Below are 57,671 nucleotides of genomic sequence, written 5' to 3'. Positions count from 1 at the left end.
GTTTACCGGCGCGCTCAAGGGCAAACAGGTCGTCGCAACCACCGACGTGGATGCTGCCGATCCAGATCTGCGGCACCGAGGTACGGCCGGCCTTCTGAGCCATTTCAGCACGTACCTGGGGTTTGCCATCGACCTTGATCTCTTCGAAGGCTACACCTTTGTTCTCCAGCAGGTACTTGGCCCGCGAGCAGTAAGGGCAGTAATCGCTGGAATAGACGATGACGTCGCTCATTTCACTTCACCAACGGCAGATTGTCGGCTTTCCAGCTCGATACGCCGCCCGACAGTTTGGCAGCGGTGAAGCCAGCCTTGAGCAATTCGCGAGCAGTGGTGCCGGCGTGCTGGCCCATGGCATCGACTACGATCAGGGTTTTGTTGCTCTTGTGCTTTTCCAACTCGCCGATACGAGCGGCGAACTTGTCTTGTGGAATATTCAGGGCGCCAACGATATGGCCAGCCGCGTAATCCTTGGTCGAACGGATGTCGATAACCAGGCCTTTATCACTGTTGACCAGTGCGGTCAGCTCGCCAGTGCTCAGGCTGCGTCCGCCTTTGCGGGCTTCGTGGATGATCAGCAACACCAGCAGAACGACGAAGATACCGACCAGCAGATAGTGTTTTGTTGCGAATTCAATCAGGTGAGCAACCATCGGAGGGTGTTCCAGGCCATTAAAAATGTTGGCCAGTATACACAGCCCCCAAGGTCGGCCAAAGCCCGCCCGACCGGCTCATCGTCAGTAATTCTCATCTACGCTCTACAGTCCGTCGGCCAACGCCCAGTGGCGAACAAGGTTAATTCGTCATTCATGACCAATTTGCCCTAAAATGCGCATCTTTATCATCTGAACAACCGTGAGTGGGATTGATGACGAGCACGCCAAAACCCTTGGTCCTGATCATCCTGGATGGTTTCGGTCACAGCGAAAGCCCTGACTACAACGCCATCTATTCGGCCAACACGCCAGTCTACGATCGCCTGCGCGCCACCCAGCCGCACGGTTTGATCTCCGGCTCCGGCATGGACGTCGGCTTGCCTGACGGACAGATGGGCAACTCCGAGGTTGGCCACATGAACCTCGGTGCTGGGCGCGTGGTGTATCAGGATTTCACCCGCGTCACCAAGGCCATCAAAGATGGCGAGTTCTTCGAAAATGAAGTGCTCTGTGGCGCGGTCGACAAGGCAGTGGCCAGTGGCAAGGCCGTACACATCCTCGGCCTGTTGTCCGATGGCGGCGTGCACAGTCACCAGGACCATCTGGTCGCCATGGCCGAACTGGCCGCCCAGCGTGGCGCCGAGAAGATCTACCTGCATGCCTTCCTCGACGGCCGCGATACGCCGCCGAAAAGTGCGCAATCGTCCATCGAGCTGCTCGACGCCACCTTTGCCAAACTGGGCAAGGGCCGCATTGCCAGCCTGATCGGCCGTTACTTCGCCATGGACCGCGATAACCGCTGGGACCGCGTGTCGACCGCCTACAACCTGATCATCGACAGCACCGCCGAGTTCAGCGCCGACAGCGCCCAGGCCGGACTGGAAGCGGCCTATGCCCGCGGCGAGAGTGATGAGTTCGTCAAGGCCACGCGCATTGGCGAAGCGGTCAAGGTCGAAGACGGTGATGCGGTGATCTTCATGAACTTCCGCGCCGACCGCGCACGCGAATTGTCGCGAGTGTTCGTCGAAGCCGACTTCAATGAGTTTCCCCGTGCGCGCCTGCCGAAACTGGCCGCGTATATTGGCCTGACCCAGTATTCGGCAAAAATCCCGGCGCCAGCGGCATTTGCCCCGGGCAGCCTGAACAACGTGCTCGGCGAGTACCTGGCGAAAAATGGCAAGACCCAGCTGCGCATCGCTGAGACTGAAAAGTACGCTCACGTCACCTTTTTCTTCTCCGGTGGCCGCGAAGAACCGTTCGAAGGCGAAGAACGCATCCTGATCCCGTCGCCGAAAGTCGCCACCTATGACCTGCAGCCAGAAATGAGCGCACCGCAAGTCACCGACCGTATCGTTGAAGCCATCGAGCAGCAGCGCTACGACGTGATCGTGGTCAACTACGCCAACGGTGACATGGTCGGCCACAGCGGTGTGTTCGCAGCCGCCGTCAAAGCCGTTGAAGCCCTCGACCTGTGCGTCGGGCGCATCGTCGAGGCCTTGGACAAGGTCGGTGGCGAAGCACTGATCACCGCTGACCACGGCAACGTCGAACAGATGGAAGACGAATGCACTGGTCAGGCGCACACCGCGCACACCACTGAGCCGGTGCCTTTCATTTATGTTGGCAAACGCAATGTCCAGGTCCGCGAAGGCGGCGTACTGGCCGACGTGGCGCCGACCATGCTCAAGCTGCTGGGCCTGGAAAAACCTGCCGAAATGACGGGCACATCGATTCTGATAGACGGCTAAAGTTGCTAGCTACAAGCTACAAGCCGCAAGAAAGAGCCCGTTCATCCGCTTTTCTTGCAGCTTGTACCTTGCCGCTTGCAGCTAAAGCCGTTTTTTTTGCCGCCTGCGGCGGGCATACTAGTCCAGTCTCTATCCCTGGTGTCGCCCACTCCATGTTTCGCGCCCTGATTCTCCTCGCCTTGACCTGCCTGCTCAGCCCGGCGTTTGCCGATGAGCGCGCGCAAACCCAACAGCAACTGGACGCTACGCGCCAGGACATTGCCGAGCTGAAAAAAATGCTCGGTAAATTGCAGCAGGAAAAGTCCGGTGTGCAGAAAGACCTGCGCAGCACAGAAACCGACATTGGGAAGCTGGAGAAGCAGGTGGAGGCCCTGCAACAGGAACTAAAAAAGACTGAAGGCGAGCTGGAGCGCCTTGATCACGAGAAAAAAAAACTCCAGAGCGCCCGCGTTGAACAACAACGCCTGATTGCCATCCAGGCCCGCTCGGCCTACCAGAACGGCCGCGAGGAATACCTCAAGCTGCTGCTCAATCAGCAGAATCCGGAAAAGTTCGCCCGTACCCTGACCTATTACGATTACCTGAGCCAGGCACGCCTTACCCAACTGCGCAACTTCAACGAAACCTTGCGCCAGCTGGCCAACGTTGAACAGGACATCAGCCTGCAACAAGCGCAATTGCTGGCTCAGCAAGGCAACCTCGATGCCCAGCGCCAAGAGCTTGAGAAGGTCCGCGCCGAGCGCCAGCAAGTGCTGGCCAAACTGAACAGCGATGTCAAAGCCCGGGACCAGAAGCTGCAGGCCCGCGAGCAAGACCAGGCCGACCTGAGCAAAGTCCTCAAGACCATCGAGGAAACCCTTGCCCGTCAGGCCCGTGAAGCCGAAGCCGCACGACAAAAGGCCCTGCTCGCAGCCCAGGAAGCAGAAAAACAACGCCAACGCGAAGCCCTGGCCGACAAGGGTGATGCGCCAAGCAAGCCGAAAAGCATCCCTGGCCCGTTGGTGTCCAGCAGCGGCGAAACTTTCGGCGGGGCTTTTTCTTCGGCCCGGGGCAAACTTCCATGGCCCGTCAATGGTCGACTACTGGCACGCTTTGGCGAAACCCGCGGTGGTGACTCGCGGGCAAAGTGGGATGGCGTAATGATCAGCGCCTCGCCTGGCAGCCAAGTCCGCGCGGTACATGGCGGTCGGGTAGTGTTTGCCGACTGGTTGCGCGGCGCTGGACTTCTGGTCATTCTCGACCATGGTAATGGTTACCTGAGCTTGTACGGGCATAACCAGAGCCTGCTCAAGAGCGCTGGAGACGTCGTCAAGGCCGGCGAGGCAATATCCACCGTTGGTAACAGTGGCGGCCAGGACAACTCTGGGCTGTACTTCGCCATCCGCCAGCAAGGTCGCCCAAGCGACCCCGCACAATGGTGCCGTGCCCAAGGATAGGTACCACCACCCTTATTTGACGGTATAACGTGATATCGCGTATTGCCGAGGCTCCAGCCGGAGCGCTACCAGGATCAGGAGTTCGTTCGACATGCTGCATACGCCTCGCCTCACCTCGCTGGCCCTGACCATCGCTTTGGTCCTCGGCGCGCCACTGGCCCTTGCGGCCGAGCCTGCCAAGCCCACTGCGGTGCCGGCCACGACGGTATCGGCGGCTTCTGCCAAGGCGCCACTGCCGCTCGAAGAGCTGCGCACCTTCGCCGAGGTCATGGACCGGATCAAGGCAGCTTATGTGGAACCTGTAGACGACAAGACTCTGCTGGAGAATGCAATCAAGGGCATGCTCAGCAACCTCGACCCGCATTCGGCCTACCTGGGCCCGGAAGATTTCCAGGAGCTGCAGGAAAGCACCAGTGGCGAGTTCGGCGGCCTGGGTATCGAAGTTGGTATGGAGGATGGCTTCGTCAAGGTGGTCTCGCCGATCGATGACACCCCGGCCTCACGCGCAGGGATCGAGGCCGGTGACCTGATCGTCAAGATCAACGGCCAGCCGACCCGTGGCCAGACCATGACCGAAGCGGTCGACAAAATGCGCGGCAAGATCGGCGAGAAAATCACCCTGACCCTGGTGCGCGATGGCGGCACACCATTTGACGTGACCCTCGCCCGTGCAGTCATTCAGGTCAAGAGCGTCAAGAGCCAGCTGCTCGAAGACGGCTATGGCTATATCCGCATCACCCAGTTCCAGGTCAAGTCTGGCGAAGAAGTCGGCAAGGCCCTGGCCAAACTGCGCAAGGACAACGGCAAAAAGCTCCGTGGCCTGGTCCTGGACCTGCGCAACAACCCCGGTGGCGTATTGCAGTCGGCGGTCGAAGTAGCTGACCACTTCCTGACCAAAGGCCTGATCGTTTACACCAAGGGTCGCATTGCCAACTCCGAGTTGCGCTTCTCCGCCGACCCAGCCGACGCCAGCGAAGGCGTGCCATTGGTGGTGTTGATCAACGGTGGCAGTGCTTCAGCTTCGGAAATTGTCGCTGGCGCCCTGCAGGACCAGAAGCGCGGCGTACTGATGGGCACCGATAGCTTTGGCAAAGGTTCGGTGCAAACTGTGCTGCCGCTGAACAACGACCGCGCACTGAAGATCACCACCGCGCTGTATTACACCCCCAACGGTCGTTCGATCCAGGCCCAAGGTATCGTGCCGGACATCGAAGTGCGCCCAGCCAAACTGACCGCCGAGACCGACAACGACAACTTCAAGGAAGCCGACCTGCAGGGCCACCTGGGCAATGGCAACGGCGGCGCCGATCGTCCGTCGAGCAGCAGCAAGCGCAAGGAACGTCCGCAGGACAATGACTTCCAGCTCAGCCAGGCGTTGAGCCTGCTCAAGGGCTTGAGCATTACCCATAGCAAGTGAACCTGTACATGCGTTACCTGCTATGTACCCTGCTGTACCTGTTGAGCAGCGCCGTGTTCGCAGCGCCTGCTCAACAGGTCAAGGCTTACATGACCCTGATCATCGACGACCTGGGTCAGAGCAGCGCGCGTGATAGCCGTACCTTGGCCCTGCCCGGCCCGGTAACCATGGCGATCATGCCCGACACCCCACATGCCAGCGAGTTTGCCCGCCAGGCCCATAAGGCCGGCAAGACGGTCATCCTGCACATGCCCATGGATCCGGCCACCGGCCCCTACGCCTGGCACCCCGACACACCGTTGCCGGAACTGGCTCAGCGTCTGGACGCTGCGCTGGCCAAAGTGCCTTACGCTGCCGGCATCAACAATCACATGGGCAGCCGTATGACCTCACAACCTGAGCCCATGGCCTGGCTGATGGCCGAACTGCAACGTCGTCGCCTGTTCTTCGTTGACAGCCGCACCAGCGCCGCCACTGTGGCGGCAGCCAAGGCCCAGGCGCTCGATCTGGCGCATGTCTCGCGGGATGTATTTCTTGATGATGTGCGCACACCCGAAGCGATTGCCCGGCAGTTGCAGCTCGGCATCGAACTGGCACGCAAACAGGGATCGGCGGTACTGATCGGGCACCCCTACCCGCAAACACTTGAGGTACTGGAGCGTGAAATGCCTCGGTTCAAGCGCCAGGGCATCGAGTTGATCAACATTGAGCAAATGATTGCCGAACGCAGCAATCAGGCCATGCCTGCCCATGGCAGACATGGCCGTTACAGCAATCGCTGAGTGTTTCAATCAAAAGGAATGATGCCCTCAACATCCGGCAGGCGCAGTTCACTGCGATAAATCTCCAGAAGGTCTTTGCCGGCGACTGCTGCACGTAGTTGCGCTTCTCGGCCCAACTTGCGCTGCCACCACACCTTCAGATGGCCTTTGCTGAATTGCCCCGCTGGAGTATCGATGCTTGGGTAGTGGAAATGCGCTTCCCACAAAGCATCACCTTTTGCCCGACCATGCTCAGCAAGCCTACGGATCTCATAGACGTCGAGAAAATCGCTGGCAGACAAGGCCTTGCGGCGCACCGTTGGCTCAATAGTAATTCGCCGCTCCTGATGCAGAAAGCGCAGGCTGTTCGCCGTTGGATGCTTGGTGTTCAGGTAGAGACTGGTCAGCATGTCGCGTCGGGCATTACTCAGGCGCCGGATATTGCTATCCAGCTCCTCGCTGAGCTCATCGTCGGGCGAAGATAGCGACAACGACGCCAGGGTCTCGTGCATTTTCTCCGTGTGCCCCTCAATCACCGAAGACAACCCCAGTGGCTGGTCCGGACTGTACTGATGAGCCAGCGTAATAACAGCGTCAACTTCACCGATCAAGGTACGCGCACGGCTTCTGTCAGCAGCGGGATTTTTCGAAGCGACGGGCGGCGCAACCTCCTCGACGGGCGGGGAAACGGCTTCCACCCATTCGTTGCCTTGCTGATGGAATTGCTTCAATACTCTGCCGGTACGGCTCTCACGCTGCTGGACAACCGCAACGCCATCAACCTCAAATTCCTCCGCCAGCACGCTTCGACCGCGCTGTGTCCGTACCAATCGCCGCTTGCCGCCTCTTGCGGCGTACAGGGAAGGTCTGGGCAAGCGTGGCATTTCCAGTTCCTGCTCTCGCACCGCTTGCGACAATTCAGAGACCGCTGCATTTTTCAAACTGCTCAACTCAGCCTTGTATAACTGCAGCTTGTCTGACTTGATGGCTGCGCCACCGAGCGTGTGGAGGTAGTCAACCAGCACTAACGTCTCGTCATACGCTTCGACAATACCGTTGAGCACCTCGATCTGTTCTGCCAGCGCCAGTCCACTACCGGCAAGATCGCCGTGGGCGGTGCCCGCACTGGTCAAGCTCTCACCCGCCAGATAATTGTGATACTGCTCCAGAACGGAAGCATCGACGCTAGCCAGACGATCAAGGCTCAACTCTGCAAGGTCGAGGAGCAAACGCACGTCCAGGTCAACGGCGGTCTCTCGACGCCGCGCAATGATCTCCCCCACCTCCCGGTTCTTATTGGCCTTCGTGCCGGCTTCGTCTTTGAAAACAATTGAGTTGTCTTTGAGCGTGTCTTCCAGCAACACATCGAACGTGCGAGACAGCTCGACAAGGTCGGTTTCCCATCTGACAACCTTCTCCAGCGAGACGAGAAAATGTCTGTATTGCTCAACCTCGGCCTCAGACTCCGGACGGATGGCAACGGCTTCCGCCAGTTTATCCACGCCTTCGTTATTGATGATCGTCGCCAGCTCGTTGTAGAAAACCGAACAGTTATCAATGAGCTCCGCCGTTTTCAGGTCATCCTGCCCAACCTCATTTTCCAACGCCTCAATTTGTGCGTCTTTCGCCGTCAAGAACGTCTTGAGTTTGTTGAATTGCTGAGCGAGCTCGTTATGACGCTGGGCCAGCCCCGCCTCTTGCTCTCGATTTTCTTCAAGTTGCTTACGGTTCGCCTCCTCCTGGATTTGCCGGCGGCTTTTAGGCATCCCTCCACGCAAGCGCAATCCGCCATCGACGCGCCAGCCATCCCACTCGAACGACAACCATGGTCCGGGATGACCTTGACCATCGACCACACGCACACCTTCAGCGGAACGTTGAACCGCATAAGTATCGCCAGCGAGGGCCACGTAATAACGACCCTCCACCAGATAGAGGCCACGAGCAGAGCCTGAGCCCAAAGGTTTGAGACCGTTCAACGGTACAGCGCTACGCATGGCCAGCAACGTTTCACGCTGCACGGGTGCAAGCATGTTTAATCCATTCCCACCACGCCAGGTGAAATCCAGCTGCGTGGCTCTTTGCTCGCTGAGTGCACCAGGCAAGCCTACTTTACCCTGCGTCGGCGTAAGCGCCACAGGGTCATAACCTGGGCCCTGTCGCGTCGGGCCGTCCAGATCAGAAGCTTCTGGCAAGCGCACAAACACCGGCAACTCCCGCCGGGGCAAATGGACATGGAACAGGGCCATGCCTAGATTCAGGATCAAGTCGACAACCGCTAAAGACTTTTCGAAGTGGTTGCCCTGAGTGAGCGCCGAAAAATCGCTTTGTACTCCACGGATGGCCTGCACCAACCATGCCACGGTAGCCACAGGGCCACGCACCAGTAAGGTGGCCACGTCAAACAGCAACCAGGCACCTTCGGTAAGCAGCGCCCAGCGGCTCTCCGTATTGGAAACAGACTGACGGTCAGCCAACTCGACCAACAGATCGCGGTTGGCACTGTACATTTTCGCATCGACGTTCAAGCCCCAGAATTGCAGGGCAAGGCTCGCCGGCTGTACGGCTTCAGGCAACAACGAGGTGTCGATGATCGGGCGCCCCAGGTGCGGCTCGCTAAATCCGCCATAGTCGTAGACGCTTCGCGCATCCGGTGCCACCCAGTCGAGGATACTGTCCTGAAGTGCCCCCGTCTGACGGATCGCGACCATCATCGCCTCAAGGCTGGGAAACTCCATCAACGGTGCCTTCGCGTACAGAGGCCGGTACAACAACACCGTCGTAGGTTGCACGGAAAAAAACACATACATACCGTGCACCAGGTCGGCCTGGCTAGCTGTCGGCTCCCGCTTGAAGGCCAGAGGCATCAAGGTGATTGCTGGCACGTTCCGGTCCACACGACCCGCGCAATAGTCCGCTACACACTGCAGACCGCCCTCGCTTAATGAGCCATCCACTTTAGCCGCGAGCGCGCTGAACAGCAGTGAACTGCGCCATTCCCGGGCAAAACATGAGACCCGCTGTTCACGGCGGGTGGGATCGTCCAGTTTTTGCGCTATATAGTGCGGAGATACATTCCAACTGCTGGGCATCAAGGTCTTGCAGGGGCAGGTTACGCAGTAGCGCTGACTTCAACGTGTGCTGCAGCCAGCGATCACGACTAACGCCTGCGCTCGATTCGCCGTGCCAGTAATCCACCTGAGCTTGCTGAAAATGGTAGGGCAACTCCAGCACCAATTCATTGAAAGCCTCGGTCATCCCTTCAATTGCAATGAACTTATGATCATCGGCGCCTTCGAAGCGGTAGGGTTCTGTGAGGAAGATGCCATGAGTGCCATCATTCACACGCTCAAGATTCAAGGCAGTACCGTCCAAGACCGCCTGCAACACCACCTGCACCAGTGATTGTTGTGTCCCGGTGCTAACAGATTGGGGAGTTAACAGGCGAAGAGGTTCTGCGTCGATCAGCGGCGGCTCGGTGGCGGCGATGATGGGATAGTGGTCGACCACTAACTGCAGGATCTTTCGCGAGGCTATTTGGCGCAGGGTAGGACGGTTGGCGAACTGCAACGCCACCGCTTGCTTGAAATCCGGAGCTGCAAGGCTCGCTGTAGGTCTGCTCATGAGGGTAAGGCTCCTTACTGTCGGTAAGCCCCCACACTGCCCAGCCGTTCATATGCACCGGTGTTACATATTGATAGCGTTTCGCGGCCTGAAATGACAAAGGCCCTGTTCTTGCGAACAGGGCCTTTGTGGTCACAGCGGGAGCAGGTTAGCTATAAACTCGCCCCAGCAGCTGCCGATGGCTCTCGAACTGATCGAGTACATCGCGTGTGATCTGGTCAGGCGTGAAACCCATCAGATCGTATTCCTGGCTGCCGTTGTGCAGGTACACCTCGGCGCGGTAGAAGCGCTGACGCACTTCGCTTTCCCCTTCAACCGGTGCCTCGCTCGGCGCGGCCAGGTATCCGTCCAGACTCACTTCGTAAACGAACGGGTTACCCTCTTCCATCATCACCCGCAGGCCCATGGTCGAACGCGACTGACCGACGCGAGTTTCCACTTCAACGCCAAGGTTCTGCAGCTGCACCGCGGCGTCCTTCAATGCCGGGCTAACCTGCTTGTCCATGAAGCGTTGGACCATTGCCTGGGTTGGTTGCAGGTCGAGCTGGCTCAAACGCTCGCTGAAGCCGCGACGACCACGGGCTGCCAACTCGGCTTGTTCCTGCTCGATCTGGCTGTCCTGCTTCATCGCCTTGTACAGGCCGAACATGAACAGCACCAGCACCACCGAGAACGGCAGGCCGGCCAGTACCACCATGGTCTGCATGGCAGCGAAGTTGCCGGCGAACAGCAGACCGATGGTCACCAGGGTGATCACTACCGACCAGAACACTACCATCCAGTGCGGCGCGTCCTCATCAACCTGGCCGCCCATGCACGACAGGTTGGCCATCATCACCGCGCCAGAGTCCGCCGGGGTGAGGAACAGCACGAAGCCGACGAACACCGCCACACCAATGACAATCTTGGCCGCCGGGAAGAACTCCAGCAGTTGGTAGATCGACATCGACGGCTGCTCAAGCGCGGTCTTGCCCAACTCCACGGCGCCATGGTTCATCACCAGGTCCAGCGCGGTGTTGCCAAAGATCGACAGCCAGGCCAGGGTGAAGCCCAACGGGATCAGCAGGACGCCGGCAACCAGTTCACGCACGGTGCGGCCCTTGGAGATACGGGCGATGAACATGCCGACGAACGGGCCCCAGGAAATCCACCAAGCCCAGTAGAACACGGTCCATAGCCCCAGCCAGCGCTCGGACTTGCCTCCCTCGTCTTCGTAGACGTAGAGATCAAAGGTCTTCAGCACGATGCCGTTGAGGTAGTCGCCGATGTTCTGTACGAAACCGTTGAGCAGGTGCAGGGTGTCACCTGCCAGCAGGACGAAGATAAGCAGGCCACTGAACAGCATGATGTTCAGGTTCGACAGGCGACGGATGCCGTTCTCCACACCGGATACAGCAGCCACAGTGGCCACGGTAGCCATGACCAGGATCACGATCAGCAGGTTGGTCTTGCTGTGGTCCATGCCGAACAGGTATTCCAGGCCCGAGGCCACCTGCATCGAACCGATGCCAAGATTGGTCACCAGCCCCAGCAGCGTCACGAACATGCCGAAGATGTCCACCGCATGACCGGCACCACCCTTGACCCAGCGCTCGCCCATCAGCGGGTACAGCGCCGAGCGCAGTGCCAGCGGCTGGTTGTGACGGTAGGCGAAGTAGCCCACAGCCAGACCCACCAGGGCGTAGATCGCCCAACCGTGCAGGCCCCAGTGCAGGAAGGTCAGCTGCAGGCCCTGGCGCGCAGCCTCGGCGCTGGTTGAGGTGCCTTCTGGCGGGTTGAAGTAGTGATCCAGCGGCTCGGAGGCACCGAAGTACAGCAGCGAGATGCCGATACCCGAAGAGAACAGCATGCCGGCCCAAGCGCCATAGCTGAAGTCGGGTTTGTCGTCCTTGCCGCCAAGCTTGAGCTTGCCGAAGCTGGAGAAGGCCAGAACGATCACGAATACCAGGTAGGCACCGATCACCAGCATGTAATACCAGCCGAAGCTGCGTGTCAGCCAGGTCTGGGCAACGTTGAGCACTTCGCCGGCTTTCTCAGGTACAGCAATAAGCAAGGCAGTCAACACGAGGATCAGCAACGCGGAGGTGATGAACACCACGCTATTGACCCGGACCCTCTCGGTAGGGGTCTTGGTAAGGGAGGCAGAACTCATTGCACGTAGGCTCCGGGCAGTGCGAGAGAAACGAAACGACCTATGTCTGCGCAATTGGTGCAATAGCCCCACTGCGTCAGGTGTTATAAAAGCACCTTGGAAAACCGTGATCCCGAATCGATTGCGTTGAAAAAAAACAGACCGAAAGCCCCAGTCCGAGGCTGCGCCGCGCAGTCAATGACCGTTCGGCAGATCTGTTCAACGCGCCGCTTACACCCGTCAACACCTTGTATTACGGGGGTTCCACGCCTTTTTGGGGTGCCAATTTGGGCCATCGGACGGCAGGAAAATCCTGTCAATGGCACAGATTGTCGCAGAGCTTATTCTTTGTTGATTGAACGTTCAATCAAAACAAAATAGACTGGCCTTCGCCGAGGCAGCCGCTCGTCGACTGCTCGCAGGCCTGAGGAGATTTGCAAAATGCCCAAGGTCGGTATGCAACCCATTCGCCGCCAGCAGTTGATCGAAGCCACATTGCTGGCCATCGACCAGGTCGGCATGGGTGACGCCAGCATTGCGCTGATCGCCCGTTTGGCCGGTGTGTCGAATGGCATCATCAGTCACTACTTTCAGGACAAGAACGGTCTGATCGCAGCGACCATGCAGTACTTGATGAGCGTGCTGAGCGAGAACGTCGTCGCCAATCGGCAGGCGCTCAAGGATCACAGCCCGCGTGCCCACCTGCAGGTGATCATCGAAGGCAACTTCGACGCCAGTCAGGTCAACGGCCCGGCAATGAAAACCTGGTTGGCCTTCTGGGCCTCCAGCATGCACCAGCCGTCTTTGCACAGGTTGCAGCGGATCAACGATCACCGCTTGTATTCCAACCTGTGCTGCCAGTTTCGCCGCGTCCTGCCGTTGCCTGAAGCACGCACTGCGGCCCGTGGACTGGCAGCGTTGATCGACGGTCTGTGGCTGCGCGGAGCGCTGTCCGGAGAGGCCTTCGACACCGACCAGGCGAAACAAATCGCTTACGAATACATGGATCTACAACTGGCGAAGCAGACGAGTCTGGACACACACACCCAGGCCTCTGAACCACTACGCGCCGCAATTGCCAAACAGGCAGGAGCGTCGCTCGGATAGCCAAAAACACAATGCACTTGCGAGGACACTATGGCCCGTTTCGAACTGCAAAAACTCTACATTGATGGTGGTTATGTCGACGCTTCCAGCGACGCTACTTTCGACGCCATCAACCCGGCCAACGGCGAAGTCCTCGCTCAGGTACAACGTGCAACCAAAGAAGACGTCGAGCGCGCAGTCGAAAGCGCCGAGCGCGGCCAGAAAGTCTGGGCGGCGATGACCGCTATGCAGCGTTCGCGCATCCTGCGTCGCGCCGTCGACATCCTGCGCGAGCGCAACGATGAGCTGGCCGCGCTGGAAACCCTGGACACCGGTAAGTCCTACTCCGAAACCCGTTACGTCGACATCGTCACCGGTGCTGACGTACTGGAATACTACGCAGGCCTGGTACCGGCGATCGAAGGCGAGCAGATCCCACTGCGCGACAGCTCGTTCGTCTACACCCGCCGCGAGCCGCTGGGCGTCACCGTTGGTATCGGCGCATGGAACTACCCGATCCAGATCGCCCTGTGGAAATCCGCTCCAGCCCTGGCTGCTGGTAACGCGATGATCTTCAAACCAAGCGAAGTCACCTCGCTGACCACCCTGAAACTGGCCGAGATCTACACCGAAGCTGGCCTGCCAGACGGCGTGTTCAACGTCCTGACCGGCAGCGGCCGCGAAGTTGGCACCTGGCTGACCGAGCACCCACGTATCGAGAAAGTCTCCTTCACCGGCGGCACCGACACCGGTAAGAAAGTCATGGCCAGCGCCTCGAGCTCCTCGCTCAAGGAAGTCACCATGGAATTGGGCGGCAAGTCGCCTTTGATCATCTGCGAAGACGCCGACCTCGATCGCGCCGCCGATATCGCCATGATGGCCAACTTCTACAGCTCGGGTCAGGTCTGCACCAACGGCACTCGCGTATTCATTCCAGTCTCGATGAAGGCCGCTTTCGAAGCCAAGATCGCCGAGCGCGTTGCCCGTATCCGTGTTGGCAACCCTGAAGACGAAAACACCAACTTCGGCCCGCTGGTCAGCTTCGCACACATGGAAAACGTGCTGGGCTACATCGCCAAGGGCAAGGAAGAAGGCGCACGCGTTCTGTGCGGTGGCGAGCGCCTGACCGACGGCGAATTCGCCAAGGGTGCTTTCGTTGCGCCGACCGTATTCACTGACTGCCGCGACGACATGACCATCGTCAAAGAAGAAATCTTCGGCCCAGTGATGAGCATCCTCTCCTACGAGAGCGAAGAAGAAGTCATCCGTCGTGCCAACGACACCGACTTCGGCCTGGCTGCAGGTGTGTGCACCAACGACATCAGCCGCGCCCACCGCATCATTCACCAGCTCGAAGCCGGTATCTGCTGGATCAACGCCTGGGGCGAATCGCCAGCCGAAATGCCGGTTGGCGGTTACAAGCAGTCCGGTGTCGGCCGTGAAAACGGCGTGAGCTCGCTGGCTCAGTACACGCGCATCAAGTCGGTACAGGTCGAGCTGGGCAACTACAACTCGGTGTTCTAAGCACCCCTGTAGCTGCGCCCAGGCCGCAAGGTCCGGGCGCTTCCCGCTTTCCTGCCTACTGCCAAAATGAGGGAACAGAACATGTCCCATGAATTCGATTACATCATCGTTGGTGCCGGCTCGGCCGGTAACACCATCGCCACCCGTCTGACCGAAGACGAAGGCGTTACGGTCCTGCTGCTCGAGGCCGGTGGCCCGGACTACCGCATGGACTTCCGCACCCAGATGCCAGCCGCCCTGGCCTTCCCGCTGCAGGGTCGCCGCTACAACTGGGCCTACGAGACCGATCCAGAGCCACACATGGACGGCCGTCGGATGGAATGCGGTCGCGGCAAGGGGCTGGGTGGCTCGTCGCTGATCAACGGCATGTGCTACATCCGTGGCAACGCCATGGACTTCGACGGCTGGTCAGAGCTGCCAGGCCTCGAAGACTGGGCTTATCTGGACTGCCTGCCGTACTTCCGCAAAGCCGAAACCCGCGATATCGGGCCGAACGACTACCACGGTGGCGAAGGCCCGGTCAGCGTGACTACGCCTAAAGCCGGCAACAACCCACTGTTCCACGCCATGGTCGAAGCCGGTGTGCAAGCCGGTTACCCGCGCACCGAAGACCTCAACGGTTATCAGCAAGAAGGTTTCGGTCCGATGGACCGTACCGTGACGCCTAAAGGCCGTCGTTCCAGCACCGCCCGCGGTTACCTGGACACTGCCAAAAAGCGTTCGACCCTGACCATCGTCACTCACGCCCTGAGCGATCGCGTGCTGTTCGAAGGCAAGCGGGCCGTAGGCGTGACCTACCTGGTCGGCGCCAGCGAAGAGCGCGTAGAAGCCCGTGCACGCAAAGAAGTCATCGTCTGCAGCGGCGCCATTGCTTCGCCGCAATTGCTGCAGCGTTCTGGCGTCGGCCCGGCCGAACTGCTGAAAAACCTCGACATCCCCGTGGTCCACGACTTGCCGGGCGTCGGTGAAAACCTGCAGGACCACCTTGAGCTGTACCTGCAATACGCCTGCACCCAGCCAGTCTCCCTGTATCCATCGCTGCTTTGGTACAACCAACCAGCCATCGGTGCCGAGTGGCTGTTCAACGGTACCGGTATCGGCGCCAGCAACCAGTTCGAGGCCGGTGGTTTCATCCGTACTCGTCCAGAGTTCAAATGGCCAAACATCCAGTACCACTTCCTGCCGGTTGCGATTAACTACAACGGCAGTAATGGCGTTCAGGAACATGGTTTCCAGGCGCACATGGGTTCGATGCGTTCGCCAAGCCGTGGTCGTATTCAGGCCAAGTCCAAAGACCCACGTCAGCACCCAAGCATCCTGTTCAACTACATGGCCACCGAGCAGGACTGGCAGGAATTCCGTGACGGCATTCGCCTGACCCGCGAAATCATGGCCCAGCCGGCACTGGACCCATACCGTGGTCGCGAGATCAGCCCAGGCGCCGACGTGCAAACCGACGAAGAACTCGACACGTTCATTCGTGAACACGCCGAAACTGCATTCCACCCATCCTGCTCGTGCAAGATGGGTACTGACGATATGGCCGTGGTTGATGGCCAAGGTCGTGTGCATGGCATGCAGGGTTTGCGCGTGGTCGATGCTTCGATCATGCCGATCATCATCACCGGCAACCTCAACGCCACCACGATCATGATCGCCGAGAAAATCTCCGACAAGATCCGTGGCCGCCAGCCGCTGCCGCGTAGTACTGCCAAATACTTCGTTGCCAATGACGCGCCCGTCAAAGGCAAGCCAATGCGTGAGATCAAGCAGGCCTAAGGGTCTGCTGCCCCATCGTCGGCAAACCGGCGATGGGGCAACGCGGTTTCAGCTGTTGACCCGCTCCGACTCAAATCGGCAACGGGAAAAACCGCCTCATCAACGAATCATCACGTTCACCGCCAAGCCGCTGCGCCAAGGCATCACGATCAAATGACTCGCCTGTGCGCATATCATGTACAAGCCCACTGTCTGGCGGCCCACTCAGCGCCTTAAGTCGCACCTCCATAAAGCGATAATCCTCTCCTTGCACAGTGCTCACCTGCTCGACCTGAAGGTAGCGCCCCGGCATCATTAGCGATTCCGCCTCATCCGGCCGACTGGAAAACGGCGCCACTGGTGTCACCCGCATCGCGTCCCCCGGCTCCAGCACGTAGACCACCGCACTGTCATCGAACACTTCCCGACCGCTGGCCTGTGCCTGTGGGTTATTGAATACCTCCCAGAGCGCATAAGGGTTATCGGTGAACGAACAGAATTCCGTGCTGACCAACACGTCACCTGCCCCCAACCGCCCCTCGCGAAAGGCCAGGTTGCCAGTACCTCGAATATTCGAAACCGCCCGGTACATCTGCACCTGATTACATACCCCGATTTGCTCCAAGGCTTCGGCCAATCGATGACTGCGCTCAATACAGACCATCAAATCTTCCTCCAACGGCAGACCGCGCCAGAGATTGCTGTACCGTGTCGGCGAGTGACTGTACTCAGCGATGGCTGGAGCCCCGTAGCCAAGCTCATTGCGGTACACCGCCAGAGGCTCGCTGAAGGCGTCGAGGTATTCGCCTGCCGCGCCAATTGCCTGCTCGTCAGCCATGGGCACTGCCGCCAGTAGCGACGCTTGACGGGCAAGCGCACGATCCGAGAAAGCCAATAGATCATCCGCTGCTGGTCGCATGTAATGCGCCCATAGAGGATCGCCCGCAGTAGTTACCTGTGCGGTAATCCGTTGCGGTACACGAGACGGCGCAAACAAGTCGCCTATGCGAATCAACGCAGCATCCAGAAGTATGAACAACATATCCAGTACGACGGCCCACCACGCCACCGCTCGCCAGGCCGACTTGCCATTGATCGCGCGGTCCAGGTGCAACATCAGGGTCGTTACCCCAATGCCGAGCGAGGTCAGCACCAGCGGCCAGCCGGCCGGCGCCATCGGCGCGATGATCAACGCGGACGCCTGCAGGCTGGCCAGCCACTCGGCCTTGCGCAGTTCAGCATTGCTAGTCAGTTGCTCGTGAGCATTGCTAACCAGCTCTTGCATCACCAACTCACGCAAGAACACGAACAAATCACTGGCTATAGCTGTGGTTCCGATGTGAATGCTGTCCCCTTGCGTCATCAGCCCCTTGAAGTATTTTTCCAGCCGGGGCCGCAACGCCTGCGCCGACACATCACTACCGACAAACAGCAACATCAAGCGCTCGCGCCCCTGCACTGTGTCGGCCTGATTACGTAACCACGCGTCAAGCGCGTACTGATCGTCAAACACAAGCAACGAACTGTGCTCATCCGCCAGGTACAAGCAATGCCTACCCGTTACCAGCCTCAGATGGAACAGCGTGCGGGCGACCACACCGCCGATCGTCAAGCGCCCCCAGCCCCCAGCCGTCTCACGCGAGCGCCGCAATGCTTTCAGTGTTAGCGGCAGCTGCACACTGGACAGTGTGGCGCTGAGCAACTTGTCTCGCTCACCCTTATTCAGGGGAGCCGCCGCAGCAGCAGCCAGAAACCGTGCACGTGCCAATACGCAGAAGTCCTCACCGTGTTTGCTACGGAAATCTTCCACCAGACGCGTGTAGCGCCCGGCAAAATCCAGGTGCCAGAACATGTCGAGTACTGCCCGGGGGCTGAGACGAAGTTCGTTGCGTTCGTCATAGAAGGCATGGCTGCCATCCACCCGGTAAAAGCCACCATACTCTGCCAACAGGTCAGCGTTGGCCTGCTGCTCAGGGCTAAAGCGCTGCATCACCAGCTCGGTCAGGCTCAAGGAGCGGCGCGGCGGCCCGCAATGCTGCCAGCCGGTATAGCTCAACGCGCTGTTAACCGCCGACTCGAAGTCGTGCCAATAGACGTTGTCCGGATCTAACCAATAACCCAACTGGCGCCGCAATACATGGCCTGCTGCCTGGCGAGCCAAACCGTGCAAATCCGGGAACTGCCCCAGAAACCGGTAAGCGATAAGCTCAAGGGATACATCGTCGGTGATGGTCATAATGTACTGCCTTCTATGGATGACATGACGCACCACTTCAACCCATACCAAGCCTGACAATGCGGTAACACTTTACAGCCCGCGCTGGCCTCAGGTTAGAATCGCTTGGCACGCAACCTGCGTGCATAGCACCACCCTTCCCGCTTTTCCCCCGGAGTACTGCCTTTGGATGCGTCCACCATCAATAGCCTGTTCTTGATCGGCGCATTGCTGGTAGGTGCAAGTATTCTGGTCAGCTCCCTGTCTTCAAGACTGGGCATCCCGATTCTGGTCATCATTCTCGCGGTCGGCATGCTGGCCGGTGTGGATGGTGGCGGCATCATCTTCAACAATTACCCCACCGCCTACCTGGTGGGTAACCTGGCGTTGGCCGTAATCCTCCTTGATGGCGGCTTGCGCACGCGTGTGGCCAGTTTCCGTGTTGCCCTGTGGCCGGCGCTGTCGCTCGCCACTGTTGGCGTGCTGATCACCACCGGGCTGACCGGCATGGTCGCCGCCTGGCTGTTCGACTTGAGCCTGATCCAGGGCCTGTTGATCGGCGCCATCGTCGGCTCCACCGACGCTGCAGCGGTGTTCTCGCTACTGGGCGGCAAGGGCCTGAACGAACGGGTTACCGCTACCCTGGAAATCGAGTCGGGCAGCAACGATCCGATGGCGGTGTTCCTCACCGTAACCCTGATCGACATGATCGCCAGCGGCCAGACCGGCTTGCACTGGAGTCTGCTCACCCACTTGCTGCGCGAGTTCGGCATCGGCGGTTTGATGGGCTTGGGCGGCGGCTGGCTGATGCTGCAGTTGGTCAACCGTATCAACCTGGCTGGCGGTCTGTACCCGATCCTGGTGATCGCCGGTGGCCTGGTGGTGTTCTCACTGACCAACGCCCTGCACGGCAGCGGCTTCCTCGCCGTGTACCTGTGCGGCCTGGTATTGGGCAACCGACCGATTCGCAGTCGCCACGGTATTTTGCACATGCTCGATGGCATGGCCTGGTTGGCGCAGATCGGCATGTTTCTGGTGCTCGGCTTGCTGGTGACTCCCCACGACCTACTGCCGATCGCCCTGCCGGCCTTGGGCCTGGCGTTGTGGATGATTGTCTTCGCCCGCCCGCTGTCGGTGGTCGCTAGCCTGTTGCCGTTCAAAGCCTTCCATGGACGCGAGAAGGCGTTTATTTCCTGGGTCGGTCTGCGCGGCGCAGTACCGATCATTCTTGCAGTGTTCCCGCTGATGGCCGGGCTGCCCGATGCCCAGCTGTTTTTCAACCTGGCGTTCTTTATCGTCCTGGTCTCATTGCTGGTACAAGGTACCAGCTTGCCGTGGATGGCCAAGCTGCTGAAGGTGACGGTGCCACCGGACCCGGCACCGATCTCGCGCTCGGCCCTGGAAGTACACATCACCAGCGAGTGGGAACTGTTCGTGTACCGCCTCGGCGCTGAAAAATGGTGCATCGGCGCAGCACTGCGCGAACTGAAAATGCCCGAAGGCACCCGTATCGCGGCCCTGTTTCGCGGCCAACAACTGCTCCATCCGTCGGGAAGTACCACCCTCGAAGTCGATGATTTGCTCTGTGTGATTGGCCACGAACACAACCTGCCGGCCCTCGGCAAGCTGTTCAGCCAGGCGCCGCAACGCGGTCTGGATTTGCGTTTCTTCGGCGATTTCGTGCTCGAAGGGGACGCAGAACTGGGGGCTGTAGCGGCGTTGTACGGTTTGCAGCTCGATGGCCAGGACCCACATATGCCACTCAGTCGTTTCATCGCCCAGAAGGTTGGCGGCGCGCCAGTGGTCGGCGACCAGATCGAATGGAACAACACGCTGTGGACGGTCGCCGTGATGGAAGGGAACAAGATCCTCAAAGTGGGCGTCAAATTCCCCGAAGGAACTCGACCCGGCCCAGGATTGTTCCTTTAAACTCCGAACTTCGCCTCTGGTTGCATGAATCTTCTGCCTATGTCTCTGCGCACCTATATTTGCGCAGCCCTGCTCGGGCTGTGCCTGTCCCTCTCCTTCGCCGATGCGGCTGAACCGCCTAGCAGCGCGTCAGTTCAGTCCAGCCTGGACAAGATTGCCGAGCGCAAATTACCCGAAGCCGAGCAGAAAGCCCTGCAGCAGGTGCTCGAGCAGACCCTGAGTTTCCTTGACGACAAGGAAGGCAGTGAAAAGAAGCTCGCCGCGCTGAAGAAACAACTCAACGATGCGCCGCGTCAGACCAGCGAAAACCAGCGAGAACTGGCCAAGCTCAATGCCAGCAAAGTAGTCCCCGTAACTCAGCGCTATGCCGCGCTGAGCGTACCTCAGCTTGAACAACTGCTGGCTGAGCGCACCACCGAGCAAGGTGAACTGCAAAAGGCCCTGTCAGAAGCCAACAGCCTGACCATCACCTCGCAGACCCGCCCCGAACGGGCCCAAGCGGAAATCAGCGCCAACCAGACCCGCGCCCAACAGATCAACAACAGCCTCAAAACCGGTAAGGAAGCGGGCAAGGCGCTGACGGCTGACCAGCGCAACAAGCTCAATGCCGAACTCGCCGCTCTCAATGCCCTGACCCTGCTGCGCCGTCAGGAACTGGCCGGCAACAGCCTGCTGCAAGACCTCGGCAACAGCCAGCATGACCTACTGATCGAGCGCGTCACGCGTATGGAGCAGGAAATTCAGGACCTGCAGACCCTGATCAACCAAAAGCGCCTGGCCCAGTCCCAACAGACCGTTACCGAGCAATCCCTGGAAGCGCAGAAGGCTGGCGGCAGCACCCTGCTGGCTACCGAAAGCGCAGCCAACCTCAAGCTCTCTGACTATCTGCTGCGCAGCACAGACCGCCTCAATGAGCTGACCCAGCAGAACCTCAAGACCAAACAACAACTCGACAGCCTGACTCAGGCTGATCAGGCGCTGGACGAGCAGATCAGCGTCCTCAAGGGCAGCCTGCTGCTGTCCAAGATCCTCTACAAACAGAAGCAGGCCCTGCCGCACCTGAAAGTTGATCGCGACCTGGCCGACCAGATCGCTGATATCCGTCTGTACCAGTTCGAAATCAATCAGCAACGCGAGCAGATCAGCAGCCCGAGCAGCTACGTCGACAAACTGCTGGCCAACCAACCACAGGAAGAGGTCACGCCGCAACTGCGCAAGGCCCTACTGGAAGTGGCGATCACTCGCAGCGACCTGCTTGAACGCCTGAACCGCGAACTGAGCGCTTTGCTCAACGAATCCATCACCCTGCAACTGAACCAGAAGCAACTGCTCAGCACCTCTCAAGGCCTGCGCACCACCCTCGACGAGCAGATGTTCTGGATTCCAAGCAACAAGCCGCTGGATCTCGAATGGCTGGGCAGCGTGCCCGAACGCCTGCAGAAGCAGGTCGTCAGCTTGCCATGGGGGTCTGGCCTGAAGGAGCTGGGCGATGGCCTGGCCCAGCGTCCATTGCTGTTCCTGCCGCTGCTGCTGTTGATTGGCGCCCTGCTGTGGCGCCGTAAATACCTCTATACGCGGCTGAGCAAGGTTCACCAGGACGTCGGCCACTTCAAGCGCGACAGCCAGTGGCACACGCCGCAGGCCATTCTGGTCAACATCCTCCTGGCCATGCCGGTGAGCCTGGGCCTGGCCTTGTGCGGCCTGGCCCTGCAGATCGACGCCCGTGGCCAGAACGCCAACCTCGGTTCCGCGCTGCTGCAAATCGCTCAGGCATGGCTGGTGTTCTATACCGCCTACCGGATTCTGGCGCCGGGTGGCGTGGCCGAACTGCATTTCCGCTGGGAACGACCCCAGGTCGAATTCCTGCGCGGCTGGATTCGCCGCCTCGGCACCGTGGTGCTGGCGCTGGTTGGTGTCGTGGCCGTGGCTGAGCACCAACCGTCGGCATTGGCCGACGATGTGCTGGGTATCGGCGTGGTTCTGACCTGCTACGCATCGATGGCCTGGCTGCTCAGCCGTCTGCTGCTCAGCAGCCCGGCACACAGCAATACCTCACTGTTCCGTCAGGCGGTGGGCGTGGCCTTTACTGCCCTGCCAATCGCCTTGTTCATCGCCGTGTGCTTCGGCTACTACTACACCGCACTGAAGCTCACCGACCGTTTGATCGATACCCTCTACTTGTTGATGTTCTGGCTGGTGATCGAAGCTGCTTTCGTCCGTGGCTTGGCCGTCGCCGCCCGGCGCCTGGCCTACCAGCGGGCACTGAGCAAGCGCCAGCAGACCACCAAGGAAGGCCTCGATGGCGAAGTCATAGTCGAAGAGCCGACGCTGGACATCGAACAGGTCAACCAACAGTCCCTGCGCCTGATCCGCCTGGCACTGCTCGGTGGCTTTATCGCCGCGCTGTACTGGGTCTGGTCCGACCTGATCAGCGTGGTCGCCTACCTCGACAACATCACCCTGTATGAGTACACCAGTGGCACGGGGGCGACCATGAGCATGGTGCCGATCAGCCTCAGCGATATGCTCGGCGCGCTGGTGATCATCGGTATCACCTTCGCCCTGGCCGGCAACTTGCCGGGCCTGCTGGAAGTGCTGGTGCTGTCACGCCTGAACCTGGCCCAGGGCAGCGCCTACGCCACCACCACCTTGCTGTCCTATGTAATTGCCGGGGTCGGGTTTGTCTCCACTCTCTCTGCCCTTGGGGTCAGCTGGGACAAACTGCAATGGCTGGTCGCCGCGCTGTCGGTGGGCCTGGGCTTCGGTATGCAGGAGATTTTCGCCAACTTCATCTCCGGCATCATGATCCTGTTCGAGCGTCCAGTGCGTATTGGCGACACCATCACCATCGGCAACCTGTCCGGCACGGTGAGCAAGATCCGTATCCGTGCCACGACCATTACCGATTTCGACCGCAAGGACATCATTGTCCCGAACAAGACCTTCATCACCGGGCAACTGATCAACTGGTCGCTGACCGACACCATCACCCGCGTCACCCTCAAGCTCGGCGTCGACTATGGCTCGGACCTGGACCTGGTACGCGAACTGCTGCTCAAGGCTGCCCACGAGAACCCGCGGGTGCTCAAGGAGCCTGAGCCGATTGTGTACTTCCTGAACTTCGGTGAAAGCACCCTGGACCACGAGCTGCGCATGCATGTGCGCGACCTCGGTGACCGCAACCCGGTGCTGGACGAGATCAACCGCTTCATCAACAAAGAGTTCAAGAAGCAGAAGATCAACATCTCGTTCCGGCAGATGGAGATCTACCTGAAGAACATGCAGGGCCAGGAGTACAAGATGGTGCCGGTCGAGAGCCTGGACAAAACCGTGCTGCCTACCGACTCCGATAACAGCAAGTCCAACGACCAGGCGCCGGGCAAACCGGCCTGACTGGACGCCAACGGCCATACCCTTGCAGAATGATCGGATATTCTCCAGGAGATGGCCGTTGAAAGCCCTCGACGAACTGACCTTCGACAACCGCTTCGCCCGCCTGGGCGATGCGTTCTCAACCTCGGTGCTGCCTGAACCCATCGCCGAGCCTCACCTGGTGGTCGCCAGCGACGCGGCCATGGGCCTGCTGGATCTGGAGCCTACCGAAGCGCACTCAGCGGTATTCGCCGAACTGTTTGGCGGGCACAAACTGTGGAGCGAAGCCGAGCCGCGCGCGATGGTCTATTCCGGGCATCAGTTCGGCGGCTACAGCCCACGTTTGGGTGATGGTCGTGGCCTGCTGCTGGGCGAGGTGTACAACGACGCTGGGGAGCACTGGGACTTGCACCTCAAGGGTGCCGGCCAGACCCCCTATTCGCGCATGGGCGACGGCCGTGCGGTGCTACGCTCCTCGATCCGTGAGTTCCTCGCCAGCGAAGCGTTGCACGCCCTGGGCATCCCCAGCAGCCGCGCACTGTGCGTGATCGGTTCGAGTACACCGGTCTGGCGCGAAACCCAGGAACGCGCCGCCATGCTCCTGCGCCTGGCGCCGAGCCATGTGCGCTTTGGTCATTTTGAGTATTTCTATTACACCCGCCAGCCCGAACAGCAGCGCATCCTTGCCGAGCATGTGCTCAATCAACATTTTCCCGAGTGCCAGACTGAGCCAGAGCCGTACCTGGCAATGTTCCGCAGCATCGTTGAGCGCAACGCCGAACTGATAGCCCTATGGCAGGCCTATGGCTTCTGCCATGGGGTGATGAACACCGACAACATGTCGATTCTGGGCATCACTTTCGATTTTGGTCCATTCGCCTTCCTCGACGACTTCGACGCCAATTTCATCTGCAACCACTCCGATGACCAAGGGCGATACAGCTACAGCAACCAAGTGCCGATTGCCCACTGGAACCTCAGCGCCCTGGCTCAGGCACTGACGCCGTTCATTAGTGTTCAAGCGCTGCAGGACACTCTGGCGCTGTTCCTGCCGTTGTATGAGGCTCATTACCTGCACCTGATGCGCGCTCGCCTGGGCCTGCTCAACGCCGAGGATGACGACAAGGTGTTGATCGAGCGCTTGTTGCAGCTAATGCAACCGGGCGCGGTGGATTACACCTTGTTCTTCCGTAAGCTCGGCGATCAACCTGCTGAACAGGCGTTACAGGTAGTGCGTGATGATTTCGTCGACCTGGCCGGATTTGACCGCTGGGCGCTGGACTATCTGGCGCGAGTCAACCGCGAGCCCGGCAATGCCGAAGGCCGCCGCGACCGCATGCATGCGGTCAACCCGCTGTACATCCTGCGCAACTATCTGGCGCAACGCGCTATCGAAGCGGCTCAAGGTGGCGATTACGAAGAAGTGCGGCGCCTGCACCAGGTGCTGTGCAAGCCGTTCGAAGAGCAGCCAGGTATGGAGGCCTATGCCGAGCGGCCGCCGGAGTGGGGTAAGCACCTGGAGATCAGTTGCTCGTCCTGACATGGCTTTTGGGGTGCTAGGCACCCCATCGCCGGCAAGACCGGCTCCCACACTGCAACATCCGGAGTTTTTGATGACCGAACCACTGCTGATCCCCTGCCCACACTGCAATGGCCTGAACCGCATCCCCGCCGAGCGCCTCGGCGACACACCCAAATGCGGCCGCTGCAAAAGCCCGGTACTCCTGAGCAAACCGTTCGACCTTAAACAAGCTGACTATGCCAGCCAAATCAAGGGCGACCTGCCATTGCTGATCGACGTCTGGGCGGACTGGTGTGGGCCGTGCAAGTCGTTTGCACCAATCTTCGAACAAGCTGCTAGCCAGCTGAGCGGGCGCTGCCGCTTGGCCAAGCTCGACAGCGAGGCCAACCAACAACTGGCGGGGCAATTGGCGATTCGTTCGATTCCCAGCCTGATCCTGTTCAAGCATGGCCGAGAAGTAGCGCGCCAGAGCGGCGCGTTTCCACTTCAGCAACTACTGGAGTGGTTGCGCAGCCACGGCCTGGGCTGATCCGAGTGGGGACCAACTGTCGTGGTTGCCCCCTGTAGCCGCTGCCGTGAGGCTGCGATCGGGCGTGAAACGGCCGTCAGCCCCATCAAGACTGGTTGGGCTGCGTCGCCTAGCGGCAAAGGTAGAGCTCGCCGATACACGGCTGAGTGAGCTGTTCGAGCACGCAAGCCCCACGGTATAAATAACAATCGCTTCAACTTTTTGGAAAATCATTCACTTCGTTAAAAGCCAATTTGGCGTAGTCGATAAACAGTAGGCTTCGTGCCTCGATGACATGGAGCGTGCATGTACTACGACAGGCCTGATTCACATTCACTCCCAGGGGATCAAGTTAATTTTTTCAGGGGGTGTTATGCCGAATAAAAATCTCTTCCCTAGTTATCTTGGAGTAAATGGGCGAGATGCCAATAGATTGCATGCTGAGGCGACAGAGGCAGCACAGGCGGCTTGGCACAGGACGGAGGCCGCGAATGAAAGGAACGCGCGAGAACTCGAGGCACGTAGAAAGGTAATTCCGAAGCGAGAGGAAACCAGGCTGCCGGGTTGCGTTTTCGCTAAATCATGTGCGTTGCCAGATGGGGTTATCAACCACAGCAACCCGAACGGTTTTATCCCGCTGGAGTTACTCAACCAGTACGGTGTGTATGCTGTATTGGGTATGGGCACAGCGGTCTCTACGACAGAGACCGCGTTGGGGTGGATTGGCGGTTCCGGTAGCGCCATGGAACTCGTTAAACGCCTGGGTGGCGTCTTGTCGATGCTGGCTCCTCCCAATGTGAAGATCATGGTAGGTATGGTGTTGCCAAACACAACTTCACCCGACAGCGCGTTCTACACGACCGAGCAGTACGCCGAACTCACCGAAGCCAATACGCGGGTAAGGGTGAACGTTAAACACCTGCCAGACGATTCTGTAAGCCTGTATGGGTTCTATACCGGGACAAAACGGGAATGGCAGAAGGTGCCGGTGATTAAGGCCGAGGTCTGCAGCGATCAGATGGTCGCGGATTTTGGCGACGGGATCAAAATCATCTGGACGCCGGCTGCCGATTCCAACGCTGTGTTGGGGATTCCGGCGCTCGAGGGTGTCACGTTGAAACCCGCCGCGTGGGTATATCCACCCGGTGAGAAAGCCGACCAAATACTGATTAATCCGGCATACCCACCGGACTATCAGGACGCAATTATATGGTTTCCAGACACGGGCATTCAGCCAATTTACATCTCGCTGAGTGTGTCAGGATCTGACTATCATCCAAAGCCAGACTCCTTGCCCGCATTTCCGGAAGCCAAATGGGCCAAATCAAAAACTTCAGTTCAAGGTGGAGGAGGCTTACGTCCACGTTGGAAGAGTAAAGACGGCACAATCTACGAATGGGATTTTCAGCATGGTGCCGTTGAAAAATACAATAAACGCGGCAAGCACCTCGGCGAGTTCGATCACGAAACTGGCACGCAAAACAAAGCAGCAGACCCGACAAGGAAAGTAGAACCATGAAGCATGTGATTATGGGAGTTCCTAAAGGTGAGGACTTCGCCTCCTTTGAAAAGGAGATTCCCGTTTCTGTCGCGGACCTTAAAGCGATAATGGGCTGGGAAAAAGACGATGATTACGTATACGACTACCGACTTACTTCGGAGCAAATTAGCGCTATAGAGCAGCTTTGTTCGCTGGAGCTACCCAGAGATCTGGAGTTGTTTCTAACGTGCAACGCCTGATACTTGGTGGTCGCACCCCGTAGCAACGCTCACCACAGACGTCCTGAATATCACGCGTTTTTCCGACTGATTCCAGAGGGACATTGTCTTACCTGGCCAACGTTGTAGCCGCTGCCGCCAGGCTGCGGCTACGGAAGGTCTAAAGTGGACTCAACTCTCGATTCTCAAGGGCATCGAGCAAGGCCTCAACCAGCCCCTTGGCCATCTCCACCGAATGTAATGTCGACCAGAGAAAGCCCTTGGCCGACTCATCGACGCCGTCGAAAGACTTGTAGGCCGTGTCATAAGCGCAACGAAGGTACAGCGAGATATGCACCAGGGCATCATGGGGTGCGATGCCGGGGTTCACAGAAAACAATTGCGGATGACCAGCGTCACAATCACCGAAGGGTTTGTCGAGAGTGGCGTAAAGCGAGGGAGGTGGATCGGGAACGATTTTTTTCATGGCAGCTTCCACATGGGGTTTAGCTGCAACTATTCGTTTCCACACGAATGGTGGCAGCTGTACGCAGGGTGGAAAACCGGGGCATGTGGAAAACCCGGCAGACCCGAGGGTCTCCCGCGCACAGCTGCCATGACGACAGCTTCCACAATGCGTCACTCGGGTTTCCACACCCGATCGCTGAACCGACAGCGACCCACGGAGCCTAGAAGGACTAGCTTCCCGGGGCAAGCATTGGGGGATCGACAGACTGCGTAGGTTATTTCCTAGGACCGAAATTGGCCAGCCAAAAAACCTCGCAGCCGCGATAAGCCAAGGGTTTTACGCGTTGTCTTCGAGCAACGCATGCAACTCGACAAACTGCTGGGTCAGCTTGTGCCGCGGCTCCAGGTGAATCAGTGGTCGGCTGGCCTCATGCGATTCGCGCATTTTTACTGAGCTGTTGAGGTACACCGGCAATACCGGCAAGCCTTCAGCCAAGAGCTCATCGAGCATCTGCTGGGGCAGGCTGGCACGGGGCTGGAACTGGTTAACAACGATCCCTTCAACTTGCAGGTCTTCGTTGTGATCCTCCTTGAGCTCTTCGATTTCAGCCAGCAGGCCATACAGCGCCTGACGAGAGAAGCTGTCGCAATCGAAGGGGATCAACACGCGATCAGCAGCGATCAGCGCAGAAACCGCGTAAAAATTGAGCGCAGGCGGAGTATCCAGGTAGATCCGGTCGTAGTCCTCGTCTAGCTCATCGAGCAGTTTGCGCAGCTTGTTGATCTTGTGTTTGGCCTCAAGCTTGGGCTGCAGGTCAGCCAGCTCGGCGGTGGCGGTCACCACATGCAGGTTATCGAACGGGGTTTCGTAGATGTCGACCTTGTTTTTCTTGGCAAACGGCCCGGACGACAGGGTCTGTTTGAAGAAATCGGCTATGCCCATGGGGATATCTTCGCCGGTCAGCCCGGTGAGGTACTGGGTCGAGTTGGCCTGGGCATCCAGGTCGATCAGCAAGGTTCGATAGCCTTCATTGGCACTCACCGCCGCCAGGTTACAAGCGATGCTCGATTTGCCCACACCACCTTTCTGATTGAACACCACGCGCCGCATGAATAAACCTCCGTGTGTCAGGGAATGACCGAGTATGTCGACGCCGCGCCGGTTTAGCCAGCACCATCCGGCTCTTCGTTACGACCTGCCTGTTTGGCACACAGCAACGCAGCAAAGGCATTGGCCATCGGCGATGACGATTCACGCCGCTGTACCAGCCACACCGCGGTGTCTGCCCCCTCATCCAGCAGCGGGCGGTAGACCACGCCATCGATCCGCATACGCTGGAACGATGCTGGTAACACCGACACCCCCAACCCTGCCGAAACCAGACCGATGATGGTCATCGCCTCGCTGGCTTCCTGGGCAAAGTGTGGGCTGAAGCCAGCTTGGCGAGCCAGGCTGAGTAATTGTGCGAACAAACCACTGCCGTAACTACGAGGGAAGAACACAAAAGGTTCATCTGCCAACGCTGCCAGGCGTAGCCCGCCTTCGCTGCCTTCAGCCAATGGATGTGTGGCGTTGATCACCGCAACCAGCGGTTCGCGGAACAATTGCGTCGCGATCAGGCTATCGGGCAGGGTCAAGGGTCGCATCAGACCGACTTCAATGCTTTCATCGAGCAACGCATCAGCCACTGCCTGGCTGCTCATCTCGCTGAGATTCAGGTGAACGGCCGGAAACCGCTGGCGAAAGGCGTAGATAGCCTTAGGGATACTGGAATTGAACGGCGCCGAGGAAGTGAAGCCGATTTTCATCTCACCCAGTTCACCCAACTGGGCACGACGAGCGACATCGGCCGCCTTGTCGACTTGAGCCAGTACCAGCCGTGCCTCTTCAAGAAACAGCCGCCCCGCCTCACTGAGCTCGACCCGACGATTGGTACGCTCGAACAGACGCACACCCAACTCTTGTTCAAGCGCCTGGATCTGCTGACTCAACGGCGGCTGGGAGATCCCCAGATTCTGCGCCGCCCGGCCAAAATGCAGTTCTTGGGCGACAGCAATGAAGTAGCGCAAATGACGCAATTCCATTGAACACTCCAATAGGTCGTAAAACCTCTTAAACAGGTCGAACAATATATTGGAAATGATCATTAGCCAGCTATATGCTTTTTTCACTGCCTGCCAGGTTGTGACGCCCGAGGTCACCCGTGAAAACTGCTGTTGCGCCCCACGCCCACGAAATCCCCACTTTCCCAGTCGACGACCGCATCGCTGTTGCTGAACGCTGGATCGAGAAAGGCACACCAGCCTTTCTGCGCACTGTACTGGCACTGTTCTGCGGCGGCTTTGCCACCTTTGCCCTGCTCTACTGCGTACAGCCGATGATGCCAATGCTGTCGCAAGAGTTTGCCATCAGCGCGGCGCAAAGCAGTCTGATTCTCTCGGTGTCGACCGGTATGCTGGCTGTCGGGTTGCTGATCACCGGGCCCATCTCCGACCGCATCGGGCGCAAACCTGTGATGGTCTTTGCCTTGTTCTGCGCGGCGTTGTGCACCCTCGTCAGCGCACTGATGCCAAGCTGGCAGGGCGTGCTGCTGACCCGTGCGCTGCTGGGTTTGTCGCTGAGTGGCCTGGCAGCAGTGGCGATGACCTATCTGAGCGAAGAGATTCACCCGCAGCACATCGGCCTGGCCATGGGTTTGTATATCGGTGGCAACGCCATTGGCGGAATGAGCGGCCGATTGATCACCGGAGTACTGATCGACTTCGTCAGTTGGCACACGGCGTTACTGGTGATCGGTAGCCTGGCGCTGATCGCCGCCGTGGTGTTCTGGAAGATCCTGCCCGAGTCACGTAACTTCCGTCCGCGCTCTCTGCACCCACGCAGCCTGCTGGAAGGCTTCACCCTGCACTTTCGCGATGCCGGATTGCCGTGGTTGTTCCTCGAAGCCTTCCTGCTGATGGGGGCCTTCGTCACCCTGTTCAACTACATCGGTTATCGCCTGCTGGCCGAGCCCTACCATATGAGCCAGGCCTTGGTTGGCTTGCTCTCGGTGGTGTACTTGTCGGGTATCTACAGTTCGGCACAGATTGGCGCCCTGGCTGACACGCTGGGACGCCGCAAAGTGTTCTGGGGCACCATCGTGTTGATGTTCGGGGGCTTGCTGATGACCTTGTTCAGCCCCTTGCTGCTGGTGATCGTCGGCATGCTGGTGTTCACCTTCGGCTTCTTTGGCGCGCACTCAGTAGCCAGCAGCTGGATCGGGCGGCGGGCGACCAAGGCCAAGGGCCAGGCGTCGTCGTTGTACCTGTTCAGTTATTACGCGGGGTCGAGTGTAGCCGGGACGGCCGGTGGGGTGTTTTGGCATCTCGCCGGTTGGAACGGAATCGGGCTGTTCATTGGCAGCTTGCTGGTAGTGGCCCTGCTCGTGGCGTTGCACCTGAGCAAGTTGCCGGTTAAGGCCTGAACAGCGGGGCCACTGTACGGCCCATCGCCAACAAGGCCGACGCCTACAGGAGAAGCCGGCCTTGCTGGCGATGGGCCCTTGGATCAGTTGATCACTTCAACCAGATCGACATCCACTTCACGGCTCATCAGGTGCTTCTCGACTTCACCGGTCAGCTTGACCTTGGTTTTCTCGTTGAACGGTACTGCCGGCATGTCTTCGTTGTCGATTTCGACGGTGATGGTGCCGGTGTTGTCCTTGAACTCGTATTTGTCATCGTTGTTCACTTTCTTGACCACATAACCCTGCAGCACAACTGGAGTGTCGTCAGCGGCATCATTGGCGGCGGCAACCGTGGTCACTGGCTGGGCGCCAGGGCCGGTGTAGCCGGCAGCCAGGGTAGCGGTGCTGAACAGCGGGGCAAGCAGCAGAGCGAGGTAGCGAGCTTTCATGGTTCGGATCCTGTTTGGGTTTCGATGGATACAGATTACCCAGACAGGCTGAACTGAACCTTAAATAGCAAAACGCCCGGCATAAGCCGGGCGTTTTGTTGGCAACAACAATTATTGGTGGTACTTCGCCGACAATTCATGCACAGCATTGATGAACGCACCGGCATGTTCCGGATCGACTTCCGGAGTTATACCATGGCCGAGGTTGAATACATGGCCGCTGCCATTGCCGTAGCTGGCCAGAATGCGCCCGACTTCGGCACGGATGGCTTCAGGCTTGGCGTACAACACGGTCGGGTCCATGTTGCCCTGCAGCGCAACCTTGTTGCCGACACGCTGACGCGCTTCGCCAATGTCACAGGTCCAGTCCAGGCCCAGGGCGTCAGCGCCAGCATCGGCGATGCTTTCCAGCCACAGGCCGCCGTTCTTGGTGAACAGAATCACCGGTACTTTGCGACCTTCATGTTCGCGGATCAGACCGCTGACGATCTTGCGCATGTAGGCCAGGGAGAACTCCTGGTAAGCCGCCGCCGACAGGTTGCCACCCCAGGTGTCGAAGATCTGCACCGCTTGTGCGCCCGCGAGGATCTGACCATTGAGGTAGCTGACGACCGACTGCGCGAGTTTGTCGAGCAGCAGGTGCATGGCCTGTGGGTTGTCGTAGAGCATGGCCTTGGTTTTGCGGAAATCTTTCGACGAGCCGCCTTCAACCATGTAGGTCGCTAAGGTCCAAGGGCTGCCGGAGAAGCCGATCAGCGGTACGCGGCCATTGAGTTCACGACGAATGGTGCTGACCGCGTCCATCACATAGCCCAGGTCCTTCTGCGGATCAGGGATCGGCAGCGCCTCGATATCGGCCAGGGTGCTGATGACCTTCTTGAACCGCGGACCTTCGCCGGTCTCGAAGTACAGGCCCTGACCCATAGCATCAGGAATGGTCAGAATGTCGGAGAACAGGATCGCGGCGTCCAGCGGGTAGCGGTCCAGCGGCTGCAGGGTCACTTCGCAAGCGAACTGCGGGTTCATGCACAGGCTCATGAAGTCACCCGCCTTGGCGCGGCTGGCGCGGTACTCCGGCAGATAGCGGCCGGCCTGGCGCATCATCCACACTGGGGTAACGTCTACGGGTTGCTTGAGCAGGGCGCGCAGAAAACGATCGTTCTTCAAGGCAGTCATGTCGGCATCCGGAAAAAAAGTGCGGGCATTTTCTCAGACACCAACGGAAAAGGCACGGTAAGTACCGTGCCTTTTGTCTATCGACCTGCGGTAGGTCAATAGATTTTGTTGAAAGCATCGCCGACAGGGCGGCGATGAAGGCCGATCAGACCTCCAGATAATCCAGAATGCCTTCAGCCGCATTACGCCCTTCAAAGATCGCCGTCACCACCAGGTCAGAACCGCGGACCATGTCGCCACCGGCGAAGATCTTCGGGTTGCTGGTCTGGTGCTTGAAGGTGTTCTTCTCCGGCGCCACGACGCGGCCCTGGCTGTCGGTCTGGATGCTGAACTGCTCGAACCATGGCGCCGGGCTTGGGCGGAAACCGAAGGCGATGACCACGGCATCAGCCGGAATGATCTCTTCAGAACCCGGAATCGGCTCAGGGCTACGACGGCCACGGGCATCCGGTTCGCCAAGACGAGTCTCGACTACCTTCACGCCTTCAACCTTGTCTTCACCGACAATCGCGATCGGTTGGCGGTTATAGAGGAACTTCACACCTTCTTCCTTGGCGTTCTTCACCTCTTTGCGCGAGCCCGGCATGTTCGCTTCGTCACGACGATAGGCACAGGTCACCGCCTTCGCGCCCTGGCGGATGGAGGTGCGGTTGCAGTCCATCGCCGTGTCGCCGCCGCCAAGCACCACGACCTTCTTGCCCTTCATGTCGACGAAATCATCCGGCGACTTTTCAAAGCCCAGGTTGCGGTTGACGTTGGCCACCAGAAAATCCAGGGCATCGTGCACGCCCGGCAGGTCTTCACCGGGGAAGCCGCCCTTCATGTAAGTGTAGGTACCCATGCCCATGAACACTGCATCGTACTCTTCGAGCAGTTGTTCCATGCTGATGTCCTTGCCCACCTCAGTGTTGAGGCGGAACTCGATCCCCATACCGGTGAAGACTTCGCGACGATTGCTCAGCACGGTCTTTTCCAGCTTGAACTCAGGGATACCGAAGGTCAGCAGGCCGCCGATTTCCGGGTTGCGGTCGAACACCACCGGGGTCACACCGCCACGTACCAGCACATCGGCACACCCCAGACCGGCCGGGCCCGCGCCGATAATGGCAACCCGTTTGCCGGTCGGTTTGACCTTGGACATGTCCGGGCGCCATCCCATGGCGAAGGCGGTGTCAGTGATGTACTTCTCCACCGAACCGATAGTCACCGCACCAAAACCGTCGTTGAGGGTGCAAGCACCCTCGCACAGGCGATCCTGTGGGCACACACGGCCGCAGACTTCCGGCAGGGTGTTGGTCTGGTGCGATAGCTCCGCCGCAGCAAGGATGTTGCCTTCGGAAACCAGCTTCAACCAGTTGGGGATGAAGTTGTGCACCGGGCACTTCCACTCGCAGTACGGGTTACCACAGCCCAGGCAGCGGTGGGCCTGCTCGGCCGACTGCTGGGGTTTGAAGGGTTCGTAGATTTCCACGAACTCTTTTTTGCGTTGACGCAACAGTTTCTTCTTCGGATCCTTGCGCCCGACCTCGATGAACTGGAAGTCATTACTCAGACGTTCAGCCATGTTCAAAACCTCATCAAACTCTTCAGGCGCATATCACTGCGGGTTGGCACGGGTGCTGGACAACAGGTTCTTCAGGTTTGCCGCCTTCGGCTTGACCAGCCAGAAGCGACGCACGTAGTCGTCCAGGTTTTCCCAGAGCTCACGGCCCCATTCGCTACCGGTTTCTTCAACGTACTCGCCCAGAACGCGCGACAGGTGGCTACGGTACGCCTCCATCGCTTCGCCGCTGATGCGCTGGATTTCCACCAGCTCATGGTTGAGCTTGTCGACGAAGCTGTTGTCCATGTCCAGCACGTAGGCGAAACCGCCGGTCATGCCTGAGCCGAAGTTGTAACCGGTCTTACCCAGTACGCAGACAAAGCCACCGGTCATGTATTCACAGCAGTGATCGCCAGTGCCCTCGACAATCGCGTGGGCACCGGAGTTACGTACAGCAAAGCGCTCGCCCGCAGTACCCGCGGCGAACAGCTTGCCGCCAGTGGCGCCGTACAAGCAGGTGTTGCCGACAATGGCGCTGTGCTGGGTAGCAAACGGGCTGCCCGCAGGCGGCACGATGACCAGCTTGCCACCGGTCATGCCTTTGCCGACGTAGTCGTTGGCATCACCTTCGAGGTACATGTTCAGGCCACCGGCGTTCCACACGCCGAAGCTCTGGCCAGCGGTACCCTTGAAGCGGAAGGTGATTGGTGCCTTGGCCATGCCCTGGTTGCCGTGCAAGCGAGCGATTTCACCGGAAATCCGTGCGCCGATGGAACGGTCGCAGTTGCAGATATCCAGCTCGAACTCGGCACCGGACAGGTCGCGAATGGCTGGCAGCGCCATGTCGACCATCTTCTCGGCCAGCACGCCCTTATCGAACGGCGGGTTGCGGTCAACTTCACAGAACTGCGGCTTGTCGGCCGGCACGTGCGGGCTGCCCAGCAGCGGGCTGAGGTCGAGGTGCTTTTGCTTCTCGGTTTCGCCGGGGAGCATTTCCAGCAGATCAGTGCGCCCGATCAGCTCGCCGAGGCTACGTACACCGAGCTTGGCCAGCCATTCACGGGTCTCTTCAGCAACGTAGGTGAAGAAGTTCACCACCATGTCGACGGTGCCGATGTAGTGGTCCTTGCGCAGCTTGTCGTTCTGCGTGGCAACACCGGTGGCGCAGTTGTTCAGGTGGCAGATACGCAGGTATTTGCAACCCAGAGCAATCATCGGGGCGGTGCCGAAGCCGAAGCTTTCGGCGCCGAGGATGGCTGCCTTGATCACGTCCAGGCCGGTTTTCAGGCCACCGTCGGTCTGCACCCGCACCTTACCGCGCAGGTCGTTGCCGCGCAGGGTCTGGTGGGTTTCAGCCAGGCCCAGTTCCCACGGTGCACCGGCGTACTTGATCGAAGTCAGCGGCGAGGCGCCAGTACCACCGTCGTAGCCGGAGATGGTGATCAGGTCAGCGTAGGCCTTGGCCACACCGGCGGCGATGGTGCCGACGCCCGCTTCCGCTACCAGCTTGACCGAGACCAGCGCCTGCGGGTTGACTTGCTTGAGGTCATAAATCAGCTGCGACAGGTCCTCGATCGAATAGATGTCGTGGTGCGGTGGTGGCGAGATCAGGGTTACACCCGGCACGGCATAACGCAGCTTGGCGATCAGGCCGTTGACCTTGCCGCCAGGCAGCTGGCCGCCCTCACCCGGCTTGGCGCCTTGGGCAACCTTGATCTGCAACACTTCAGCGTTGACCAGGTATTCCGGGGTGACCCCGAAACGACCGGTGGCCACTTGTTTGATTTTGGAGCTACGAATAGTGCCGTAGCGCGCCGGGTCTTCGCCACCCTCACCGGAGTTGGAGCGCGCACCCAGGCGGTTCATCGCCTCGGCCAGGGCTTCATGCGCTTCGGGAGACAGCGCACCCAGGGAGATACCCGCAGAGTCGAAGCGCTTGAGGATGGCGTCCAGCGGCTCGACTTCTTCGAGCGCCAGCGGCTGCTCGGCGACTTTGACCTTGAGCAGGTCGCGGATCATCGAGACCGGGCGGGTATCGACCAGCGCGGTGTATTCCTTGAATTTGGCGTAGTCGCCCTGCTGCACAGCGGCCTGCAGGGTGTTAACTACATCCGGGTTGTAGGCGTGGTATTCACCGCCATGCACGAACTTCAGCAAGCCGCCCTGCTGGATCGGCTTGCGCGGGCTCCAGGCTTCGGCGGCGAGCAGCTTCTGCTCGCTCTCGATGTCGACAAAACGCGCGCCCTTGAGGCGGCTGGCGACGCCACGGAAGCTCAGTCCAACCACTTCCTCGGACAGGCCGACCGCTTCGAACAGTTGCGCACCACGGTAGGAACCGACGGTCGAGATGCCCATCTTCGAGAGGATCTTGAGCAAACCCTTGGAGATGCCTTTACGGTAGTACTTGAACACCTCGTCGAGATCGCCCAGCACTTCACCGGTACGGATCAGGTCAGCCAGCACTTCGTAGGCCAGGTACGGGTAGACCGCCGAGGCACCAAAACCGATCAGCACCGCATAGTGGTGCGGGTCGCGGGCCGTGGCTGTCTCTACCAGGATGTTGCTGTCGCAACGCAGGCCCAGCTCGGTCAGGCGGTGATGCACTGCGCCCACGGCCAGGGAGGCGTGCGCAGGCAGTTTGCCAGGGGCAATGTGACGGTCGCTCAGCACCAATTGGGTCTTGCCACTACGCACAGCTTCTTCAGCCTGGTCGGCGATGTTGCGCACGGCCGCTTCCAGGCCAATGCTTTGCTCATAGTTGAGGTCGATCACCTGGCGCTCAAAGCCCGGGCGGTCGAGGTTCATCAACGAGCGCCACTTGGCTGGAGAGATCACTGGCGAGCTGAGAATCACCCGCGAGGCATGCTCAGGGGACTCCTGGAAAATGTTGCGCTCGGCACCCAGGCAGATCTCCAGCGACATCACGATCGCTTCGCGCAGCGGGTCGATCGGCGGGTTGGTGACCTGCGCGAATTGCTGGCGGAAGTAGTCGTAAGTGGAGCGTACGCGCTGCGACAGGATCGCCATCGGCGTGTCATCACCCATCGAGCCCACAGCTTCCTGGCCTTGCTCGCCCAGCGGGCGCAGCACCTGGTCACGCTCTTCGAAGGTGACCTGGAACATCTTCATGTATTGCTTGAGCTGGTCGCTGTCGTAGCTGGCCACACCTTGATCGTCGCTCAGGTCAGCCTGGATACGCAGGGCGTTCTGGCGCAACCAGCGCTTGTACGGGTGGCGCGACTTGAGGCGGTTGTCGATGGCATCGGTATCGAGGATCTGACCGGTTTCGGTGTCCACGGCAAAGATCTGACCCGGACCTACCCGACCCTTGGCGATAACATCTTCAGGCTTGTAGTCCCACACGCCGATTTCCGACGCCAGGGTGATATAGCCGTTCTTGGTGGTGACCCAGCGCGCTGGACGCAGACCGTTACGGTCAAGCAGGCAGACCGCGTGACGACCCTCGGTCAATACCACGCCAGCCGGGCCGTCCCACGCTTCCATGTGCATGGAGTTGTATTCGTAGAAGGCACGCAGGTCGGCGTCCATGGTCTCGACGTTCTGCCACGCTGGCGGAATGATCATGCGCACGCCGCGGAACAGGTCGATGCCACCGGTGACCATCAGCTCAAGCATGTTGTCCATGCTCGAGGAGTCGGAACCTACACGGTTGACCAGTGGGCCGAGCTCTTCCAGGTCTGGAATCAGGTCGTTGGCGAACTTGGTGCGACGGGCCTGGGCCCAGTTGCGGTTACCGGTAATGGTGTTGATTTCGCCGTTGTGGGCGAGGAAGCGGAAAGGCTGTGCCAGCGGCCATTTCGGCAGGGTATTGGTGGAGAAACGCTGGTGGAATACGCAAATGGCGGTCTGCAGGCGCTCATCACCGAGGTCCGGATAGAAGGCGACGAGGTCCGCCGGCATCATCAGGCCTTTATAGATGATGGTCTTGTGCGAAAAGCTGCAGATGTAGTGGTCGGTGTCGGCGGCGTTGGCCACGGACGAGCGACGACGGGCGCTGAACAGCTTGATGGCGAATTCCTGATCGCTCAGGCCTGCACCGCCAACGAACACCTGCTCGATCTGTGGCAGGCGCTCCAGGGCCAGACGGCCGAGGACGCTGGTATCGATCGGGACCTTGCGCCAGCCCACCAGTTGCAGGCCAGCCGCGAGGATCTCGCGGTTCATGTTTTCGCGTGCAGCTTCAGCTTTGGCGTTGTCCTGATTGAAGAACACCATGCCGACCGCGTACTGCTTGTCCAGCTCGCAGCCGAATTGCTCAAGGGCAACGGCGCGCAGGAACTGATCAGGTTTTTGCATCAACAGGCCACAACCGTCACCGGTCTTGCCGTCCGCGTTGATGCCGCCGCGGTGGGTCATGCAAGTCAACGCCTGCATGGCTGTTTGCAGAAGGTGGTGGCTGGGTTCGCCCGTCATATGGGCGATCAGGCCGAAACCACAGTTATCCTTGAATTCTTCGGGATGGTACAGACCTGTTTTCATAGACACTTTCTCACCAGGTTCGCCTCTCACCAAGGCAAATCTCTTTTTAGTACAACCACTTACCATCCACGCCGAACGAATGCCAGCTTTGCGGGGGCAATAGGGGAGCCATTGTTGCACAGCGACAGGGAAGCCCACAAATTTACGACGAAAAATCGTAAATCCATGTCGCATTTTTGAATGTTTTTAAGCGTGCGCCGTGGTACGGCATGGCTTGAGTCTGAAGCGTTTCAGCCTGGACTGCAAGATGGGCTTGTGGCCGGCAGTCTGGGACAGAAAAGCCTGCCGCGCAGTACGCAGCAGGCTTGACCGTAAATCAGGAGTCGCTCAGCAGGTGGCGGGGGTAGTGCCACCCAGCTCTTTCAGCGGGTCGCGGCCAGTTCTTGTTGGACGCTGGCGACGGTACGTGGCCAAGGTTTACCAGCCTGGACCTTGGCTGGCAAGGCTTTGATTGCAGCTACCGCTGCATCACGGTTGGCGAAGCTGCCGTAAGTGATCACGTACAGCGGCTTGCCCTGCAAGGTTTTCTTGAAGTAGCGATAGTCGCCACCCTGGGCTTTGACGAACGCCTGGGCAGACGCTTCGGAGCTGGTGCCGAGGATTTGCACGACATAGTTGCCCGGTTTTTGCCCGGCGTACCAGCTACCGCCTGCAGCAGGCTTGGCAGCGGGTTTTTCGGCAGGCTTTGGCGCAGGCTTGGCCGTTGCAACCTGAGTAGGTGCAGGCTTGGCCACAGGCGCAACCGGCTTACTGACAGCAGGTGCAACCGGCTGCGCAACCGGTGCCACAGGCTGCGCTGGGGTAGGTGCAGGGCCAGCAGCAACACCAGCAGGCGGGGCAATGGTGGTAACAGTAGGCGGCTGCAGCGCGGTGTCACCAGCCGGGCCACCCTCCTCACCCTCACCCATGCCCGCTGCTTCGGCCAGCGGCCCACGCATAACTGGCTGCGACTGGCCTACCAGCGGCAACGGCATAGGCTGTGAGTTGCCCGCAAATTCAATGGCTGGACCACCGTTATTCGACTGCGCATCACCTGGCTGGCCTTGACCCAACGGCAACTGCGCTTGCTCTGCAGGCGCGCTAGGCGCTTGGTCGCCTTTCTTCGGCATCAGCACGGCCGCGGCTACAGCGACGATAACGACAGCAGACAACGCCAGCACATGTTTCTTAGGCATATTGAACCCCATTGATGGTCGCTTGGCCGTGGTGCGGCTAGCAATCATGGCTTCGATCAAGGTATCGCGGGCAACCTGGTTGATTGCACCAGGCCAGCCATCCGAGTTTTCGTGAATATCGACAATCTGTTCACTGGTGAACACCTCAATACCGCGCCCGGCACCTTCCAGGCGCTGCTCGAGGTATTCCCGGGTTTCTTCTTCGCTGTAGGGCGCAAGCTCGATGACGTGGAAACGCTCCAGGTCAGCACTGAGCTCTTCCAGCCCAGCGATCAGTGACGGCTCGCCGAACAGGAAGACGTGCGGACGCCCTTCCGGTGTACCCGCCGCCAGCTCCAGCAAGGCTTGGAGTGCTGACTCGTCGAGTTGTTCCGCATCGTCCACCAACAGATAGACTTCTTGCCCAGTCAGTGCCAATTGCACGACCTGAGCCAGCAACTCGGGGACGTCCGGCTGAGCCACACCCAAGGCTTGGGCCACCTGGCCGAGGACACTAGCGGCATCGCTGGCACCACGGGCGGAAACCACGATGCTTTGCACCGATTGTTTGTTAGTACTGGCCACCAGGGCCTGGCGCAGCAAGGTCTTGCCGCTGCCCTGCGGACCGGTCACCACCAGCAGCAGCTGGCTATAACGCGCCAGATGGTGCAGTTGACCAAGCACTGGCTTGCGTTGGGCCGGGAAGAATTTGAAACCAGGCACCCGTGCAGCGAAGGGGTCATGGTTCAACTGGTAATGGCCGAGAAAGGCCTCGTCGGCGTGCAGACTAGTCATCGAACTCCCATCAACCTCAAAGCTGGGCCACGATTGCGCGGTAATCCGCGGCCAACGTGGCCTGAAGAATCTCTTTCGGATAGTCGTCGGTGACCACTGCCTCGCCCATTCGGCTCAGCAGGACCAGACGCAGACGACCGTCGAGTACCTTTTTATCTACTGCCATGTGCCCCATGAACTGCTCAGGGGTCATTTCTTCTGGCGGCACCACAGGCAGACCGGCACGCTGGAACAGACGAATGCCCCGATCCCGTTCCTGCTGGCTGATCCAGCCCAGACGCATGGACATCTCCAGTGCCATCACCGTACCGGCCGCCACGGCTTCACCATGCAACCAGACACCATAGCCCATGTGGGTTTCGATGGCGTGACCGAAGGTATGCCCAAGGTTGAGGGTGGCGCGCACGCCAGACTCACGCTCGTCGGCGCCGACAACAGCGGCCTTGGCCGCACAGGAACGACGAATGGCCTCGGTCAGGGCAACCTGATCCAGACTGCGCAACGCATTCATATTTGCTTCGAGCCATCCCAGGAACGGTTCGTCACAAATCAGTCCGTACTTGATCACTTCAGCAAGGCCTGCTGAAAGTTCACGCGGCGGCAAGGAGTTAAGGCTGCGGGTATCAATCAGCACCGCGTTAGGCTGATAGAAGGCACCGACCATGTTCTTGCCCAGCGGGTGGTTGATGCCGGTCTTACCACCCACCGACGAATCGACCTGGGACAACAGGGTAGTCGGCACCTGAATGAAATCCACGCCGCGCTGGTAACAGGCTGCTGCAAACCCGGCCATGTCGCCGATCACCCCGCCGCCCAAGGCGACCACCGTGGTACGACGATCGTGGCGGGCGCTGAGCAAGGCGTCGAAAATCAGCTGCAGGGTTTCCCAGTTCTTGAACGCCTCGCCGTCAGGCAACACCACCGGCAGCACCGAATAGGCCCCCAGGGTCTGGCTCAGACGCTCAAGGTAGAGGGGGGCGACAGTCTCATTGGACACAATGGCAACCTGCCGGCCGGCAATGTGCGGCGCCAGCAGTTCCGGTTGATCCAGCAGGCCTTCGCCAATGTAGATCGGGTAGCTACGTTCGCCCAATTCGACCTTTAGTGTCTGCATGTGTCCCCACAATGAACAAGGCGCGGTATCGATGGCTCGACCCGCGCGATAACGGAGTGCCCTGTCACGGCATGACTGGTCGCCGAGAATAATCCCGGCTTAACGGGGCGGCAACTTCTGCAAGCGCTCAAGAATATCCTGCACGACCATTCGTGGTGGCCGCTCGTCGGTTTCCACAACCAGGTCTGCAATCTCGCGGTAGAGCGGATCACGAACCTCCAGCAAGGCGCGCAAGGTCGCTTCTGGATTGGCCGTGCGCAGCAGCGGACGGTTGCGGTCACGTGCGGTACGCCCGACCTGCTGTTCGACCGAGGCGTGCAGATACACTACCCGCCCTCCGGCATGCAGGGCCTGGCGATTGGCATCGCGCATCACCGCGCCTCCACCGGTGGCCAGGACCACGCCGTCGAAAGCGCACAGCTCGGCGATCATCGCCTGCTCACGATCTCGAAAGCCCGGCTCGCCTTCCTTGTCGAAGATCCACGGGATATTGGCGCCAGTACGCAGTTCAATTTCCTTGTCGGAATCTTTGAACGGCAGGCGCAGCTCTTTGGCTAACAGGCGACCGATGGTGCTTTTACCAGCACCCATGGGCCCCACAAGTATCAAATTTCGCACAGAATCAACGACTCACAGCAATCGCCTGGTCACTCATGATACGCGGAGTCAGGAAGACCAGCAGCTCGGATTTTTTCTCTTGTAGAACATCGCGACGAAACAGCCGCCCAACATACGGCACATCGCCGAAAAATGGCACCTTGTCGATAACTTTACTTTGCACCGTTGAGTACACGCCGCCAATCACGATGGTCTCGCCATCGTTGACGCGGACCTTGGCGTTTACCTCGTTCTTCCTGATCGGCGGCACCTGGGCCAGGGCGTTGAGGTAGTCCGGTTCATCCTTGGTGACCTTGACGGCCATGATCACCCGGTTGTCCGGGGTTATCTGCGGCGTCACCTCCAACGACAGCGACGCTTCACGGAAGGTCACCGACGTAGCGCCACTGCCACTGGTTTCCTGATAGGGCACTTCGGTGCCCTTGAGGATCCGCGCGGTTTCCTTGTCGGCAGTCACTACCTTGGGCTGGGAAATGATTTCACCGTTGCCGGATTTCTCCATGGCACTGAGCTCCAGGTCCAACAACAGGTTATCGCGCACCAGGCCCAGCCCAATTGCCGAGGTGGCCCGCTCTGCACCCAGGTCGACAAAGGTGTCGCCACCGCCCAACACCAGACCACTCCCTAGATTCACCTCTGCCCCCCAGCGCACGCCCAGGCTTCGCTCGTAATCAACGTTAGCCTCAACAATCCGTGCTTCGATCATTACCTGTCGCACGGGCACATCCAGACGCGCGATCAACTGACGCAGCGCCTCCAGTCGTTCCGGTGTCTGGCGGGCGATCAAGGTGTTGGTTCGCTCATCGACACTCAATGCACCCTGAGCGGAGTCGAAGGGATCGTTATCCATCAGTGACTGGAACACGGCGGCGATGTCCTTAGCCTGGGCATAGTGGATCGGTAGCAGCTCACGGTGAGTAGGGGCCAGGCCAGCCACCTGCTGACGATTTTCCAGCAGCTGCTTCTCATGCCCCGCCAATTCGCCGAGAGGCGCAATCAGCAGAACATTGCCCTCGACACGCTGCTCCAGTCCTTTGCTGCGCAGCACCAGGTCCAATGCCTGCTGCCATGGCACATCTTGCAATCGCAGGGTGACCCTACCCTGCACCGCATCACTGGCCACCAAGTTGATCCCGGAAAAATCGGCCAACACCTGTAAGACCGAGCGCACCTCGACATCCTGAAAGTTCAACGACAACGGCTCGCCCTGCATCGCGGTGCCGGCTGATACCGGATACGCAGCCTGCAGCGCAAATAGCGCGGCAATTACCACCTTGCTCATTCGTGCCCTCACTTGCGACCTCCCTGGTTCGCACCTTTATCCCGCACTTGCTGGTAGCCTCAGGCTCAGCGTTCGCCGCCGCTCGACCCAACCCTGGCCGACGACATAAATACGCTCGGCGACCTCCACCTGCTGTTCTTCAATGCTCACGATTTGGCCGTTATCGCGACCAATACGGTCCCCCACCTGCAGGCGGTGGACGATGCCCGTCACCTGCAGCAAAGCAAAACGAACCTGCTGACGGGCAAGGCTGCCAACCATCTCGAATTGATCGAGCGCCAAGGTTTCCAGGTATTGGCGGTGCAGCAACGGCGACGGCGGCTCGAACGGGTTGCGCGAAAAGCTCGGCGAAGGCCGCGCCCACCTTGGCTCAAGGCCCGGCAGGCCAGAGCCACCACTTGCCTCCCGGCTGCGGTAAGCATTGACCCTTACCTGCAAACGCAGTCCAGTCCGGTCCAGCGCCAGCACGGGCGACAAGGCGAAATTCTTCAGGACAATGAGCCGAGGCAACTGCGTCAAACCGTGAGCAAAAGTCGCCAATGCCAGGTACGTGCCGCGCAGCTGAAGCTGCATGGGCAATTCAATGTGCTGCTCATGAAGAACTTCCGGCAACAGCTCCAACTGCTCGACCAACACCCCGCTTGCCTGCCCATGATGGGCAATATCTTCAAGTAAATCCGCGAGCCGACCTCCCGCAGCCAAGCGCCAACGCGACACATCCAGGTGCTGGTAAGCCGCAGCCAATTGCGCCTCACTGGCCGCAAGCGCTTGTGCCTGTGCCGCTTTGTCTCGCTTCTCGACATACAAACGTTGCGACTGCTCGGCGCCATTTTCGATGTCCATGAACAACGCCCGCAGATGAACGAAGTAAGCCAGTCCCAACAGCAATCCCAGACAGCAGAACAAAAATATGCCCTGACTGATGCGCGAACCGCTCGCCAACTGTTGCCATCGAGCCTTACTCCATCCGCTCAAGGTTCCCCCTCAAGGCCACACTCAATTCGAATGCCTCGCCCTCATCCACCGCTTTCAATTGCTGCATCGTCGCCTCCCCGAGCCCACAAGCAAGGTTACGTAGCAACTGCGCAACCAGCGTCCCCGACTGAGCGAGCCCTTGGATACGTAGCTGCAGGCCTTCCCGGCTCACCGCGGTCAGATACACCCCCTGTGGTACTGCGCCTTCAAGCTGCTCAAGAAGCTCAACCAAGTGCCATCGCCCGTCCTGAAGGGAGGCCAACGCCTGCACCCGCTGCTGCACCTGTTGTTGCTCCAGTGCGTGCTGCGCCATCAGTGCCAACTGATCGTCAAAGCCCTCAATGGCCTGCCGGACCAAAGCAACTTCAAGTGTTTGACGGTACTGCGCCTGCCGCCCCCACTGGTCGATTACCCAGGTGATCAACACGGCGATCAGCGCCACGCCGAACAACAGCCCCAGCAAGCGCCGGGTAGCAGCCTGATGCTGATGCTCACGCCACGGCAGCAGATTCAACCCAGGCATCGATCCCCCTCGCGCATTGCCAGTCCACAGGCGATTGCCAGGTACGGAGCCTGTGCCTGTAAGGATCGAGACTCCAAACCAGGCGTCAGCGACAGGCCCCTGAACGGGTTGCCCAAGCGCACTTCAAGCCCAAGGCGCTGCTGCAGTTGCCTGGGCAAATACTCGTCTCCCACACCACCTCCCACGAGCAACAAGTGGTTTGGCAACGGTCTCCCTGGGCGAGACAACAGATAGTTATCCACAGCCGTCGCCAACGACTTCACCAAATCTTCATGACCTGCGAGAAAAACTTCCCGACGCAACGGCATGGGGCCTGCAGCCTGCTCATGAATGACCAAGGATTCGGCTTCAACTTGCACCACCACCCCCTCCTGCGCGTCGTCTGATTGCATTGCTCGGCGCAAGGCATGAGCGTCGGGCTCGACCACGCAGGCGTGCAAGCCTGCAAATTCCAGGCTGGCCTGGAGAACGTCCAACATCGCCAGATGACACACGGCAACGACAACCTGTTGGTTGAGCGGGTCGCGCACCCCAGGCTCAACGACTTTGAAGTCGATTGCCGCATCGTCAAGGGCGAAGGGCACCCACTGTCCGATGTCGGACATCAAGCGCTCGGCAACAGCCTGGTCGTCTAGCCCAACGGGGACCGTGACCACTTTCTCGATGACCAGCGCACCTGGCAACGCGATGGCGGCGCGGCGACACCGTCCGGCGCAGCGCCCAACGGCTTGACGCAAGGCAACGCCGACCTGTTCGGGATCAGTAATCCAGCCGTTGTGCATGGCTGTCTCGGGCAACGGTTCAAGCGCCCAGTCCTGCACGCTGTAGCGCCTTCGGTGCTGGCGCAAGCGCACCAGCCTGATGAACGGAGGGGTAATTTCTACCCCCAGAAGTGAACCGGCATCCTTGCCCAAGCGTCCAAGCATCGGTTTTTCCTTGATCGCGACAGGTCAACCGGGGTCAGGCCCCGTCACACCTGGCTGATTCCTTGACGGGCGCAGCAATAACGCGCCCGTGCGAAAAATGCTTATAATGCCCAGCGTTTTTCCTTGTCCGCTGGCCCTGCGCGCAACCCACTCTTTTTACCTGGACGCCCAAAAGCCTTGATACGCCTGCTGAAGTTCTTCTGGTGGTCTTTCGTCGCAGTCATTTGCGCTCTCTTGCTCGGCCTGAGCGGCGCGTTTCTGTATCTTAGCCCCAGCTTGCCCTCGGTAGAGGCCCTCAGAAGCATCCAGTTGCAGATCCCTTTGCGGGTCTACAGCAGTGACGGAAAGCTGATCGCCGAGTTTGGTGAGATGCGCCGATCTCCCATCCGTTTCGCCGACATTCCACCGCATTTCATCCAGGCTTTGCTCTCCGCCGAAGACGACAATTTCGCCAATCACTACGGGGTCGATCCGAGTAGTTTGATGCGTGCTGCAACACAATTGCTCAAGTCCGGGCACATTCAAACCGGCGGCAGCACCATCACCATGCAGGTGGCGAAGAACTTCTTCCTCAGCAGCGAACGCAGCTTCTCGCGCAAAACCAACGAAATCCTCCTGGCCTTGCAGATCGAACGCGAGCTGACCAAAGACGAGATCCTCGAGCTGTACGTCAACAAAATCTATCTAGGCAACCGTGCTTACGGCATCGAAGCCGCAGCACAGGTCTACTACGGCAAATCAATCCGCGACATCAGCCTGGCCCAGATGGCGATGATTGCCGGCCTGCCCAAAGCGCCGTCGCGCTTCAACCCGCTGGCCAACCCGGTGCGCGCCAAAGAGCGCCGCGACTGGATCCTCGGGCGTATGTACAAGCTGGGCAAAATCGACGAAGCCAGCTACCAGGCCGCATTGGCCGAACCGATCAACGCCAGCTACCACGTACCGACACCTGAAGTCCGCGCGCCTTACATTGCCGAAATGGCCCGTGCCGAAATGGTTGGTCGTTATGGCAGCGATGCCTACACCGAAGGTTTCCGAGTCACCACCACGGTGCCAAGCGATCTGCAGGAAATCGCCAACAAAGCCGTTCTCGATGGCTTGAGCGCCTATGATGAGCGCCACGGCTATCGCGGCCCGGAAGCACGCTTCCCAGGCAAGACTCACGAACAATGGCTGCAGGAACTGAGCAAACAGCGCCCACTGGGCGGCCTGGAGCCTGTGATTGTCACCCAGGTCGACAAGGCTGGCCTGCAGGTGCTGACACGCGCCGACAAGCTGGAAACCGTGGCCTGGGAAACGATGAAATGGGCCCGCCCATTCCTCAACACCAACAGCCTGGGCCGCGCCCCGCAACAGCCTGCGGACGTCGCCAAGATCGGTGACCTGGTTCGCGTTCAGCGCCTGGACGACGGCAGCCTGAAATTTAGCCAGGTGCCTGGGGCGCAAAGCGCACTGGTCTCGCTGGACCCCAACACCGGTGCCATCCGCGCCCTGGTCGGTGGCTTCTCCTTCGAACAAAGCAACTACAACCGCGCCATGCAGGCCAAGCGTCAGCCGGGCTCAAGCTTCAAACCATTCGTCTACAGCGCGGCTTTGGACAGCGGTTACACCGCCGCCAGCATGGTTAACGATGCACCGATCGTGTTCGTCGATGAGTACCTGGATAAGGTCTGGCGTCCGAAGAACGACACCAACACTTTCCTTGGCCCGATCCGCATGCGCGAAGCGCTGTACAAGTCGCGCAACCTGGTGTCGATCCGCCTGCTGCAGGCCATGGGTGTCGGCCGGACCATCGACTACATCAGCAAGTTCGGCTTCAACAAGCAGGACCTGCCGCCGAACCTGTCTCTAGCCCTGGGTACCGCCACACTGACGCCGATGGAAATCGCCACGGGTTGGAGCACCTTCGCCAACGGTGGTTACAAGATCACCCCGTACCTGATCGAGCGCATTGAAAGCCGCAACGGTGAAACCCTGTTCACTGCCAACCCGCCACGGGTGCCGCAAGCTGAACAGACCGAAGCTGGCATCGCCGCCCCGGAAACCCCGATCAGCATCCAACTGCCCGGTGAAGCTGCTGCGACACCAGCCAGCAACGAACCCGGCATTGCTCAGCCGCCAGCGGTGGCTGAGCGTATCGTCGACGGCCGGACCACCTACATCCTCACCAGCATGCTCCAGGATGTAATCAAGCGTGGCACCGGACGGCGCGCCCTGGCCCTGGGCCGCACTGACCTGGCCGGCAAGACCGGCACCACCAACGAATCCAAGGATGCCTGGTTCTCCGGCTACAACGCCGACTTGGTGACCACGGTCTGGAGTGGCTTCGACCAACCGGAAACCCTGGGCCGTCGTGAGTACGGTGGCACGGTGGCGCTGCCGATCTGGATGAGCTTCATGGGCGCCGCGCTCAAAGACAAACCCAACCACGCCCCCGCCGAGCCGGAAGGCATCCTCAGCCTGCGGATTGACCCGGTCAGCGGCCGGGCGGCAACGCCGAGCACGCCTAATGCTTACTTTGAGCTATTCAAGGCTGAGGACACCCCGCCTTCGGTGAACGAGCTGGGTGGCTCGGCCCCGGGCAGCCCACTTCCAGCGGATGAAGCGGCGCCAATCGATCTGTTCTAAGCGGCAGTACCGAATGGCGGTGACGAATAGCATGGTGAAGACAGTTGCTCCCACCTACAACAGCTGTTCCCACAATTGCCGCCCAACAAAAAGCCCCGACTCTCGCGAGCCGGGGCTTTTTATTACAACGCTACAACGGCTTAGCCGTTGAACACGTCATCCACGCTTTTCAGCGGGTAGTTCTTCGGATATGGCAGGGTTGCCACACCGGTCTCGATCGCAGCCTTGGCCACAGCATCGGAAACGACGGTGATCAGACGTGCATCCATTGGCTTCGGAATGATGTACTCACGACCGAATTCCAAGGCATCAACACCGTAGGCGGCGCACACTTCCTTCGGCACTGGCAGCTTGGCCAGGTCTTTCAGGGCATTGGCTGCAGCGATTTTCATCTCTTCGTTGATGCGCTTGGCGCGAACGTCCAGGGCACCACGGAAGATGAACGGGAAGCCCAGAACGTTGTTGACCTGGTTCGGGTAGTCGGAACGACCGGTGGCCATGATCACATCGCTACGGGTAGCGTGCGCCAGTTCTGGAGCGATTTCCGGATCCGGGTTGGAGCAGGCGAAGACGATTGGGTTTGGCGCCATCGACTTCAGACCTTCAGCGCTTAGCAGGTTCGGGCCGGACAGACCGACGAACACATCAGCGCCGTCCAGGGCATCAGCCAGGGTGCGCTTGTCGGTAGCGTGGGCGAAGACTGCTTTGTACTGATTCAAGTCGTCACGGCCAGCGTGGATCACGCCAGTACGGTCAACCATGAAGATGTTCTCGATGCTCGCACCCATGCTCACCAGCAGCTTCATGCAGGAAATGGCGGCAGCGCCAGCGCCCAGGCAGACGATCTTGGCGTCAGCCAGGGTTTTGCCAGCGATTTCCAGGGCGTTGATCATGCCGGCAGCGGTCACGATCGCGGTGCCGTGCTGGTCATCGTGGAATACCGGGATGTCACACTGTTCGATCAGCGCGCGCTCGATCTCGAAGCACTCAGGTGCCTTGATGTCTTCCAGGTTGATACCACCGAAGGTGATAGAGATGCGTTTGACGGTGTCGATGAAGGCTTGCGGGCTTTCGGAATCGACTTCAATGTCGAAAACGTCGATACCAGCGAAACGCTTGAACAGAACACCCTTGCCTTCCATGACTGGCTTGGACGCCAGTGGGCCAAGGTTACCCAGGCCAAGAATGGCGGTGCCGTCGGAAATGACTGCTACCAGATTGCCCTTGCCGGTGTACTTGTAGGCCAGCTCCGGGTCGCGACCAATTTCACGCACCGGCTCAGCCACGCCAGGGCTGTAGGCCAGCGCCAGGTCGCGAGCAGTCGCGGTAGGTTTGGTGAGCTCGACGCTCAGTTTCCCCGGACGAGGCTGAGCATGATATTCGAGAGCGGCAGTTTTCAAATCTGACATGGTGGGCATTCCGCTATTTACTGTTCTGACGGACCGCCGAGGATACGCAAAGAGCAAAGGGCCGACAAGACTGGTCGGTCACTTGTGTCAAGGCCTTTAACCTACGACTTTCCGCCAAGAGCCACGGCCTGCAAGGGTTTCAATGTGTACAATCGAATAAAAAAATGTCCACAATTTTTTATCTTTACTGCCGTTCCAGCATCGAAGGATCGGTCAATGGCAGCAACCAGCGCTTCTGCCCGGCTTTCAGGCCGCCTTTGCGGGAACGATCCAGCACCCAGCCTCGGGCTTCGACTGTTTGCCCTTTAAGCCCTTCGAAGAAAGAAGAGGGGAAGTTACGCTGCAGGCGTGCCGGCACCTGAACAACCAGCGAATCGCCAATTTCGATCCAGACTCCGCCGCGATTGCGGTCGATACCCATGACTTTGCCGCTGATCAGTGCAAAACCGGATTTGCGCACGTTTGCCGCAGGTATCACGGGTGTTTGCCGCCACAAGCCCGCATCCAACTGACGAGCGGCGCGTTCAGCTTGCTGCTGACAGTCCGTCAGACTGACATTCGGCGCCACGGCTACGCGGTAACCAAGACCCTCACTGAGCAGCTGTGCTTCGAAATTGTCGCCAGAGCGGCCATAGATGTGCGCCAGGGTGCGCCCGTACTTGTCTTTGGCTTCGACACCCGGCACCAGCCCGACATCACCACGACTGGCCTTGACCAACGCCTGCAGGCGTTGACGCGCGGCTTCGGCGAAGGGCTCGCTGGTTCTACCTTTGCGGCCAATCTCGGGGGCGTTGATGCCGATCAGACGAACGCTGCGCCCATCGTCCAGGCGCAAGGTATCGCCATCGACCACCTGCCGCACGCTGACCCGCTGGGGATCGACGGGGGTCGGGCAGAACGCCAATGCCTGCGCCTGGCAAATCACGCCCACAAAAAAGGCGCCCACAAGGGACGCCTTTTTCAGCAGCATTGCCAAGCCCGCAGGGCGAGCTATGCGCAATCTTACTTCTTGCCGAACGCTGCGAAGCGATCTTCGAAGCGCTTGACGCGGCCGCCGGTATCCAGAGTCTTCTGCTTACCGGTGTAGAACGGGTGGCACTCGTTGCAAACGTCAGTACCCAGCGGGGAGCACAGGGTCGAACGAGTTTCGAACTTGTTACCGCAGCTGCAGGTGACTGCGATTACTTCGTAATTCGGGTGAATTTCTGGCTTCATGGTCACTTCCTCGACTGCGTGCCGCCACCCAACACCATTGTTGAATACCGCACGTAATTAGGCGGCGAATAATACCAGAGCATGCTCTCAACGCAAGTTGTCGCTTGCACCGGCTGTCGTCTGCTAGGCTCGCCGGGTCTTGCAACCCCCTTCAGAGAACTCTTCGCGTGTCCGACGTCATTCTGCGCCTTGCCCTGCCCTCGCCCTTGCGGCGACTGTTTGACTACAGGGCTCCGGCGAGCATGGCGCGCCAAGCGCTGAGCCCCGGTATGCGTATCCGCGTACCGTTCGGGCGGCGAGAAATGATCGGCATCCTGATCGAGATCAGCGACAAAAGTGAAGTACCGGCCGACAAGCTCAAGCCGGCAATTGCCTTGCTCGACCCTGTCTCGCCATTGCCCCCAGCCTTGTTCAAACTGTGCCTATGGACTGCCCAGTACTATCAGCACAGCCTTGGCGACACCCTGAGCTGGGCCTTGCCGGTGCTGTTGCGCCAGGGCGAGCCGGCCGAGGCCCGTCAGGAGCGTTTTTGGCAGGTTGCCCCCGGTGCGCGCCTGGATGATCCAAGAATCGCCCGCGCACCACGCCAGCGGGAGGCCTTGGCGACCCTGGCACAGCACCCCCACGGCGTTGCCCATACCTTGCTGAGCAAACTGATGCTGAGCAAGGACAGCCTCGATCTGCTGCTGGCCAAGGAGCTGGTCGAGGTCGAAGTGCGCCGTCATCTACCTCAGGAACGTCATGAACATTGGCTGGCACAGCCTGAGCTGCCGCTCAACGATGAGCAAACCGCCGCTTTCAATGCCGTGCGCTCGGGGTTTGACAGTTTCCATGCCTTCCTGCTGGCTGGAGTCACCGGTAGCGGCAAGACCGAGGTGTACCTGCAACTGATCCGTGAAACCCTTGAAGCGGGCAAGCAGGCACTGATCCTGATCCCGGAAATCAACCTCGGGCCACAGACCCTGGCGCGCTTCGAACAGCGCTTCAACGCCCGCATTGCCTTGCTGCACTCGGCCGTCAACGACCGCGAACGCCTGGACGCCTGGCTGGCTGCCCGCGACGGCGAGGCAGACATCATCATCGGCACCCGCTCGGCGCTGTTCACACCGATGAAGCACCCCGGCTTGATCATCATCGATGAAGAGCATGACGGCTCTTATAAACAGCAAGAAGGTCTGCGCTACCATGCCCGCGACCTGGCCCTGGTACGAGCGCGCCAGGAAAACATCCCGATTCTGCTCGGGTCGGCGACGCCGTCACTTGAGAGCCTGCACAACGCCCACAGTGGCCGCTACGGCTTGTTACACCTCACCCAACGCGCCGGCGGCGCCCAGCAGCCGCGCTTCTTGCGCCTGGACGTAAAGAGCAGGCCACTGGACAGCGGCATCAGCGGCCCCATGCAACAGGCCATCGGCCAAACCCTGGCTGCCGGTCAGCAAGTGCTGGTGTTCCTCAACCGCCGCGGCTTTGCCCCGACCTTGCTGTGCCATGATTGTGGCTGGATGTCCGAGTGCCCGCGCTGCGATGCGCGCATGACCGTGCATCAACGCTCCAATGAGCTGCGCTGCCACCACTGCGGCTATGACGAACGTGTGCCGCGCCAATGCCCGCAGTGCAATAAGGTCGACCTGCGCCCGGTAGGTGCTGGCACCGAACGCGCGGAAGAACGCCTGAGCATTCTCTTCCCTGACTTCCCGGTATTGCGTGTGGATCGCGACAGCACGTCACGCAAAGACGCCATGAACCAACTGTTCACCACCATCCAGCGCGGCCAGCCGTGCATCCTGGTCGGCACGCAGATGCTTGCCAAGGGCCACCACTTTCCGCGGGTAACCCTGGTGGCGATTCTCGACGCCGATGGCGGTTTATTCTCCGGCGACTTCCGCGCCAGTGAGCGCATGGCCCAGCTCATCGTCCAAGTTGCCGGGCGCGCCGGGCGGGCCGAGGAGCCTGGCAAGGTGATCATCCAGACCCATCTGGCCGACCACCCGCTGCTGGTGCAACTGACCGAGCAGGGTTACTTCGCCTTTGCCGAGCAAGCCCTGAGCGAGCGACGCGCCGCGGGCCTGCCACCGTTCGCCCACTTGGCGCTGCTACGAGCCGAAGCGCATAAACCGGGGCAAGCCGAAAGTTTCCTCGATGAAGCCTGCAGTGCTGCCGAGCAGTTGCTGGCCGATCACAACCTGCAAGGCATTGAGCTGCTCGGCCCTGTTCCGGCACCAATGGAACGACGTGCGGGACGTTTTCGTGCACAACTATTGCTCCAGGCCAATGCACGGGCGCCTTTGCATCGACTGATCAGCGCCTGGTTGCTACTGTTGGAACAGATGCCGTCCGGGCGCCAGGTGCGCTGGTCTTTGGATGTCGACCCAGTAGACCTGTATTGAATCTGTAGCAGCCAGCCTGGCTGGCTCCTACAGGAATTCAGTGCAATTGTGGCCGCAAGGTTGGCAACCACGTCCCGGCAACGGATAATGTCCAGTTTTTCCACCTGCGCATCGAAGCGCCGCCGCGCTTGCGGTCGAAAGAGAAGCCCATGAAAGACACCATTCGCCAGCTAATCCAGCAAGCCCTCACCCAACTCGTCACCGACGGTGTGTTGCCTGAAGGGCTGACGCCGGCGATCCAGGTGGAAAACGCCCGGGATAAAACCCACGGCGACTTCGCCAGCAACATCGCCATGATGCTGGCAAAGCCTGCCGGCATGAAACCCCGTGACTTGGCGGAAAAGATCATCGCTGCGCTGCCTGCCGACGACCAGGTGAGCAAGGTCGAGATCGCCGGCCCGGGCTTCCTGAACTTCTTCCAGAACACTCAAGCCCTGGCAGCTCGTCTGGATGCCGCGCTGGCCGACGCTAAACTGGGCGTTACCAAGGCTGGCCCGCAGCAAAAGGTAGTGGTCGACCTGTCGGCACCTAACCTGGCCAAAGAAATGCACGTTGGCCACTTGCGCTCGACCATCATCGGCGACGCCGTATCGCGCGTCCTGGAGTTCCTCGGCGACACCGTGATTCGTCAGAACCATGTCGGCGACTGGGGCACACAGTTCGGTATGCTGATGGCTTACCTGCAGGAAAACCCGATTACCAGCGACGAGCTGTCGGACCTGGAGAACTTCTACCGTGCGGCGAAAAAACGCTTCGATGAATCCGAAGAGTTCGCTGACCGCGCCCGCGGCCTGGTAGTCAAGCTGCAAGCCGGCGACGAGGAATGCCTGAAGCTGTGGACCCGCTTCAAGGACATCTCGCTGTCGCACTGCCAGAAGACCTACGAGCTGCTTAACGTCAAGCTGACCATGGCCGATGTCATGGGCGAAAGCGCCTATAACGATGACCTCGAAAATGTCATCAACGACCTCAAGGCCAAAGGTCTGCTGGTCGAAAGCAAGGGCGCTCAGTGTGTGTTCCTCGACGAATTTAAGACCGCCGAGGGCGAGCCATTGCCGGTAATCGTGCAGAAAGCCGATGGCGGCTACCTGTACGCCACCACTGACCTCGCCGCCGTGCGCTACCGCAGTAACGTGCTCAAGGCTGATCGCGCCCTGTATTTCGTCGACCAACGTCAGGCCCTGCACTTCAACCAGGTGTTCGAAGTAGCTCGCCTGGCTGGCTTCGTTGGCCACCCGATGCAGATGGAACACATGGGCTTCGGCACCATGAACGGCGCTGATGGCCGCCCGTTCAAGACCCGTGACGGCGGCACGGTGAAGCTGATCGACCTGCTCACCGAAGCCAAAGAGCGCGCCTACGCCTTGGTCAAAGAGAAAAACCCAGAGCTTGCCGAAGACGAACTGCGCGCTATCGGCCAAGTGGTGGGCATCGACGCGGTGAAATACGCCGACCTGTCCAAGCACCGGACCAGCGACTACAGCTTCAACTTCGAATTGATGCTCAACTTCGAGGGTAACACCGCGCCATACCTGCTGTACGCCTACACCCGCGTCGCCGGCGTGTTCCGTAAGCTGGGTAAAAGCTTTGATGAAGTGGACGGGCAAATCGTGCTGCAGGCAGCCCAGGAGCAAGACCTGGCTGCACGTCTGGCACAGTTCGGTGAAATCCTGAACAACGTCGCCGAGAAAGGCACCCCGCACGTCCTCTGCGCCTACCTGTATGACGTGGCCGGCCTGTTCTCCAGCTTCTACGAGAACTGCCCGATCCTGGGCGCAGAAACCCCTGAACAACAGCAGAGCCGCCTGCGCCTGGCAGCCCTGACTGGTCGCACCCTCAAGCAAGGTCTGGAGCTGCTCGGCCTGGAAACCCTGGAGCGTATGTAAGTTGGCTGCCAAGAAAAAACCTGCACCCAAGCGCGGCGCCAGCCGCAACCAGGCACCTGCAAAGCAACCGATTCCGGGCTGGATGTGGCTGGCGATCGGCCTGACCATCGGCGCTTTCGTTGTGTTCCTGATGAAGCTCGAGCCGGGTAACGAAGAGGTCAAGCGCACCAAGCCTGAACAGCAGAAAGCGGCGAAAGCCGCTGAAGCCAACAAGACCGCGCCAAGCCCGCAGCAGCCGGTCAAGCCGAAGTACGACTTCTATACTTTGCTGCCCGAGTCGGAAGTGATCGTGCCGCCAGAAGCAGTACCGGAGAAGACCCCGCCGGTACCGGCACAACCGCCGGTAACACCGGCAGAAGCGGCGAAGATCGATACTGCACGGGCTCAGGCCGCCTTGATGGGGCAAACACCACCACCGGCGCCAGCAGTGATCAAACCGGCGGCGACGACCCAGTTCTTCCTGCAGGCTGGCTCGTTCCGCAAACAGGCGGATGCCGACAAGGTCCGGGCGCAGATCATCCTGCTCGGCCAAGCGGTCAAGGTGGAATCCGGTACGGTCAAAGAAGAAACCTGGTACCGGGTACTGGTCGGTCCGTTCAGCAATCGCGAACAGCTGACCGTAGCGCAGAAACAACTGGCCGGCAGCGGCTTCAGCAATCTCTTGCTGCAGCAGCGCCAGACCCGTCAGTAATCTCGCCAGCGGCCTTGTCGACCCCGACAAGGCCGCTGCTGTTAACGCCGCTGAGCGTTGGCCAACGACACCTGGGTGTTCAGCGTCCAGAAGTCATACAAAACCCCGACCAGAAACAACCCGCCCGTGAACAGGTAGATGATCCCGGTGATCCATTTGCCCTGGTACATGCGGTGCACGCCAAATACACCCAAAAAGGTCAGCAGGATCCAACTCAGACTGTAATCCAGGGGGCCTGCGTGAAAGCGCATGTCAGCCTCGCGGTCCATGGCCGGGATCAGGAACAGGTCGATCAGCCAGCCGATGCCCAGCAGCCCCAAGGTAAAAAACCAGATCGTCCCGGTGACTGGCTTGCCGTAATAAAAACGGTGCGCCCCGGTGAAACCGAAAATCCACAGCAGATAACCGATCACTTTGCTGTGAGTGTCATGCAGCTGCCCATCCTGTTGATAACTGTTCATTCATAGCCTCTGAGGGTTATCAGAAAATTTTCTAAGGAAAAATGTGACTTTCATGTGACCAGCCGACGTGTGGCATTTTGCCCTGGCGCTAAACGTAAGCGTTTGTTTTTTCTTGCTTTCACTTTTGGATGGTCTTTTTTTTGTGGCCATAGCGCCGACTTTCAAGGCCGTTGCAGGCGACCAACGGATCAAAAAGCGATCAAAAAGCTGTTATAAAGTTGCGCGCTAACCAACCAAGAGCCCTGCCTATGCGTCCTTTTTTCAAGACATGGCTGACCCTTTGCCTATTATTGCCACTGGCTGCCCACGCCACCAATCGTGAGCAACGGTTACCCAACGGTTTCTCCGGGTACACCACACATTCCGCCGCTGTGCGTTCGAGCAAGAACGTCAGCACCAAGGCCCAGCACCGCACCCGCTCGAGCAAGCCAAGCCTGCCGGTCGCGTCGATGTCGCCGCAACAAAGCAGCGATGTGCTCAGCCGTGCCGTCAATGTACTCGGCACCCCTTACCGTTGGGGCGGTAGCAGCCCAAGTAAAGGCTTCGACTGCAGCGGTCTGGTCAAGTATGCCTTCAACGACATTGAAGAAATCGACTTGCCACGCACCTCCAACGCCATGGCCCAGGGCCATGGGGTAAAGGT

At 59.5% G+C, this 57,671-nt stretch carries 43 protein-coding genes (2 of these 43 only partly in view); 19 read left to right on the top strand and 24 right to left on the bottom strand.

All coding sequences use genetic code 11. The features are described 5' to 3' along the window. Together grxC and ACQRAX_RS09325 are read right to left on the bottom strand one after the other, a co-directional pair. Positions 1-232: the 5' portion of a glutaredoxin 3 gene (gene grxC / locus ACQRAX_RS09330; protein ID WP_412039964.1), read on the bottom strand. 23 nt of this gene lie to the left of the window's left edge; the window shows 232 of its 255 coding nt (coding positions 1-232); its start codon is at positions 230-232; its stop codon lies off the left edge, out of view. Position 233: 1 nt separating this feature from the next. Beyond that, positions 234-650, bottom strand: coding sequence for a rhodanese-like domain-containing protein (locus ACQRAX_RS09325; RefSeq protein ID WP_412039965.1), 417 nt, complete (start codon positions 648-650; stop codon positions 234-236). 215 nt (positions 651-865) lie between these two features. Between ACQRAX_RS09325 and gpmI the strand changes: the two genes are divergently transcribed. The 4 genes from gpmI (at position 866) to ACQRAX_RS09305 (ending at position 6,036) form a co-directional block, all read left to right on the top strand. Beyond that, entirely contained in the window at positions 866-2,401 is a 1,536-nt protein-coding gene (gene gpmI / locus ACQRAX_RS09320) for a 2,3-bisphosphoglycerate-independent phosphoglycerate mutase (RefSeq protein ID WP_412039966.1), read from the top strand. A gap of 152 nt (positions 2,402-2,553) precedes the next feature. Next, positions 2,554-3,837, top strand: a complete 1,284-nt coding sequence (locus ACQRAX_RS09315) for a murein hydrolase activator EnvC family protein (protein WP_412039967.1) — start codon at positions 2,554-2,556, stop codon at positions 3,835-3,837. Positions 3,838-3,928: 91 nt separating this feature from the next. Beyond that, positions 3,929-5,254: a S41 family peptidase gene (locus ACQRAX_RS09310; protein WP_412039968.1), complete on the top strand. Its 1,326-nt coding sequence runs from the start codon at positions 3,929-3,931 to the stop codon at positions 5,252-5,254. A gap of 8 nt (positions 5,255-5,262) precedes the next feature. Next, positions 5,263-6,036: a divergent polysaccharide deacetylase family protein gene (locus tag ACQRAX_RS09305; protein ID WP_412039969.1), complete on the top strand. Its 774-nt coding sequence runs from the start codon at positions 5,263-5,265 to the stop codon at positions 6,034-6,036. A gap of 5 nt (positions 6,037-6,041) precedes the next feature. Here ACQRAX_RS09305 and ACQRAX_RS09300 read toward each other — a convergent pair whose 3' ends face one another. From ACQRAX_RS09300 to ACQRAX_RS09290, 3 genes are all read right to left on the bottom strand, one after another. Next, positions 6,042-9,107, bottom strand: a complete 3,066-nt coding sequence (locus ACQRAX_RS09300) for a dermonecrotic toxin domain-containing protein (RefSeq protein ID WP_412039970.1) — start codon at positions 9,105-9,107, stop codon at positions 6,042-6,044. Next, entirely contained in the window at positions 9,040-9,639 is a 600-nt protein-coding gene (locus ACQRAX_RS09295; protein ID WP_412039971.1) for a hypothetical protein, read from the bottom strand. Before ACQRAX_RS09295 ends, ACQRAX_RS09300 begins: the two co-directional genes overlap by 68 nt. Before the next feature lie 148 nt (positions 9,640-9,787). After that, a complete protein-coding gene (locus ACQRAX_RS09290; RefSeq protein ID WP_412039972.1) occupies positions 9,788-11,791 on the bottom strand; it encodes a BCCT family transporter in 2,004 nt (667 codons plus the stop codon). 420 nt (positions 11,792-12,211) lie between these two features. Here ACQRAX_RS09290 and betI point away from each other — a divergent pair, with 420 nt between their 5' ends. From betI to betA, 3 genes are all read left to right on the top strand, one after another. Continuing rightward, the gene (betI, locus tag ACQRAX_RS09285; RefSeq protein WP_045181783.1) at positions 12,212-12,877 is read left to right on the top strand and encodes a transcriptional regulator BetI; all 666 of its coding nucleotides are present in this window, start codon (positions 12,212-12,214) and stop codon (positions 12,875-12,877) included. Positions 12,878-12,907: 30 nt separating this feature from the next. Continuing rightward, positions 12,908-14,380 carry a betaine-aldehyde dehydrogenase gene (gene betB / locus ACQRAX_RS09280; RefSeq protein ID WP_412039973.1) on the top strand — a complete coding sequence of 491 codons (1,473 nt, stop codon included), beginning with the start codon at positions 12,908-12,910 and terminating at the stop codon, positions 14,378-14,380. Positions 14,381-14,461: 81 nt separating this feature from the next. Beyond that, positions 14,462-16,159 carry a choline dehydrogenase gene (betA, locus tag ACQRAX_RS09275; protein WP_412039974.1) on the top strand — a complete coding sequence of 566 codons (1,698 nt, stop codon included), beginning with the start codon at positions 14,462-14,464 and terminating at the stop codon, positions 16,157-16,159. Between the two features lie 70 nt (positions 16,160-16,229). On the opposite strand, the gene ACQRAX_RS09270 is transcribed toward betA, so the two are convergent. Further along, positions 16,230-18,374 (bottom strand): dermonecrotic toxin domain-containing protein, encoded by a 2,145-nt coding sequence (locus ACQRAX_RS09270; protein WP_412039975.1) that lies wholly within the window; start codon positions 18,372-18,374, stop codon positions 16,230-16,232. 165 nt (positions 18,375-18,539) lie between these two features. Between ACQRAX_RS09270 and ACQRAX_RS09265 the strand changes: the two genes are divergently transcribed. The 6 genes from ACQRAX_RS09265 (at position 18,540) to ACQRAX_RS09240 (ending at position 27,424) form a co-directional block, all read left to right on the top strand. Next, positions 18,540-20,282, top strand: coding sequence for a potassium/proton antiporter (locus ACQRAX_RS09265; protein ID WP_412039976.1), 1,743 nt, complete (start codon positions 18,540-18,542; stop codon positions 20,280-20,282). A gap of 39 nt (positions 20,283-20,321) precedes the next feature. Then, complete coding sequence (gene mscK / locus ACQRAX_RS09260) at positions 20,322-23,675, top strand: mechanosensitive channel MscK (protein WP_412039977.1); 3,354 nt, start codon at positions 20,322-20,324, stop codon at positions 23,673-23,675. A 58-nt stretch (positions 23,676-23,733) separates the two neighbouring features. After that, positions 23,734-25,194, top strand: coding sequence for a protein adenylyltransferase SelO (gene selO, locus ACQRAX_RS09255; protein WP_412039978.1), 1,461 nt, complete (start codon positions 23,734-23,736; stop codon positions 25,192-25,194). Positions 25,195-25,267: 73 nt separating this feature from the next. Then, positions 25,268-25,705, top strand: coding sequence for a thioredoxin TrxC (gene trxC, locus ACQRAX_RS09250; RefSeq protein ID WP_412039979.1), 438 nt, complete (start codon positions 25,268-25,270; stop codon positions 25,703-25,705). A gap of 352 nt (positions 25,706-26,057) precedes the next feature. Beyond that, positions 26,058-27,203 (top strand): colicin E3/pyocin S6 family cytotoxin, encoded by a 1,146-nt coding sequence (locus ACQRAX_RS09245; protein WP_412039980.1) that lies wholly within the window; start codon positions 26,058-26,060, stop codon positions 27,201-27,203. Further along, positions 27,200-27,424, top strand: coding sequence for a DUF7683 domain-containing protein (locus ACQRAX_RS09240; protein WP_412039981.1), 225 nt, complete (start codon positions 27,200-27,202; stop codon positions 27,422-27,424). Before ACQRAX_RS09245 ends, ACQRAX_RS09240 begins: the two co-directional genes overlap by 4 nt. A 139-nt stretch (positions 27,425-27,563) precedes the next feature. On the opposite strand, the gene ACQRAX_RS09235 is transcribed toward ACQRAX_RS09240, so the two are convergent. The 3 genes from ACQRAX_RS09235 to ACQRAX_RS09225 all read right to left on the bottom strand — a co-directional run bounded on the left by ACQRAX_RS09235 (position 27,564) and on the right by ACQRAX_RS09225 (position 29,935). Continuing rightward, a complete protein-coding gene (locus tag ACQRAX_RS09235) occupies positions 27,564-27,869 on the bottom strand; it encodes a DUF3077 domain-containing protein (RefSeq protein ID WP_101293754.1) in 306 nt (101 codons plus the stop codon). Positions 27,870-28,187: 318 nt separating this feature from the next. Next, on the bottom strand, positions 28,188-28,961 hold the full coding sequence (locus ACQRAX_RS09230; RefSeq protein WP_412039982.1) for a ParA family protein: 774 nt from the start codon (positions 28,959-28,961) through the stop codon (positions 28,188-28,190). 53 nt (positions 28,962-29,014) lie between these two features. Further along, a complete protein-coding gene (locus ACQRAX_RS09225) occupies positions 29,015-29,935 on the bottom strand; it encodes a LysR family transcriptional regulator (RefSeq protein WP_412039983.1) in 921 nt (306 codons plus the stop codon). Between the two features lie 152 nt (positions 29,936-30,087). On the opposite strand from ACQRAX_RS09225, the gene ACQRAX_RS09220 reads away from it, so the two are divergent. Beyond that, positions 30,088-31,314, top strand: coding sequence for an MFS transporter (locus ACQRAX_RS09220; RefSeq protein WP_412040135.1), 1,227 nt, complete (start codon positions 30,088-30,090; stop codon positions 31,312-31,314). Between the two features lie 83 nt (positions 31,315-31,397). Here ACQRAX_RS09220 and ACQRAX_RS09215 read toward each other — a convergent pair whose 3' ends face one another. The 11 genes from ACQRAX_RS09215 to pilM form a co-directional block, all read right to left on the bottom strand. Then, positions 31,398-31,745: a YgiW/YdeI family stress tolerance OB fold protein gene (locus tag ACQRAX_RS09215; protein WP_412039984.1), complete on the bottom strand. Its 348-nt coding sequence runs from the start codon at positions 31,743-31,745 to the stop codon at positions 31,398-31,400. Between the two features lie 111 nt (positions 31,746-31,856). Then, on the bottom strand, positions 31,857-32,921 hold the full coding sequence (hemE, locus tag ACQRAX_RS09210) for a uroporphyrinogen decarboxylase (RefSeq protein ID WP_412039985.1): 1,065 nt from the start codon (positions 32,919-32,921) through the stop codon (positions 31,857-31,859). A 145-nt stretch (positions 32,922-33,066) separates the two neighbouring features. Continuing rightward, entirely contained in the window at positions 33,067-34,485 is a 1,419-nt protein-coding gene (locus tag ACQRAX_RS09205; protein ID WP_412039986.1) for an FAD-dependent oxidoreductase, read from the bottom strand. Positions 34,486-34,518: 33 nt separating this feature from the next. Next, positions 34,519-38,964, bottom strand: a complete 4,446-nt coding sequence (gltB, locus tag ACQRAX_RS09200; RefSeq protein WP_412039987.1) for a glutamate synthase large subunit — start codon at positions 38,962-38,964, stop codon at positions 34,519-34,521. A gap of 362 nt (positions 38,965-39,326) precedes the next feature. Then, complete coding sequence (locus ACQRAX_RS09195; RefSeq protein WP_412039988.1) at positions 39,327-40,913, bottom strand: SPOR domain-containing protein; 1,587 nt, start codon at positions 40,911-40,913, stop codon at positions 39,327-39,329. Between the two features lie 16 nt (positions 40,914-40,929). Continuing rightward, positions 40,930-42,027 (bottom strand): 3-dehydroquinate synthase, encoded by a 1,098-nt coding sequence (aroB, locus tag ACQRAX_RS09190; protein ID WP_412039989.1) that lies wholly within the window; start codon positions 42,025-42,027, stop codon positions 40,930-40,932. Between the two features lie 99 nt (positions 42,028-42,126). Next, positions 42,127-42,645: a shikimate kinase AroK gene (aroK, locus tag ACQRAX_RS09185; RefSeq protein WP_028943928.1), complete on the bottom strand. Its 519-nt coding sequence runs from the start codon at positions 42,643-42,645 to the stop codon at positions 42,127-42,129. Between the two features lie 4 nt (positions 42,646-42,649). After that, complete coding sequence (locus ACQRAX_RS09180; RefSeq protein ID WP_412039990.1) at positions 42,650-43,927, bottom strand: type IV pilus secretin PilQ; 1,278 nt, start codon at positions 43,925-43,927, stop codon at positions 42,650-42,652. A gap of 36 nt (positions 43,928-43,963) precedes the next feature. Next, complete coding sequence (locus tag ACQRAX_RS09175) at positions 43,964-44,902, bottom strand: pilus assembly protein PilP (protein ID WP_412039991.1); 939 nt, start codon at positions 44,900-44,902, stop codon at positions 43,964-43,966. After that, a complete protein-coding gene (locus tag ACQRAX_RS09170) occupies positions 44,886-45,425 on the bottom strand; it encodes a PilN domain-containing protein (RefSeq protein WP_412039992.1) in 540 nt (179 codons plus the stop codon). The genes ACQRAX_RS09175 and ACQRAX_RS09170 overlap by 17 nt, the downstream gene beginning before the upstream one ends. Then, positions 45,413-46,351 carry a type IV pilus biogenesis protein PilM gene (pilM, locus tag ACQRAX_RS09165; protein ID WP_412039993.1) on the bottom strand — a complete coding sequence of 313 codons (939 nt, stop codon included), beginning with the start codon at positions 46,349-46,351 and terminating at the stop codon, positions 45,413-45,415. The genes ACQRAX_RS09170 and pilM overlap by 13 nt, the downstream gene beginning before the upstream one ends. Before the next feature lie 180 nt (positions 46,352-46,531). On the opposite strand from pilM, the gene ACQRAX_RS09160 reads away from it, so the two are divergent. Beyond that, positions 46,532-48,979: a penicillin-binding protein 1A gene (locus tag ACQRAX_RS09160; RefSeq protein WP_412040136.1), complete on the top strand. Its 2,448-nt coding sequence runs from the start codon at positions 46,532-46,534 to the stop codon at positions 48,977-48,979. 140 nt (positions 48,980-49,119) lie between these two features. On the opposite strand, the gene ACQRAX_RS09155 is transcribed toward ACQRAX_RS09160, so the two are convergent. The 3 genes from ACQRAX_RS09155 to rpmE all read right to left on the bottom strand — a co-directional run bounded on the left by ACQRAX_RS09155 (position 49,120) and on the right by rpmE (position 51,603). Next, complete coding sequence (locus ACQRAX_RS09155; protein ID WP_412039994.1) at positions 49,120-50,388, bottom strand: malic enzyme-like NAD(P)-binding protein; 1,269 nt, start codon at positions 50,386-50,388, stop codon at positions 49,120-49,122. Positions 50,389-50,572: 184 nt separating this feature from the next. Continuing rightward, on the bottom strand, positions 50,573-51,388 hold the full coding sequence (locus ACQRAX_RS09150) for a thermonuclease family protein (RefSeq protein ID WP_412039995.1): 816 nt from the start codon (positions 51,386-51,388) through the stop codon (positions 50,573-50,575). A gap of 2 nt (positions 51,389-51,390) precedes the next feature. Continuing rightward, a complete protein-coding gene (rpmE, locus tag ACQRAX_RS09145) occupies positions 51,391-51,603 on the bottom strand; it encodes a 50S ribosomal protein L31 (protein WP_038615552.1) in 213 nt (70 codons plus the stop codon). Between the two features lie 167 nt (positions 51,604-51,770). On the opposite strand from rpmE, the gene ACQRAX_RS09140 reads away from it, so the two are divergent. The 3 genes from ACQRAX_RS09140 (at position 51,771) to ACQRAX_RS09130 (ending at position 56,567) form a co-directional block, all read left to right on the top strand. Continuing rightward, the gene (locus ACQRAX_RS09140; protein ID WP_412039996.1) at positions 51,771-53,990 is read left to right on the top strand and encodes a primosomal protein N'; all 2,220 of its coding nucleotides are present in this window, start codon (positions 51,771-51,773) and stop codon (positions 53,988-53,990) included. 149 nt (positions 53,991-54,139) lie between these two features. Then, on the top strand, positions 54,140-55,876 hold the full coding sequence (gene argS, locus ACQRAX_RS09135; RefSeq protein ID WP_412039997.1) for an arginine--tRNA ligase: 1,737 nt from the start codon (positions 54,140-54,142) through the stop codon (positions 55,874-55,876). Between the two features lies 1 nt (position 55,877). Beyond that, a complete protein-coding gene (locus ACQRAX_RS09130; RefSeq protein WP_412039998.1) occupies positions 55,878-56,567 on the top strand; it encodes an SPOR domain-containing protein in 690 nt (229 codons plus the stop codon). A 41-nt stretch (positions 56,568-56,608) separates the two neighbouring features. Here the strand turns inward: ACQRAX_RS09130 and ACQRAX_RS09125 are convergent, their stop codons facing one another. Continuing rightward, on the bottom strand, positions 56,609-57,028 hold the full coding sequence (locus tag ACQRAX_RS09125) for a TM2 domain-containing protein (RefSeq protein ID WP_412039999.1): 420 nt from the start codon (positions 57,026-57,028) through the stop codon (positions 56,609-56,611). Between the two features lie 170 nt (positions 57,029-57,198). Between ACQRAX_RS09125 and ACQRAX_RS09120 the strand changes: the two genes are divergently transcribed. Further along, positions 57,199-57,671: the 5' portion of a C40 family peptidase gene (locus ACQRAX_RS09120; protein ID WP_412040000.1), read on the top strand. Its footprint extends 229 nt past the window's final position; only the first 473 of its 702 coding nucleotides appear in the window; its start codon is at positions 57,199-57,201; the stop codon falls past the right edge of the window.

It is taken from the genome of Pseudomonas sp. UM16 (genome assembly GCF_050312595.1).
Taxonomy (GTDB): domain Bacteria; phylum Pseudomonadota; class Gammaproteobacteria; order Pseudomonadales; family Pseudomonadaceae; genus Aquipseudomonas.
The sequence above is the reverse complement of the archived record's forward strand: the minus strand, read 5'-3'. Positions and strand labels throughout refer to the sequence as shown.

Bases quoted from the DNA above. Each gene is read 5' to 3' on its own strand.
- ACQRAX_RS09290 (WP_412039972.1), bottom strand. From the start codon at position 11,791: ATGAGTTCTGCCTCCCTTACCAAGACCCCTACCGAGAGGGTCCGGGTC.
- pilM (WP_412039993.1), bottom strand. From the start codon at position 46,351: ATGCTTGGACGCTTGGGCAAGGATGCCGGTTCACTTCTGGGGGTAGAA.
- ACQRAX_RS09325 (WP_412039965.1), bottom strand. From the start codon at position 650: ATGGTTGCTCACCTGATTGAATTCGCAACAAAACACTATCTGCTGGTC.
- ACQRAX_RS09235 (WP_101293754.1), bottom strand. From the start codon at position 27,869: ATGAAAAAAATCGTTCCCGATCCACCTCCCTCGCTTTACGCCACTCTC.
- ACQRAX_RS09270 (WP_412039975.1), bottom strand. From the start codon at position 18,374: ATGACCATCACCGACGATGTATCCCTTGAGCTTATCGCTTACCGGTTT.
- gltB (WP_412039987.1), bottom strand. From the start codon at position 38,964: ATGAAAACAGGTCTGTACCATCCCGAAGAATTCAAGGATAACTGTGGT.
- ACQRAX_RS09240 (WP_412039981.1), top strand. From the start codon at position 27,200: ATGAAGCATGTGATTATGGGAGTTCCTAAAGGTGAGGACTTCGCCTCC.
- hemE (WP_412039985.1), bottom strand. From the start codon at position 32,921: ATGACTGCCTTGAAGAACGATCGTTTTCTGCGCGCCCTGCTCAAGCAA.
- ACQRAX_RS09305 (WP_412039969.1), top strand. From the start codon at position 5,263: ATGCGTTACCTGCTATGTACCCTGCTGTACCTGTTGAGCAGCGCCGTG.
- betI (WP_045181783.1), top strand. From the start codon at position 12,212: ATGCCCAAGGTCGGTATGCAACCCATTCGCCGCCAGCAGTTGATCGAA.
- ACQRAX_RS09300 (WP_412039970.1), bottom strand. From the start codon at position 9,107: ATGCCCAGCAGTTGGAATGTATCTCCGCACTATATAGCGCAAAAACTG.
- ACQRAX_RS09180 (WP_412039990.1), bottom strand. From the start codon at position 43,927: ATGAGCAAGGTGGTAATTGCCGCGCTATTTGCGCTGCAGGCTGCGTAT.
- ACQRAX_RS09310 (WP_412039968.1), top strand. From the start codon at position 3,929: ATGCTGCATACGCCTCGCCTCACCTCGCTGGCCCTGACCATCGCTTTG.
- ACQRAX_RS09155 (WP_412039994.1), bottom strand. From the start codon at position 50,388: ATGTCAGATTTGAAAACTGCCGCTCTCGAATATCATGCTCAGCCTCGT.
- ACQRAX_RS09215 (WP_412039984.1), bottom strand. From the start codon at position 31,745: ATGAAAGCTCGCTACCTCGCTCTGCTGCTTGCCCCGCTGTTCAGCACC.
- ACQRAX_RS09225 (WP_412039983.1), bottom strand. From the start codon at position 29,935: ATGGAATTGCGTCATTTGCGCTACTTCATTGCTGTCGCCCAAGAACTG.
- ACQRAX_RS09205 (WP_412039986.1), bottom strand. From the start codon at position 34,485: ATGGCTGAACGTCTGAGTAATGACTTCCAGTTCATCGAGGTCGGGCGC.
- ACQRAX_RS09195 (WP_412039988.1), bottom strand. From the start codon at position 40,913: ATGACTAGTCTGCACGCCGACGAGGCCTTTCTCGGCCATTACCAGTTG.
- trxC (WP_412039979.1), top strand. From the start codon at position 25,268: ATGACCGAACCACTGCTGATCCCCTGCCCACACTGCAATGGCCTGAAC.
- ACQRAX_RS09230 (WP_412039982.1), bottom strand. From the start codon at position 28,961: ATGCGGCGCGTGGTGTTCAATCAGAAAGGTGGTGTGGGCAAATCGAGC.
- betA (WP_412039974.1), top strand. From the start codon at position 14,462: ATGTCCCATGAATTCGATTACATCATCGTTGGTGCCGGCTCGGCCGGT.
- ACQRAX_RS09245 (WP_412039980.1), top strand. From the start codon at position 26,058: ATGCCGAATAAAAATCTCTTCCCTAGTTATCTTGGAGTAAATGGGCGA.
- aroB (WP_412039989.1), bottom strand. From the start codon at position 42,027: ATGCAGACACTAAAGGTCGAATTGGGCGAACGTAGCTACCCGATCTAC.
- betB (WP_412039973.1), top strand. From the start codon at position 12,908: ATGGCCCGTTTCGAACTGCAAAAACTCTACATTGATGGTGGTTATGTC.
- ACQRAX_RS09170 (WP_412039992.1), bottom strand. From the start codon at position 45,425: ATGCCTGGGTTGAATCTGCTGCCGTGGCGTGAGCATCAGCATCAGGCT.
- gpmI (WP_412039966.1), top strand. From the start codon at position 866: ATGACGAGCACGCCAAAACCCTTGGTCCTGATCATCCTGGATGGTTTC.
- mscK (WP_412039977.1), top strand. From the start codon at position 20,322: ATGTCTCTGCGCACCTATATTTGCGCAGCCCTGCTCGGGCTGTGCCTG.
- ACQRAX_RS09295 (WP_412039971.1), bottom strand. From the start codon at position 9,639: ATGAGCAGACCTACAGCGAGCCTTGCAGCTCCGGATTTCAAGCAAGCG.
- argS (WP_412039997.1), top strand. From the start codon at position 54,140: ATGAAAGACACCATTCGCCAGCTAATCCAGCAAGCCCTCACCCAACTC.
- ACQRAX_RS09315 (WP_412039967.1), top strand. From the start codon at position 2,554: ATGTTTCGCGCCCTGATTCTCCTCGCCTTGACCTGCCTGCTCAGCCCG.
- rpmE (WP_038615552.1), bottom strand. From the start codon at position 51,603: ATGAAGCCAGAAATTCACCCGAATTACGAAGTAATCGCAGTCACCTGC.
- ACQRAX_RS09125 (WP_412039999.1), bottom strand. From the start codon at position 57,028: ATGAACAGTTATCAACAGGATGGGCAGCTGCATGACACTCACAGCAAA.